The sequence below is a fragment of the Sinomicrobium pectinilyticum genome, assembly GCF_003725735.1.
Lineage (GTDB): Bacteria > Bacteroidota > Bacteroidia > Flavobacteriales > Flavobacteriaceae > Sinomicrobium > Sinomicrobium pectinilyticum.
Genome location: NZ_RJTM01000029.1, coordinates 57,672 through 115,342 on the forward strand (window position 1 = coordinate 57,672; position 57,671 = coordinate 115,342).

At 44.0% G+C, this 57,671-nt stretch carries 54 protein-coding genes and 1 tRNA gene (2 of these 55 cut by a window edge); 20 read left to right on the forward strand and 35 right to left on the reverse strand.

The features are described 5' to 3' along the window. The 5 genes from ED312_RS05570 to ED312_RS05595 all read left to right on the forward strand — a co-directional run. A protein-coding gene (locus ED312_RS05570; RefSeq protein WP_123215022.1) for an HlyD family secretion protein crosses the window boundary here: on the forward strand, window positions 1–1,026 show its 3' portion. The gene continues 57 nt to the left of window position 1, outside the view; the window shows 1,026 of its 1,083 coding nt (coding positions 58–1,083); its start codon lies beyond the left edge, outside the window; it ends in the stop codon at window positions 1,024–1,026. A gap of 3 nt (window positions 1,027–1,029) precedes the next feature. Then, window positions 1,030–2,619, forward strand: a complete 1,590-nt coding sequence (locus ED312_RS05575; RefSeq protein WP_123215023.1) for an MDR family MFS transporter — start codon at window positions 1,030–1,032, stop codon at window positions 2,617–2,619. A gap of 337 nt (window positions 2,620–2,956) precedes the next feature. Then, the gene (locus tag ED312_RS05585; RefSeq protein WP_123215025.1) at window positions 2,957–3,349 is read left to right on the forward strand and encodes a DUF5684 domain-containing protein; all 393 of its coding nucleotides are present in this window, start codon (window positions 2,957–2,959) and stop codon (window positions 3,347–3,349) included. 121 nt (window positions 3,350–3,470) lie between these two features. After that, complete coding sequence (locus ED312_RS05590) at window positions 3,471–3,785, forward strand: DUF2752 domain-containing protein (RefSeq protein ID WP_123215026.1); 315 nt, start codon at window positions 3,471–3,473, stop codon at window positions 3,783–3,785. Between the two features lie 281 nt (window positions 3,786–4,066). Then, on the forward strand, window positions 4,067–4,423 hold the full coding sequence (locus tag ED312_RS05595) for a nuclear transport factor 2 family protein (RefSeq protein WP_123215027.1): 357 nt from the start codon (window positions 4,067–4,069) through the stop codon (window positions 4,421–4,423). A 151-nt stretch (window positions 4,424–4,574) separates the two neighbouring features. Here the strand turns inward: ED312_RS05595 and ED312_RS05600 are convergent, their stop codons facing one another. The 4 genes from ED312_RS05600 to ED312_RS05615 form a co-directional block, all read right to left on the reverse strand. Then, window positions 4,575–5,366 carry an anti-sigma factor gene (locus ED312_RS05600; RefSeq protein WP_123215028.1) on the reverse strand — a complete coding sequence of 264 codons (792 nt, stop codon included), beginning with the start codon at window positions 5,364–5,366 and terminating at the stop codon, window positions 4,575–4,577. Then, the gene (locus tag ED312_RS05605; protein WP_123215029.1) at window positions 5,366–5,896 is read right to left on the reverse strand and encodes an RNA polymerase sigma factor; all 531 of its coding nucleotides are present in this window, start codon (window positions 5,894–5,896) and stop codon (window positions 5,366–5,368) included. Before ED312_RS05605 ends, ED312_RS05600 begins: the two co-directional genes overlap by 1 nt. Window positions 5,897–6,041: 145 nt before the next feature. Next, window positions 6,042–6,884, reverse strand: coding sequence for a ferritin-like domain-containing protein (locus ED312_RS05610; protein WP_123215030.1), 843 nt, complete (start codon window positions 6,882–6,884; stop codon window positions 6,042–6,044). A 33-nt stretch (window positions 6,885–6,917) separates the two neighbouring features. Continuing rightward, on the reverse strand, window positions 6,918–7,646 hold the full coding sequence (locus tag ED312_RS05615) for a ferritin-like domain-containing protein (protein WP_123215031.1): 729 nt from the start codon (window positions 7,644–7,646) through the stop codon (window positions 6,918–6,920). A gap of 270 nt (window positions 7,647–7,916) precedes the next feature. Here ED312_RS05615 and ED312_RS05620 point away from each other — a divergent pair, with 270 nt between their 5' ends. After that, the gene (locus tag ED312_RS05620; RefSeq protein WP_148044220.1) at window positions 7,917–8,696 is read left to right on the forward strand and encodes a hypothetical protein; all 780 of its coding nucleotides are present in this window, start codon (window positions 7,917–7,919) and stop codon (window positions 8,694–8,696) included. A gap of 175 nt (window positions 8,697–8,871) precedes the next feature. Further along, a complete protein-coding gene (locus ED312_RS05625; protein ID WP_170164449.1) occupies window positions 8,872–10,896 on the forward strand; it encodes a sensor histidine kinase in 2,025 nt (674 codons plus the stop codon). A gap of 11 nt (window positions 10,897–10,907) precedes the next feature. Here the strand turns inward: ED312_RS05625 and ED312_RS05630 are convergent, their stop codons facing one another. The 4 genes from ED312_RS05630 to ED312_RS05645 are packed head-to-tail and all read right to left on the reverse strand — an operon-like array spanning window position 10,908 to window position 15,212. Continuing rightward, window positions 10,908–11,636: a sterol desaturase family protein gene (locus ED312_RS05630; protein WP_123215034.1), complete on the reverse strand. Its 729-nt coding sequence runs from the start codon at window positions 11,634–11,636 to the stop codon at window positions 10,908–10,910. 1 nt (window position 11,637) lies between these two features. Further along, window positions 11,638–12,534, reverse strand: coding sequence for a DUF6999 family protein (locus ED312_RS05635; protein WP_123215035.1), 897 nt, complete (start codon window positions 12,532–12,534; stop codon window positions 11,638–11,640). Between the two features lie 12 nt (window positions 12,535–12,546). After that, entirely contained in the window at window positions 12,547–14,418 is a 1,872-nt protein-coding gene (locus tag ED312_RS05640) for a beta-ketoacyl-ACP synthase III (RefSeq protein WP_123215036.1), read from the reverse strand. Next, complete coding sequence (locus tag ED312_RS05645) at window positions 14,415–15,212, reverse strand: sterol desaturase family protein (RefSeq protein WP_123215037.1); 798 nt, start codon at window positions 15,210–15,212, stop codon at window positions 14,415–14,417. The genes ED312_RS05640 and ED312_RS05645 overlap by 4 nt, the downstream gene beginning before the upstream one ends. Before the next feature lie 156 nt (window positions 15,213–15,368). On the opposite strand from ED312_RS05645, the gene ED312_RS05650 reads away from it, so the two are divergent. After that, window positions 15,369–16,640 carry an IgaA/UmoB family intracellular growth attenuator gene (locus tag ED312_RS05650; RefSeq protein ID WP_123215038.1) on the forward strand — a complete coding sequence of 424 codons (1,272 nt, stop codon included), beginning with the start codon at window positions 15,369–15,371 and terminating at the stop codon, window positions 16,638–16,640. A gap of 118 nt (window positions 16,641–16,758) precedes the next feature. After that, window positions 16,759–17,037, forward strand: a complete 279-nt coding sequence (locus ED312_RS05655) for a hypothetical protein (RefSeq protein WP_148044221.1) — start codon at window positions 16,759–16,761, stop codon at window positions 17,035–17,037. A gap of 386 nt (window positions 17,038–17,423) precedes the next feature. Here the strand turns inward: ED312_RS05655 and ED312_RS05660 are convergent, their stop codons facing one another. Together ED312_RS05660 and ED312_RS05665 are read right to left on the reverse strand one after the other, a co-directional pair. Further along, window positions 17,424–18,047 (reverse strand): response regulator, encoded by a 624-nt coding sequence (locus ED312_RS05660; RefSeq protein ID WP_123215040.1) that lies wholly within the window; start codon window positions 18,045–18,047, stop codon window positions 17,424–17,426. A gap of 164 nt (window positions 18,048–18,211) precedes the next feature. Continuing rightward, window positions 18,212–18,571, reverse strand: coding sequence for a winged helix-turn-helix transcriptional regulator (locus ED312_RS05665; RefSeq protein WP_240643033.1), 360 nt, complete (start codon window positions 18,569–18,571; stop codon window positions 18,212–18,214). A gap of 104 nt (window positions 18,572–18,675) precedes the next feature. Between ED312_RS05665 and ED312_RS05670 the strand changes: the two genes are divergently transcribed. After that, window positions 18,676–19,737 (forward strand): NADH:flavin oxidoreductase, encoded by a 1,062-nt coding sequence (locus tag ED312_RS05670; protein WP_123215042.1) that lies wholly within the window; start codon window positions 18,676–18,678, stop codon window positions 19,735–19,737. A 230-nt stretch (window positions 19,738–19,967) separates the two neighbouring features. Here ED312_RS05670 and ED312_RS05680 read toward each other — a convergent pair. Together ED312_RS05680 and ED312_RS05690 are read right to left on the reverse strand one after the other, a co-directional pair. Next, window positions 19,968–20,052: transfer RNA gene (locus tag ED312_RS05680), tRNA-Ser, on the reverse strand. Between the two features lie 158 nt (window positions 20,053–20,210). Beyond that, complete coding sequence (locus ED312_RS05690; protein WP_123215045.1) at window positions 20,211–20,465, reverse strand: helix-turn-helix domain-containing protein; 255 nt, start codon at window positions 20,463–20,465, stop codon at window positions 20,211–20,213. Between the two features lie 986 nt (window positions 20,466–21,451). On the opposite strand from ED312_RS05690, the gene ED312_RS05705 reads away from it, so the two are divergent. The 6 genes from ED312_RS05705 to ED312_RS05735 all read left to right on the forward strand — a co-directional run bounded on the left by ED312_RS05705 (window position 21,452) and on the right by ED312_RS05735 (window position 31,666). Then, window positions 21,452–22,003, forward strand: a complete 552-nt coding sequence (locus ED312_RS05705; RefSeq protein ID WP_123215048.1) for a sigma-70 family RNA polymerase sigma factor — start codon at window positions 21,452–21,454, stop codon at window positions 22,001–22,003. A gap of 470 nt (window positions 22,004–22,473) precedes the next feature. Continuing rightward, complete coding sequence (locus ED312_RS05710) at window positions 22,474–22,932, forward strand: protein-disulfide reductase DsbD family protein (RefSeq protein ID WP_148044222.1); 459 nt, start codon at window positions 22,474–22,476, stop codon at window positions 22,930–22,932. Window positions 22,933–22,977: 45 nt separating this feature from the next. Further along, window positions 22,978–24,114, forward strand: coding sequence for a FecR family protein (locus ED312_RS05715; protein WP_123215050.1), 1,137 nt, complete (start codon window positions 22,978–22,980; stop codon window positions 24,112–24,114). 1,096 nt (window positions 24,115–25,210) lie between these two features. Continuing rightward, entirely contained in the window at window positions 25,211–28,312 is a 3,102-nt protein-coding gene (locus tag ED312_RS05725; protein WP_240643038.1) for a SusC/RagA family TonB-linked outer membrane protein, read from the forward strand. Window positions 28,313–28,359: 47 nt separating this feature from the next. Continuing rightward, window positions 28,360–29,772, forward strand: coding sequence for a RagB/SusD family nutrient uptake outer membrane protein (locus ED312_RS05730; RefSeq protein ID WP_123215053.1), 1,413 nt, complete (start codon window positions 28,360–28,362; stop codon window positions 29,770–29,772). A gap of 316 nt (window positions 29,773–30,088) precedes the next feature. Next, the gene (locus tag ED312_RS05735; protein ID WP_123215054.1) at window positions 30,089–31,666 is read left to right on the forward strand and encodes a TlpA family protein disulfide reductase; all 1,578 of its coding nucleotides are present in this window, start codon (window positions 30,089–30,091) and stop codon (window positions 31,664–31,666) included. A 13-nt stretch (window positions 31,667–31,679) separates the two neighbouring features. On the opposite strand, the gene ED312_RS05740 is transcribed toward ED312_RS05735, so the two are convergent. The 7 genes from ED312_RS05740 to ED312_RS05765 all read right to left on the reverse strand — a co-directional run bounded on the left by ED312_RS05740 (window position 31,680) and on the right by ED312_RS05765 (window position 37,112). Then, on the reverse strand, window positions 31,680–32,732 hold the full coding sequence (locus tag ED312_RS05740) for a hypothetical protein (RefSeq protein WP_148044223.1): 1,053 nt from the start codon (window positions 32,730–32,732) through the stop codon (window positions 31,680–31,682). A 47-nt stretch (window positions 32,733–32,779) separates the two neighbouring features. Continuing rightward, a complete protein-coding gene (locus tag ED312_RS05745) occupies window positions 32,780–33,025 on the reverse strand; it encodes a DUF6520 family protein (protein ID WP_123215056.1) in 246 nt (81 codons plus the stop codon). 68 nt (window positions 33,026–33,093) lie between these two features. Beyond that, window positions 33,094–33,333 (reverse strand): DUF6520 family protein, encoded by a 240-nt coding sequence (locus ED312_RS05750; protein ID WP_123215057.1) that lies wholly within the window; start codon window positions 33,331–33,333, stop codon window positions 33,094–33,096. Window positions 33,334–33,488: 155 nt separating this feature from the next. Then, on the reverse strand, window positions 33,489–33,980 hold the full coding sequence (locus ED312_RS05755) for a MauE/DoxX family redox-associated membrane protein (protein ID WP_123215058.1): 492 nt from the start codon (window positions 33,978–33,980) through the stop codon (window positions 33,489–33,491). A gap of 591 nt (window positions 33,981–34,571) precedes the next feature. After that, a complete protein-coding gene (locus tag ED312_RS05760; RefSeq protein WP_170164450.1) occupies window positions 34,572–35,462 on the reverse strand; it encodes a helix-turn-helix domain-containing protein in 891 nt (296 codons plus the stop codon). 529 nt (window positions 35,463–35,991) lie between these two features. Continuing rightward, window positions 35,992–36,150 carry a hypothetical protein gene (locus ED312_RS23695; RefSeq protein ID WP_170164451.1) on the reverse strand — a complete coding sequence of 53 codons (159 nt, stop codon included), beginning with the start codon at window positions 36,148–36,150 and terminating at the stop codon, window positions 35,992–35,994. A 416-nt stretch (window positions 36,151–36,566) separates the two neighbouring features. Further along, window positions 36,567–37,112 (reverse strand): NAD(P)H-dependent oxidoreductase, encoded by a 546-nt coding sequence (locus ED312_RS05765; protein ID WP_123215060.1) that lies wholly within the window; start codon window positions 37,110–37,112, stop codon window positions 36,567–36,569. An 84-nt stretch (window positions 37,113–37,196) separates the two neighbouring features. On the opposite strand from ED312_RS05765, the gene ED312_RS05770 reads away from it, so the two are divergent. Beyond that, window positions 37,197–37,574 carry a winged helix-turn-helix transcriptional regulator gene (locus ED312_RS05770; RefSeq protein ID WP_123215061.1) on the forward strand — a complete coding sequence of 126 codons (378 nt, stop codon included), beginning with the start codon at window positions 37,197–37,199 and terminating at the stop codon, window positions 37,572–37,574. Between the two features lie 159 nt (window positions 37,575–37,733). Here ED312_RS05770 and ED312_RS05775 read toward each other — a convergent pair whose 3' ends face one another. Continuing rightward, window positions 37,734–38,594, reverse strand: a complete 861-nt coding sequence (locus ED312_RS05775) for a diacylglycerol/lipid kinase family protein (protein ID WP_123215062.1) — start codon at window positions 38,592–38,594, stop codon at window positions 37,734–37,736. A 164-nt stretch (window positions 38,595–38,758) separates the two neighbouring features. Here ED312_RS05775 and ED312_RS05780 point away from each other — a divergent pair, with 164 nt between their 5' ends. Then, window positions 38,759–39,724, forward strand: a complete 966-nt coding sequence (locus tag ED312_RS05780) for an App1 family protein (RefSeq protein ID WP_123215063.1) — start codon at window positions 38,759–38,761, stop codon at window positions 39,722–39,724. A 393-nt stretch (window positions 39,725–40,117) separates the two neighbouring features. Here ED312_RS05780 and ED312_RS05785 read toward each other — a convergent pair whose 3' ends face one another. Both ED312_RS05785 and ED312_RS05790 read right to left on the reverse strand, forming a co-directional pair. Next, complete coding sequence (locus ED312_RS05785) at window positions 40,118–40,540, reverse strand: hypothetical protein (RefSeq protein WP_123215064.1); 423 nt, start codon at window positions 40,538–40,540, stop codon at window positions 40,118–40,120. A gap of 199 nt (window positions 40,541–40,739) precedes the next feature. Continuing rightward, window positions 40,740–41,150, reverse strand: coding sequence for an acyl-CoA thioesterase (locus ED312_RS05790; protein WP_123215065.1), 411 nt, complete (start codon window positions 41,148–41,150; stop codon window positions 40,740–40,742). Window positions 41,151–41,301: 151 nt separating this feature from the next. On the opposite strand from ED312_RS05790, the gene ED312_RS05795 reads away from it, so the two are divergent. Further along, window positions 41,302–41,934 (forward strand): NAD(P)H-dependent oxidoreductase, encoded by a 633-nt coding sequence (locus ED312_RS05795; protein ID WP_123215066.1) that lies wholly within the window; start codon window positions 41,302–41,304, stop codon window positions 41,932–41,934. A 76-nt stretch (window positions 41,935–42,010) separates the two neighbouring features. Then, window positions 42,011–43,207, forward strand: coding sequence for a DegT/DnrJ/EryC1/StrS family aminotransferase (locus ED312_RS05800; RefSeq protein ID WP_123215067.1), 1,197 nt, complete (start codon window positions 42,011–42,013; stop codon window positions 43,205–43,207). A 107-nt stretch (window positions 43,208–43,314) separates the two neighbouring features. Here the strand turns inward: ED312_RS05800 and ribB are convergent, their stop codons facing one another. From ribB to metE, 13 genes are all read right to left on the reverse strand, one after another. Beyond that, entirely contained in the window at window positions 43,315–44,463 is a 1,149-nt protein-coding gene (gene ribB / locus ED312_RS05805; RefSeq protein WP_123215068.1) for a 3,4-dihydroxy-2-butanone-4-phosphate synthase, read from the reverse strand. Between the two features lie 159 nt (window positions 44,464–44,622). Continuing rightward, window positions 44,623–46,101, reverse strand: coding sequence for an LptF/LptG family permease (locus ED312_RS05810; protein WP_123215069.1), 1,479 nt, complete (start codon window positions 46,099–46,101; stop codon window positions 44,623–44,625). Between the two features lie 66 nt (window positions 46,102–46,167). Then, window positions 46,168–46,830 (reverse strand): LolA family protein, encoded by a 663-nt coding sequence (locus tag ED312_RS05815; RefSeq protein WP_394342850.1) that lies wholly within the window; start codon window positions 46,828–46,830, stop codon window positions 46,168–46,170. Window positions 46,831–46,874: 44 nt separating this feature from the next. Beyond that, window positions 46,875–49,343 (reverse strand): DNA translocase FtsK, encoded by a 2,469-nt coding sequence (locus ED312_RS05820; protein WP_123215070.1) that lies wholly within the window; start codon window positions 49,341–49,343, stop codon window positions 46,875–46,877. An 84-nt stretch (window positions 49,344–49,427) separates the two neighbouring features. Continuing rightward, a complete protein-coding gene (locus ED312_RS05825; RefSeq protein ID WP_123215071.1) occupies window positions 49,428–49,787 on the reverse strand; it encodes a diacylglycerol kinase family protein in 360 nt (119 codons plus the stop codon). Between the two features lie 87 nt (window positions 49,788–49,874). Then, window positions 49,875–50,375 (reverse strand): thiol peroxidase, encoded by a 501-nt coding sequence (tpx, locus tag ED312_RS05830; RefSeq protein ID WP_123215165.1) that lies wholly within the window; start codon window positions 50,373–50,375, stop codon window positions 49,875–49,877. 166 nt (window positions 50,376–50,541) lie between these two features. Beyond that, entirely contained in the window at window positions 50,542–50,799 is a 258-nt protein-coding gene (locus ED312_RS05835; protein ID WP_123215072.1) for a DUF6952 family protein, read from the reverse strand. Between the two features lie 38 nt (window positions 50,800–50,837). Then, window positions 50,838–51,146, reverse strand: coding sequence for a thioredoxin family protein (locus ED312_RS05840; protein ID WP_123215073.1), 309 nt, complete (start codon window positions 51,144–51,146; stop codon window positions 50,838–50,840). A gap of 157 nt (window positions 51,147–51,303) precedes the next feature. After that, the gene (locus ED312_RS05845) at window positions 51,304–51,942 is read right to left on the reverse strand and encodes a peroxiredoxin (RefSeq protein ID WP_123215074.1); all 639 of its coding nucleotides are present in this window, start codon (window positions 51,940–51,942) and stop codon (window positions 51,304–51,306) included. A 259-nt stretch (window positions 51,943–52,201) separates the two neighbouring features. Then, a complete protein-coding gene (gene nhaC, locus ED312_RS05850) occupies window positions 52,202–53,656 on the reverse strand; it encodes a Na+/H+ antiporter NhaC (protein WP_123215166.1) in 1,455 nt (484 codons plus the stop codon). 184 nt (window positions 53,657–53,840) lie between these two features. After that, on the reverse strand, window positions 53,841–54,140 hold the full coding sequence (locus tag ED312_RS05855; RefSeq protein ID WP_123215075.1) for a four helix bundle protein: 300 nt from the start codon (window positions 54,138–54,140) through the stop codon (window positions 53,841–53,843). 52 nt (window positions 54,141–54,192) lie between these two features. Further along, window positions 54,193–55,389: an aminotransferase class I/II-fold pyridoxal phosphate-dependent enzyme gene (locus ED312_RS05860; RefSeq protein WP_123215076.1), complete on the reverse strand. Its 1,197-nt coding sequence runs from the start codon at window positions 55,387–55,389 to the stop codon at window positions 54,193–54,195. A gap of 246 nt (window positions 55,390–55,635) precedes the next feature. Next, window positions 55,636–57,671, reverse strand: partial view of a 5-methyltetrahydropteroyltriglutamate--homocysteine S-methyltransferase gene (gene metE, locus ED312_RS05865; RefSeq protein WP_123215077.1) — the 3' portion only. It continues 268 nt past the right edge of the window; the window shows 2,036 of its 2,304 coding nt (coding positions 269–2,304); the start codon falls outside the window, past its right edge; the stop codon is at window positions 55,636–55,638.

Consider the following 57,671-nt stretch of genomic DNA (forward strand, 5'->3'; position numbering starts at 1 on the left):
GGTATAGGCATTCTGTATGGCGGATATAAGATCATCCATTCCTTTTCTCACGAAACTACGGACGATGCCCAGGTAGAGGCTAATATGAACCCTGTTATACCCCGCGTGGAAGGATATATTAAAAAGGTTTATGTAAGTGATAACGAGACAGTGAAAAAAGGAGATACCCTTTTCGTTATCGAAGACCAGGACTACCGGGTGAGACTGGAAGAAGCCAGGGCCGGTCTCGCGGCGGCAGAAAGCCAGCTTGCGGTGGCACGGGCAAGTATAGGTTCCTATCAGGCCAACGCAGCAGCTTCCGGTTCGCAGGTGCAGTCTGCCAGGGGCAATATAGAAACGGCAAAAACCAAATTGTGGAGGGCTACCAATGATTATGAACGGTATAAGAACCTCTACGAAAACCATTCCATTACCGCACAGCAGTACGAGCAGGCCCAGGCAGCCAGGGAAGAAGCAGAACAGCAACTCAAAATACTTCAGAGCCAGCAAAAGGCCAGCAGCAGCCAGCACAGTGCCGCGATTTCACAAACCGAAATTTCGGAAAAACAGGTCACTGTTGCTGAAGCCAATGTACAAAGTGCACAGGCAAACCTGGACGCGGCATTACTGAATGTAGGATATACCGTGGTAACCGCACCCATTGACGGACAGCTTTCGGCCGTTGATCTGCAGCCCGGCCAGTTCGTACGTCCCGGTCAATCCCTCTTTTACCTGGTAAATACCAACAAGAAATGGGTGGTAGCCAACTTCAAGGAAACACAGCTCAATGAAATGCGTATCGGGCAGAAAGTAAGCATAGAAGTAGATGCTTATCCCGGAGAAGATTTTGAAGGAGAGGTCACGGCATTTTCTCCTGCGACCGGAGCAAGATTTTCTTTGCTTCCTCCCGATAATGCCACAGGAAATTTTGTAAAAACCGTACAGCGACTTCCGGTGAAGATTGATTTTACCTCCAATAACGATACGGAAAAACTGAGTCGATTGCGTTCCGGGATGAACGTATTGGTAGATGTACATTTAAAATAAGTTATGGGCGAAGTACAAGTTCAGGACGAAAACAGCCTGGTAGAATATGGTTTACGGAGGGTGATTATCACAATAACTGCCATCTTGTGTGCCCTTCTGGAAATCATAGATACTACCATTGTCAACGTGGCCCTCAATGATATGCGGGGAAGCCTGGGGGCCTCTCTCAATGATATCGCCTGGGTAATCACGGCTTATGCCATTGCCAATGTCATCATAATTCCCATGACGAGCTGGTTATCCAAACAGTTCGGAAGGCGTAATTATTTTGCAGCCTCCATTATTATCTTTACGGTAACTTCCTTTTTGTGCGGTAATGCCACGAATATATGGGAACTGGTAGCTTTTCGCTTTATTCAGGGAATGGGGGGCGGGGCCCTTCTGGTTACGGCACAGACCATTATTACCGAAAGTTATCCGCTGGAAAAAAGGGGGATGGCACAGGCCATTTACGGTATGGGGGTTATTGTAGGCCCTACATTGGGCCCTCCGTTGGGAGGATATCTGGTAGATAATTTTTCATGGCCTTATATTTTTTACATCAACGTACCCATAGGTATTATAGCTACTTTCCTTACCCTGTTATATGTAAAAAGCCCTAAATACGGGGAAAAACTCAAAGCAAGCCAGGTGGACTGGTGGGGAATCGTTTTCCTGGCCTCCTTTATCGGGTCGCTGCAGTTCGTACTGGAACACGGGCAGCAGGACGACTGGTTCGCAAATAACACCATTGTGGCACTGAGTATAGTGTCCGTATTTGGCCTGATTCTCTTTATATGGCGGGAACTGATCTATGAGCACCCTATAGTCAACCTGCGGGTATTGCGGAATTACAACCTGCGGATAGGTACTATGCTTACCTTTATTCTCGGTTTCGGTTTATACGGGTCTACCTTTGTGATTCCCATATATACCCAATCCATCCTCGGATGGACAGCGACGGACGCCGGGTTGTTGCTCATTCCGAGTTCCATTACCACGGGACTGATGATGCCCGTCATCGGTAAATTACTGGAACGCGGAGTCTCACAAAAACACCTGGCTGCGGGAGGGTTTGCGATATTCTTTATATACAGCTACTGGATGTATGCGGTGATGACGCCGGACACCGGTTCCGAACACTTTTTCTGGCCCCTGGTCACGAGGGGAGTGGGACTCGGCTTGCTTTTTGTGCCTATAACCACCCTTTCGCTTTCCACCCTTCAGGGAAAAGATATAGGAGAAGGGGCGGCCTTTACGGGGATGATGCGACAGTTGGGCGGATCTTTCGGTATTGCCATTATTACCACCTTCGTTACCCGCCTGGGACAGCAACACCGGGTTAACCTGGTCCCGAACCTCAATGGGGCCGATTTCCGGGTACAGGAACGTTTAAATGCTTACCAGCAAATGTTTATCGACAAGGGATTCAGTATCAATGAATCCCTGGACAAAGCATACCAGATGCTCGAAGGGGCAATAACCCGGCAGAGTACCGTACTCTCCTATATGGATATTTTCCTCTACCTGGGCATACTGTTCCTGATATGTGTGCCTTTCGTATTGTTTATTAGAAAAGGTTCCGGAAAAGTAGATGCTTCTGCCGTACATTGATTCCGGTTATTATATTGTTGTTTCTGGCCCCGGACAGCCCTGTGCTTTGCCGGGGTTGTTGTTTTAAAAAGCCACGCCTGGCATTGGTGCCGGGTGATGATAAGTGATTTTCGTTCATACCTATATATATTTTTTGTGGAATTCATATTTGTATGAGAAGTTCCCGAATGTATTTTTTCTTTTTCGGGGCGGGATGAATAACGACTTCCATACGGATTTTTCTTTTAAAATCCCGGTTTTCGGGGATACTCCCGGACATCTTGTTTTTACTACTTTTGCCCCGAAGGACTACGAATAGTAGCCTGTTAATTTACAAAACCAATAAACTAGAATTTAAATGAACACAAACGATCAAATCGGGGCAGGGATAGGCCTCCTGAGTATGTTGCTTTATCTTGCCATAATAGTCCTGGCCATTGCCGGAATGTGGAAAGTATTTGAAAAAGCTGGAAAACCCGGGTGGGCTGCCATAGTGCCTATCTACAATTTAATAGTCCTCATAGAAATTGTAGGTAAGCCCACGTGGTGGGTTGTACTATTGATTATTCCCTGTGTAAATTATATAGCCCTGATATGGCTTACCAATCTGCTGAGCAAAAGTTTCGGTAAAAGCGAAGGATTTACAGTAGGACTTATTCTTTTACCTTTTGTTTTTTATCCGGTACTGGGCTTCGGAGATGCCGAATACGAAGGGCCTTCGGCGGCAGAAGCCAATACTTCGATAGTTTAGGCTATTCCCTTGAAAAAAACAATATATTGTAACCCGGAACCGCAAGGTATCCGGGTTCATTTATCAAAACCTCTGTACCTTTTCGGACAGAACGGTTTATTGTAAAAAAAAACAGGTATATATGCACGGAAGTTTCTGGCATTGGCTGCAACATCATCTGGTCCCTTGCCCGTTTAAATGGCTTACTGGTATAGATTGCCCGGGTTGCGGTTTTCAGCGTTCGTTTATGGCCCTTCTGCAGGGAGATATCCAAAAAAGCGTGGAACTGTATCCCGCTACCATTCCTCTCCTGCTTCTTTTTGCAGTAGCTTTCTGGCATAAAAAGTTTGCTCCGGAAAGAGGGAGCACCATCTTCAAAATACTTTTTTTCCTTACCGGAAGTATTATTGCCATATCCTATATCCTTAAGATGTATCGCTTGCACGTAACGATATAGCTCGATAGCAGCAACTCAGTACAATTTTCGTATTCTATATTTTTCATGTTTCATTGTGATCTGATCCGGTATTTGCCAGGTCTGCTCATGGAATTTATTCACTTTCAGCGGATTTTCCCCGTAATTGTTACAAAACCCACCCTTTAATGTCCTTATATCACCCTTTACAGGTGATAAGGAATCCGCAATTTTACATTACGGTTACAGGATAGACAGATCCTGGAAATAAGATCAAAAACAATTTCTAAAGTGGAACATAACATTTTTAAAATCAACATATCATGAAAAACAAAGAAGTAGTACAACAGGTTATACAGGCATTCCTGGACAGTGATGTAGAAAAAGCCTTGTCTTATATGACCGAAGATGTAAAAATGGGCTGGCCCGGGTTTTTTGACCTGGCCCAGGGAAAAGATGCTATCCGGGAGTTTTTTGCCAATATCCCCGAAATGGTGTCCAGCACCATAGGCGATTTCATTGAAGAAGGAAATAAAGTAGCCGGAACCGGCACCGTTACTTCCAGAGGAGAAGACGGATCGCTCAAAAAGAGTTTTTTCTGTGATGTTTACGAACTGCAGGATGGAAAAGTAAAAGAAATAAAAAGTTACATGGTCTTTGAACAAAAGCAGGAAGCATAGTGCCGGGCAGATCACCTACCGTCATATACTTTTCCTCTACCCGGTAAAAGTGGTATGACAATTTTTTTATTGTTGGTGATGGGCTTTGCTTATAAAGGGCCTCCGCAACTTTCAGTACAGGGTATTAGTATGGCACGGACGTAAATTCTTCTCAGGAAGAGACTACACCCAGGGCATATAATCTTTCCAATGTTGGTGTTTCGCTGCCTCCCTCGGGTTCCAGGGTAATACCGAAACCTTCGGATATGTTGGTATTGCTCAATTCGAATATTTTATTTTCATCCGTTTCAAAATCGTCGAGCAATCCCATACTGGTTGGTGTTAGCGGGGCCATTTTCAGGGACCATATCTGGTATACCATACCTTCCGGCGGATCGGGGAGGCCCAGGGCATCTATATAAGTCACGTTTTTTTCCTTGTCCCAATAGGCAGCTGCATAAGCTTCGGGAGCGGCTTCCTGTCCCTCCAACGGAACTTTCAGAATATTCTTGTCCCGCAAAATATCAAGAAGTCTCCGGGTTTTTTCAGCATTATTCCTAGCATCTGCAATCCGGACCTCCAACTGTATGTTCCTGTTGCGGGTTTCCTCCAGTGATTCTTCCAGTTTTCTGTTCTGATCGAAGAGGAAGAACAATCCGACAAGCAGGATAACACTTGCGGCCCAGCCGGTATAGGTGAACCAGTTGCTGCGTTTCCGTGCCGATAGTTCTGCCAGGGGCCGCGCGGATAGTTTTTCTTTTATAGATTGCAACAGGTGTTCCGGGTTTTCAGGTGCAACGGCTCCCGACAACTCCATTAACGCCTGTTCAATTTCCTCTACCTCGGTACGGATTTCCGGGTATTGTTTCAAATGTTTGGTAATTACCCTGTTTTCTGTTTCAGGCAGGACACCATACACATACAATTCGAGAATTCCGGAGGCTATAAATTCTTCTGTGTTCATTATCTGATGACGTTAGCACGTAATTTATTAATACACATCCTGTTTCTTGTCTTTACGGTTCCCAGCGGGATCTGTAACTTTTGGGCACTCTCTTTTTGGGTAAAGCCTTTAAAGAACAACAGGTCTATCAGCTTTTTACACATGGGACCGAGGATATCTATATATTTTTGCAGCCCGATGGCGTCTATTTTGCCGGAAGTCTGATTCCCGGATTCCATAATATCTGAGAAATATTCTTCATGGACATTCCTTTGGCTATTTTTATATTCTTTGGACCGTAACCGGTCAATCGACGCATTTCTCGCAATGTTCAGTATCCAGGTGAAAAAACGTCCCTTTTCCGGATCGTAAGAGGGAGCTTCGTGCCAGATTTTCAAAAAGACATCCTGGAGGATCTCTTCGGAGACCGCTTCGTCACGGATAATACTGTAAATAATTCCGTAGAGGCTTCTGGAGTAAAGTTCGTAGATCCGCTCAAAGGCTTGTTCGTTCCCGTCCCGGAGCCGGGAAATCAAAAGATCTTGTTGCATAAATGAGGTATTACATTTTAAATTTAAGTGTTAAATGACAAAGTGCCAAGTGAAAGAACATTAAAAAGCGAAAAAGAAAACAGCCCGAAGTTAAACTTCAGGCCATTTCCTGCGCTTACAACTAACTTAGAAACTACCGTGAATTTCACGAAACTATGAATAATCCTGCTATTGCCGAAGCGGTATCACCGTCCATGGGTTCGTCATAAGACTGGGATACCGCTATATTGTCAAAATTTGTCGCGTTAACGAGGTTTACACCGCCCTGTATTACATTTTCTTCTCCGTCATAAACTGCCTGTGTAGCTTCTGGCATGCCGGGACCTCTTTCGTTTAATGTAATCCATCCCAGCATATTCTGATCCAGGTCCATCTCCATTACACGTGCCCTTAATCTCCTTATTTCTGATGCATGACGTGCTTCTACGGAATGAATCTGCAATGCAGGGGTGAGAAAAGGGGTACCCATCAGATTTCCGGCTTGTCCTTTATATGCCCGGACACCAGTATCTTCAAATGCCTGGGCAAGAGCCAGGAGTTGTGCATAGGCTACTTCCTGCCCCGTACCGTTTTCGTTAAAAGGGTCGAACATTCCTCCTGCCGTAAAATCAAAAACAGGAGAGTCTACGGCATCATCACCGAGCCCGGCCATCAGGAAATCGACATGTGCGGTTTCGTGTTTTGAGATTTGTTCATAAATGGCTTCTGCATTGCTTCCCGAGGGAAGTACTCCTGATTCCAAAGCCTTGATATAAAATTCGGCTTCGAGATATTCGAGAGTAAGGGCAAGTTGAAGCGCCCCTATGGCTGCGTTCTGGTCCTGAAAAGCAAAAGTCCTGCTCGGTGCTGTGGCTAACCCGAAAGGAATGGCTGCCAGGGCCGCTTTTTTACCGAGTGTTCCGAAAGTACCGAAAACAGCTCTTCTGGAAGAAGTCCTGGCCAAAAGGTTATCGGAGGTAAAAGCTTCTAAAAATTTTATGATTTCCATAATTTTTCTGTTTTAAGTTAATGTTCGGACAAACTATTCTTCGGGTAACTGGTTGGCAGTGAATTCGGTCTTGATAAAACCTGTCTGGCCGACAGCCCCCAGAATTTCGGAAGGTGGTTTTGCCAGGTCCAGTCCGTTCGCATCAATAATTTCATCCCCTGCAAATGCTTTAGGATCATCCATATAAATAGATCTTATGGCCGCTGCGTGCCGGGCTTCGACAGAAACGATTTTCCCGGCTATAACAAGGTAGTCGGGTGTCTGAATATACGCTCCGGCACCGTTATAGGCTGCTACCCCGGTATCTTCCAGCACTCTTGCCGTGGCAAGAACAGAATTTCTGTCACCGAAGTTGACAGAGGAAAAATCAAATTCCAGCTCAGGTAAGACTTTACTGCTGTCCCCGTTCACAGCAGCAGTAATAGCCGCCTTGAAGAATTCGCGGTGAATGACCTCGTGTTTATACAGATCTTCCAGGATAAGTTTCTCTTCGGCACCCGCGCTCATCCAGTACGAACCGTCCAGAACGCTGGTGTAGAAAGCCGCTTCCAGTTGTTCCAGGGCATATGCGTAATTCAGGATTCCGAGATCTCCGCTTCCAAGATCAAAAACATCGTCCGGGTCTGTCATACCACTGTCGTCGTCATTGTTACAGGACAGTAACAAGCTGGTGCCTACAACAGCAAGACTACCGATTTTCAGGAATTGTCTGCGGGTGTTAGATGATTCCCGAAGATTTACTTTAACAGGTATTTTTTTCATAATTCCGTATTTTAGTTACGCCGAGACTTACGTAGTTATACGGGAGGAGGTTTTATTTTTAATGTTAAAATAATGTTAAAAAACTAATTTATGAAGAGACGTAAAAGGCATCATAGAATAGGATTAAATCTTTCGTAATTATGAAAAGGACATTTCGGGTTGCTGCTATATTCGGTTGTATATTCCCTGAAAAACAAATAATTTTACCCCGTGTTTACGAGCAATGACAAAACCCTTTTTTTTAATAGTGTCATACAACGGACAGTTGTTATGCGTTCTCCTTTTTCCATGCTTCGGGGCTGGCCGGTAGTGTTGTTGTTATTTTTTGCCTGTCAACAGCAGAAAGAAGTCCCGGATATCTATGTGGACCAGGTTCTGGAAACCCTTAATGAAGAGGGAGGGAATATGATAAAGGAACAATATGTAAACGCCGTAGAAATATGTGAATCTTCAGACAAAAAGGTTCGGGGACTATCTGAAGCAGACATGGATAAGCTGGGGACGAGGAGATACCAGCTTGCCATTACTCCCGAAAAAATAGTGATACGACAGGAGTCGTGGGGTTTCCGGATGACAGGGCATCATGTAAACCCGGGAGAATGCCGTTTTGTTCTGGTGCATCAGGGAGATCTGACCATAAAAATTCCGGGGCGTACTATGGTTTACGACCTTAAAGAAAATACCCTTACCGAGGAAGAACAAGGTATCCCGGAAGCTTTTGACCTGCCTTTTCAGGCACTTTCCGAAACCGGGGAAGAGCAGGATACGTCGGGGGTTCATTCCGTCCGTCGTGAGTTTATGGGGCAGCCCGTAGTGCAATGGGTACATAATGAAAACAACATCGAGACCCTCTGGGCCGGTGGCAGAGAGTGGGGATTCAGTGAAATGCCTTCGGAAAACATGTTCGCGGTTCCGGGTAAAATGGTATTGCAAAAGGAACAAAAAAAAGAAGGTTACGTTTTAAAGCTGAACACCCGTACGTTTACCGTCGGTATCCCCGTAGACTTCGGAACTTTTGCCATTCCGGCAGAAGTCCTTCCCGTTCCCTGATTCCGTATCCCGCCGGCTTTTCATGCAGCTCTCTAAAATCCCAGTTTTTCGGTATTGCGGGCTATGAGGTGTTATAACTACTTTTGTACTGTGCCCGTCTGTAAAGTTTTAATAAAATAGCATGCTTTTTACTTCTGTATATACCAGTTTCCGATCATGCGGTAACACTCTTTTTTTGCTGCTTCTCATTGCCGGAAGCTGCCTGGGAACGATAAGCCCGGTACAAGCACATATTGTAGAAGATTCGCTGAAGCTGGTGCTGTCGCGAAAGGACCTTTCTGTTCCGGAAAGAGTGGAAGCTATGAACAAGCTTGCGGAAATAACATTCTATCGCAGGGGGCACAAAGAAGGCTTTTCGGTATTGCATAAGGCAATTAAACTTTCCGGGCAACTGGAAGACAAAAAGCATAAAGCGAGGTTATATGCTGTCCTGGCCAGGTGGTATGTAGAAGACAACCAGTTCCTGCAGGCGAATGAAAACCTGGACAGTGCTTTGTATTACAGCGATAAGACCGGTGATAATGAAGCCCGGGGGTATGTAGAGTATACTAGGGGATGGCTCCGGCTCCGGCAGAATAAACCCAGGGAAGCCATCGCCGGTTTCCTGGAGGGATTGCACCTGGTGGAGCGGGAAGAAGCACATGGATTAAAAAGTGCGATATACGGTGAAATGTCTGATGCATACGGACAGTGGAGTGATACTCTCAATCAACAGAAATATGCTGTTTTGTGCTATAAAGAGGCATTGAGAACCGGAGACCCCGATATGCAGACCTATGCAGACCTGTCCGTAGGCAACAGTTTTGCCGACAGGTTTGAAAAAGATACGACCCGGCAGGTATTTCGCGACTCGGCCTTCTATTATTACAAACATTCTGTTTCCTTTCTGGAAAAAAACAGGGATCGTGTGGTCCATCTTACCCGCCTGCCCGTAGCGGCATATAACATAGCAAAACTCTATTCCCGGTATATGCCGTCCTCTTACGAAGAGAAGGTTCGTTATTACCTGGACCTTGCCGTGAAGGAAGCACAAAAAACAAACGAATATTCCGTTCTGGCGCAGAGTTATATTATGCTGACGGAATATGCCATTATGGAAGAAGATTATATCAGGGCGGAATTTTTTATCGGTAATGCCGCCATTGCTGCACATGAAGAACCGGTGGTCAACAAAAGGATACTTCCGGGCATATCCTGGTATTTTTCGGTTATCCGGGAAAAACAGGGAGATCTCGGGGAAGCATTACGATATTACAAGCAGTATATCCGTGAGTACACCAACCGTTTTGACATGGAAAGAATGGCACTGGCCCAGAAACTGGAAGCACAATATGAAGCGAACCGGAAGGAAAGGGAACTGGCCGTCTTACAGGAAAAAATAACCTACAGTAAAAAGCTGAACCGCCTGTACATAGGTCTTGCCCTGGTGGGGTTTATTGCCGTTATTATCCTGATCTATGCCAACAAACAAAGGACCAAAGCTATGAAGCAGCAAAAGCAGCTTCATAAAATGGAAGTGGGGAAAATAGAACAGAAAAACCGCATATCTCTTTTATCGGCCATGCTCGAAGGGCAGGAACAGGAGCGGAGCCGCCTGGCAAGAGACCTGCACGACGGGCTTGGCGGACTGCTTTCGGGTATTAAAATTGAAATGTCGGCAGTAAAAACCATACTCGCCAATCCGGAAGGGCAGGGGCTTATGGATAAGACCATGGAACACCTGGACGATGCCGTAAACGAACTGCGGCGCATAGCCCACAGCATGATGCCGGAAATACTGATCCGGTACGGGCTGGGAGAAGCAGTGAAAGAGTACTGCCAAAGGTTCCGGACTTCCGGAGTTCGAATAGAATGCAGAGTGTTTAATTATACTAATGAGATGGACCATTCCCGGCAAATGGTGTTGTACCGTATTATGCAGGAGTTGGTGAACAATGCTATAAAACATGCGGAAGCGTCCCTTATTTATGTACAACTACAACAGGTTGAGGATAAGATATTCCTCACGGTAGAGGATGACGGTATAGGTTTTGACAAAGATAAGATAGCCGCTACCGGTAAACAAAGTGCCGGGTGGACCAATATCCGTGCCAGGGTGGAGTTTCTTCATGGCTCTTTGGACATCCTCTCCGAAAAGGGTTCGGGGACTACGATAACCGTTGAATGCCTTATGAATGCGGATGGACGGGAAAAAAAATAAAACATTCCCGCTTATTCCGGGTCTTTTGCAGGGACAGGTTCTTTCTTTCGGGTACCGAACAGACGGTCCCAGATGTTGGTGTAGAACCCGAAATTGCAACGGATGTCCAGGTGATGTCCGTGATGGAAGGAAGAAGTACCGATATATTTTACCAATGGCCATTTCCTTATCCTTTCCGGCAGGGGCTCTGTTCCCAGGTGTCCCGCCAGCCCGAAGATCACGTTAACCGTAAGGTATAGTACCACAGCATAAAAGGTTGCCGGGTACACCATAAGTAAAGATAACCACATGAGCCCGAAACCGATGGTTTCCAGGGGGTGCAGTACAAAGAGATCGAGCGGTACCGGGTTTTCCGATTCGTGGTGCAGTCCGTGTATGGCCCGGTACAGGAAAGTACGATGGATAAACAGGTGAAAGATATACATCAGGAAATCCATCCCCAGGAAAAGCACCAGGAAATCTAAGATAATGTGAGCTGTGTGGCCGGAAGTAATGACGATCCACCCGTTTTGCCATAACAGGTACCCTACATAGGTTATGGCCGTATTGATGGTTACGGTGACCAGCGATATTCCTGTTTTTTTTAAGGATTCCCGGGTTGCCCGGAATACCTGTTTTTTCCCGGAAAGCCGCAGTAATACCCATCCCGAAGCCAGTGTACCGGTGTATATGGCGATATTGATCAGCAACAGGACCCACCATACATGAACGGCAGAGGATTGTTCCAGGTAGGTAAGCATTTCAGGAAATCGGGTTTTGTGCCTGTTGTTTTAATTTGGCCTCTACGAGCAGGGCATGTAATACTTCGGTAGAAAAACCGTGTAATAACAACCGGAAAGCCGCCCCTGCGGTCGGTAGTGGTATCATGGGGTGTTTATTGTTCAGGGCTACCAGTTTCTCCGGGCAATCCATGATGGTAGCGGCATATAAACCTATGACTTCATCCAGTTGCAGGGAATTGGTGGCACGCCAGAAATCATTGTCCGTAAGGAAAAACTGGTAGACGGGAGTGAAAATCTCAATAGCCGTACCCAGGTCGAGAAAATTGGTCCACCCGTTCCGGAAATTTTCAAACGGGATCGGTCCTGTGGAAATCGCGCTGAAATCCGGGTTTTCTTTCTTTTTTACCGTTTGTCCTTTTTCTTTAAGGGCCTTGTTCAGGTTGATAATAAAATTATAGAGATTGAGGTCGTGTTCCAGGAAAAGATTGTCCTTCACCTCTTTTACCGAAACGGGTTTCAGCGGGTTCATGGGAATTTCTCCGGCCCCGTCCACATTGTCTTTTATAAAGCGGAGCACTTCCGACCCCAGGTAAAAATGCCGGAGAATAAGGAAATTGGCTTCCGGGGTAATAAAGTATTTCATGCCCATATACAGGCTCCAGTGTAATGCCCCGGGGGCATTGACCAGATTCGGAATAAATATTTTCAGAACCTGCATAACATGAATGGAAAGACGTGCCAGCACCCGAACAACCGGGTTCAGGAACTGGCGGGTTTTACTGTTGGCATCGTATAAAAAAGCTGCTTTGGCATCTTTGTTAAATGGTATGCTGTGGTCCAGGTACAGGGCATGCCAGTGACTGGGGTCCCGCGGGTTGTTTTCCAGGGACTCGAAATATTCGGAATAATTTTTCATGTTAATCGCTTTTTAAAAATTATCTATTTCTTCCAGCTGCATTTTGTAAAGCCTGGCCACTACTTTGGCGGTCTTGACGATTTTCTCGGCAACTTCCCGGGTTAACAGATCGCTTTGAATAGCCTTTTCAAAACGCTCAAAATGATTTTCGTTACTGTCACTGCTTTCGTGATAGATAAGGAACGATACCTGGTCATCATCCAGTTCCAGTTGTTGTTTTATGGCGCGACCCCATTTCCCGGCTACGCGGTTTCCCAGTCCTTCTATGATGAACATGCCGCCCAGCAAATCGAAGGGATCGGGCTGACTGGCCCGGTGGAACATAAAAGCGCTCAGGGCTTCGCTACCGATGTTTTTATTCCCGGTGAGAATATCTTCTTCTTTGCCCCCGCACCGAAGGTAGTTCTTTTCCAGTAACTGGTAATCCCTGTGTTCGTCCGAAGAATGGCGGATAAAGGACGAGCGTACGGGAAAATGTTCCATACTTATATTGGATGCCGCCCGGGCGATCCATTGCGAACCGTCGATAACCTGCTGCCGCAGGTTTACCAGTAAACGCTTGTATTCGTCCAGGGTAAGCGTTCCGTTATAGATCTTTTGCACCATGGGCACTTCCTGTAAAGAACGTTCGAAATCGAACCAGGTATTGGTAAGCTGCCGTACCAGCCACTCCTGTACCGGCTTTCCGTCCGTGTGAATTTCCGGGGCTTGTATTTCCCTGTTCAGTTCGTCCGAAGGTATTTGTTTTTTCCCGGATACGACTTTGAGCCACATAAAGCCGGTTATAAAACGGCCGCTTTCCGGTACCATGCACAGGATGTTCTGGCCTTCCCGGAGCCTGCCGCTGTCCATCAGTTCTTTTATGGTCACAAAAATAGAGGCCGATCCCATATTGCCTTTGTCATAAAGGGTAGTGTACCACTTTTCATCGGCGATTTCCAATCCTCCCCTGTGCAGCAAATCGACGATCTGGGGTTTGAAGTGATGGGACGAATAATGGCACAGCAGCCAGTCGATGTTTTTCGGGTCTATCTTTTGAAGGTCGATAAGTTCGAAAAACCGGTTTACCCCGAGTTTTACAATATTTTCCACCAGTCCCATATCCTGGCGCAGGTTTATCATGCCCTCACGGTCGGCATCGGATACGGAATCGTAATCCAGCCAGGTTGCGGATACGGAACCATCCCTGTTTTTCTGTGTACCCGTATACATACAAACATCATAGGCATTGGCATGCGACTGTAAATCCACCCATTTCACTTCCAGAGAAAGTCCGTTTACCGCAGGTTTGTCCTGTAATAACAAAGCCCCTGCACCATCGCTCAGCATCCATCGCAGGAACTCGGTTTCCAGGGGGATTTCTTCCTGTTGAAGTATGGAGGCCTGGTATTTGAACCGGTTGGATTTGAACATCCTGCTCGACAGTTCTGCGGCACAGCATACGGCATTTTTCATTTCGCCTGACTGTACATGCATATATGCGTTTTTTATGGCCATGAGCCCGGAAGCGCATACGCTCTGATGGGACGCAATACCACAGCGGTCCAGTCCGCTCTCCCCGTGTACCATACTTGCAAATCCCGGGACCGGGAGGTCGCTTTGTGTAGTACCGGCACTGAGGAAATCGATATCCGATTTCGGTACCTCTGAACCGGAAAGACAATTTTCAATGGCCAGTGCCGCCATTTCGTAGGCTTTATGCGTGGTTTTCTGGGATTTATCCATAGCATAGAAGCGGGTTTTGATACCGTTTTTACGAAGGAAAACGGCCTTTTTTCGCGAAGGTGTCCCGTTAATATTTCCGAGAAAGTCTTCCATCTCCTCGTTCGTTACCGCAGTATTGGGCAAAAAAGCCCCGGCGGAAGTAATATATACTTTCTTCATTTTTCTTTTGTTTTATATGTAGTGTGGAATAACCGGTCGAACCAGGGGAGCATAAACCCGAAGTTTCCCCTGCCTGTTTTGTGGTGCATACTGTGGCGATAAGAAAATTTGAGCAGGTGGTTGTTACCGGTACCCCGATAGAACTCGTAATTACTATGCCCCAGCATATTGATGAGTATACTCATTACGGGCAGAGAAAGGGCAGATACCACCTGGAACGGATGTACCATAAGCGGGGGAATAATGACCGTACCCAGCAGAAAGGCTTCGAACCAGTGAAAACTATACGTTGAAAATACCGTAGGTTCTTTAGATCGGTGATGTTCGGCGTGAACGTGGCGCATAAACCATTTCCGGTGCATCAGGGCATGGCAGAGGTAAAAATGTATTTCGTTCCAGAAGAATAAAACGGGGATTTCTATGAGGCATATCCAACCGGACGAATAGGAGAGGTGCAACCAGCCGTGCTGTATTCCCTGTTGAAAAACAATACCCTGCAGGCTGAAGACCGTAATAGAGCTCATCGATTTCGAGATTTCCCGTTTTACCTGTCCCAGGCGCAGGTTATGGTTGTCAACCGCCCCTATTATGGCTTTCCTGTGGAAAAACTTCAAAAGCAACTGTCCTCCAAGGGCGCTTCCCCAGTAAAGAAGATTAAAGAACAGGAACATGCTGATAACCGTATGGTACCATGTTTCAAAACTCCATATCATTATTTTTTCCTGCATACGATACAAAAATACGGGGTCTTCCTGCAGCATGGAATCCCAGAAAACAGGGATTTTCAGAAACATGTGCTGACATCGGTATGTAAATATATAAAAATAAGGTTCGTATATAGCGGAATATATGAGGATGCGCTTAATCTTCCGAAAATCCCTGTTTTCTGGGATTGCGGAAATTCATGGAAACTTTGAAGTTTGTAATATAAGTTAAGGAATAAAAAAATTATGGATATTTTGTATTACATATTGCTGTTCGGGGTGCTGATCTATTCCCTTTTCAATGCCATCACCTATCTTTCCCGTCGTTCGAGAGACCGGTATTCATCGCGCGAAGCGGAAAAGGATATGGAACTTCACCGGAAACTCACCCCGGAAGAATGTGAACTTCTGGACCGTTTACAACAGCAGAAAGGCCCCCGGAGAAAGTTTTACAAACGTACCGGGGATGATGTTTATATTATAAAGGGGTTGTTTGACCGCCACGGAATTACTGTGAGGTATGATACAGAATGGCATAATATGATAGGAGGACTCGAAGTGACCCTGGAGGATGAGGGGCTTAATTATGTACAGGAAATTAATATGGCAGAGGTGGTGAAAACAGAGAAAGTCCCGCTGGTACTTGCCTTAAACAATAAATACTCCCTGTTGCACAGTATTCATGCCAGAGAACAGATGGAGAAAGGAGAAACCGGGAAACTGCCCGGCGAACATGAAGAAGGTATGGAAGTAAGGCTTGTTTCCAATCGTAACCAAACACCTATGGAAATAGAAGCCCGGGAAAAAGCCGGTGCCGGTATGGGAGGAGCTGTATTACTTTCCGTGGCTTTTTTTGTACTGGGGCTTAGTGCTGTATTAGGACGATATGCACATTGGGGAGTTGTTTTGGGCGGGGCTCTTCTTTTGTATTGTCTCTGGAGGACCTGGAGGGCCCCGAAATGGTCTTCTCCTGCTCCTGTACGGGTTTTACACGGCGTTCCCACATTTCTTGCGCAGGTGAACAATACATCATCTCAGATAGAAGGTATGGTAGCCCGTATGGGAAGCCTGGAGCTGAAATATAACAGGGAATGGTTGCCTTTTATGCTGGCTTATAGTGAAAACCCGGTGAATGCCGAAGTGACAAAAGACGGCTGGCTGATGCGTTTCGGTCCGCATTTGTCTTTAGGAGAAGAGGAGAAAAGATTTCCGTCCGGACAGTGGTTTCGCCATGTGGCTGCAGCCATAGTGGGAGCGGCTACTGTAGGCCTTACGCTGATTTTCAGTTCCGGGATATCCGCAAGTATACAAAAAAGCAAATGGTGGATACAGGGAGCTTCGGCCGATTCGTTTGCGCAGGCCTGGACATATATGGCTCCTTCTTTCCTGGTTATTGCGGGAGTGTTGCTGTTGTCCGTACATATACCCCTGGCCTTGAACGGATATATGAATGATAAAGGAAGAAAGCAAAAAATAAAGGAATACTATTCGGGGGTGATCCACCCGGACATGCGCTGAATTTTTAGTATATTGGAATCTGCCGGGGCTTCCCGGCCTGTTATAAAAACGAAAGAAAGTGTGGAGAAGGTTTTGCTTGGTGATTATTGTGGCCTTATGTCTTTTTTCCTGTGATTGTATGCAGAGTTTACGGTGTATGGTAGTCGATGCCGAAACGGGAAGGCCCATGCGGAATGTAACGTACTATAAAAACGATCCGCAATATGCATCGGTAACAGACAGTACCGGGTATTTCTACGGGCATCGTATCAGTAACGGGTTTACCTGTCGTCCGCGTCTGAGATTTCATATCGAAAAAAAAGGCTATAACCCCGAAGAAGTGGTATGGAAGTCGGGGCAGGATAACAGGGACACCATAGTCGTGAAGTTGAAAAAGACTGAAGAAGCGGGGTGGTGACAGAACAGGCTCTCGCTTTTCGCTGTTGGGGGGCGGTAGCAGCTTGTTATTTCGTATTATACCGGTTGAAGGTAACCCACCCGCCATTCAGGATAACGTTACCCGGCATTTGGTTCGGTTTCATCCGGTTGGGATGAAGATTATTCCCGTAGCCTGCATGATGAAGTCATATACAGCCTGTTCGTTGTAAAATATAGGGACTCCGGATTTCCTGGAATGGAGTAAGAGGTTCATGATATAGGGTCGGCCAAAAATCTTTCCCGGGATTTTCACAAAAACAACGGGGCCGGAAACTGTATTTTCCCAACTCCGTAATAATGATTTCCATTGATGTTCGAAACCTGTTTTTGTTTAACTATACCAGGATTCTGCTCCGGGCTTACTGATCAGAGCAATTTAAATTCGGTAGCGTACTTAATAATGGCCGTCATGTTATTGACGTCAAATTTCTCCATCAGGTTCTTGCGGTGGGTTTCTACCGTATACGGACTGATAAACAATTTTTCGGCAATTTGTGAGGAGGTGAATCCTTCGGTTACCAGTTGCAGTATCTCTTTTTCCCTACGGGTAATTTTCGGTATAAAATCCGGGCCGTTGTTGTCCTGATTCTCATAAATATCCCTTGTTTGTTTGCACATATATAACTCGCCGTCTATGACCTTGTGGATAGCCTGGATAATTTCATCACCGATGGAATTCTTCAGGACGTACCCGTTGACCCCGTTTTGGAGCACACTGCTTATTACCGCTTTTTCATTATGTACGCTAAGCACAATAATTTTCAACTCCGGGTAAGCATCGCGTATCTGTTTGCTCAGTTCAATACCGCTGATATCGGGCAGGTTGATGTCCAGTAACAGCACGTCCGGTTCTTCCCCGGCAAGAGCATCTATAGTGTCTTTGCCATTCTGGAAGACTCCTTTAAGGGCAATTTCATCTCTGGTGGCCAAAAGGTTTTTTATGCCTTCCTGGACAATGGGGTGGTCATCTGTGATATATACCTGTATCATTCCTGTTTTTTTAAAGCTTTTCCTATCACGGAGAATATACATCCGTTTACCCGTAATATGGGTACGAAGATACGGTGCAAATCATTTTTCTTATATCCCGTATTTCCGGTATTTTTCAACATGGCTCCGACAAAGCACAAGGTACGGGAGAAACCGCAGATCGGCTAACCTGTCACTGCTTTTGCCGGGTGTCCGGATTTATCGTATTCGTAATAGCTGTTGTCCCACTTTACGAGATCCAGCATTATAGGGATGAGTGCTTTTCCTTTCGGAGTAAGGCTGTACTCCACCCGTGGCGGCAGTTCCTTGAATTCCTGTCGCAGTAGTATATGATCTGCTTCCAGTTCTTTCAGCATATCCGTAAGTACTTTTTTGGAAATGGTGCCTATGGCGGCGTGTAACTGGCCGAAGCGGGCTTTCCGCTCCCTTAAGGCATAGATAATGATGGGTTTCCACTTGGTCCCCAGGATAGCCATGGAACGGTGCATGGGGCAGTCGCTGTATTTAAATATCTCTTTTCTCATTGTTGGTTACTTCAAGGTTACCACTATAAACCAATACAGGTTACAAAAATAAACTATTACACGTAATTTTGCATGGAATATCAGTTGAAATTAAAAAAACAGAAATGAATACAGAGACACTTTTCAAGCCTTTTCAATACAAAGGATTAACTTTAAAGAACAGATTTGTCATGGCTCCGATGACCCGGGCTTTTGCCACGAACGGCATACCGGCTGAGAATGTGGCCGATTATTATAAACGAAGAGCAGCGGGGGGAGTAGGCCTGATCCTGACGGAGGGCACAGTAATCAACCGTCCGGCTTCGAAGAATTTGAAGGATATTCCTGATTTTTACGGGGACCGTGCCCTGGAAGGATGGAAGAATGTTGTAGACGAGGTACATGCGGCCGGTGGTAAAATTGCACCCCAGATATGGCATGTGGGTGATACCATTGCAGGAGAATGGAGGCCGGATGCCCCGATGGAAAGTCCGGATACCATGTCTACGGAAGATATAGAAATGACAATCAGGGCTTTTGCCGAATCTGCCGGGTATGCCAAAACGCTGGGATTCGATGCTCTGGAACTTCACGGGGCACATGGTTATCTCATAGACCAGTTCTTCTGGGAAGGCATGAACCACAGAACAGACGGTTTCGGTGGAAAAAGCATAAAAGAACGCAGCAGGTTTGCCGTAGAAGTGATCAGGGCCGTTCGCCGGGCCGTAGGTCCGAATATGGTAATAATTCTTCGTCTTTCACAATGGAAGCAGCAGGATTATACTGCAAAGCTGGCACATACCCCGAAAGAACTGGAAGACTGGATTGTTCCTCTTGCCGAAGCCGGGGTAGATATTTTTCACGGATCACAAAGAAGGTACTGGGAACCGGAATTCGAAGGTTCGGACCTTAACTTTGCCGGGTGGCTGAAAAAAGTATCCGGACAACCTTCCATTACGGTGGGTTCCGTAGGCCTGTCCGGTGATTTTATGGGCGTATGGAAGGGCGAGGGAGCATCCGCTACCGGCATCGAAGAACTGGTGAGAAGGCACGAACGCGGGGATTTTGACCTGGTGGCCGTAGGCCGTTCTATTCTGCAGGACCCGAATTGGGTACTCAAGGTTAAAGAGCGTCAATTTGAGGAAATACGGACTTTTGATGCTTCAAGCCTGAAAAAACTGTATTAGGAAGAATGTATTCCATGAAGAAAACGGTCCAGGCGCGGAAATTTAGTTGTGGAGCTTTTTAGCTGGTAATTCCGCACGGCTTCTGCACAACCATTATCTTCTGTAGCTGGAAAAGCTTTTTTATCTGTATAAAATGATCTTCCCGCTAAAACCGGGAATGAAGATTTGTCAACGAGAATCTCCGCCAAAAAAAGAGCCCTTACAAACCTCATGTTTGTAAGGGCTTTCTGCGGAGAAAGAGGGATTCGAACCCCCGGAGGTGTTACCCTCAACGGTTTTCAAGACCGCCGCATTCGACCACTCTGCCATTTCTCCTTAGCGGATGCAAATATAGAAAGCTTTTTTTGTTCTGACAAAAGATTTTTTTTGCTTTTTTTCGCTCCCCGGATATTATTCGGAAACCGGAATTTTCCCCGAAAAATATCGGGTGATAATCTCGCGTTCTCCCTTATCGGCAGACACATATAACCTTATTATTCCTTATCGATTTTCAGCTCCGGGTCTATTTGTTCGATTCTTTGGTAGAACTCGGAAAGGGAGATCTTGAAATATTTGCACAATTCATATATTGTGCTTGCGGAAGGGTCGTGTTTGGAGGTTTCAATTCTTCCTATATGAATACCGGTATCATCCTTAACCACTTGCTGGGTTACATTTTTTTTATCCCGCAGTTCTTTAAGTACTAATGAAATACTGTGTAAAAGGTCTTTATTTTTGATCTTTTTCATATACCCTTTCAAAGAGAAACAGAAAAAAGATGGACTACAATTACATATATGTGATTTTGTTTTTTTATATTTACCCCGTATTAATTACGGATAGTAATTAAATTTGCGAATCTTCTTATAGAAAAATATCAGAAGCTATTCGCTTAGAGTCTCGAACAGAAAACTGGCACTTTTCAATTGGAACGAGATGATGAGTGAAGAAAGCTCACGACCCGGGCGTGGGCTCACTTATTGTTCCAATGGTATGCCAGTACCTCTGTTCGGTAAGTAGAGTTCCACGCCATTTTTCTAATTTTTCCGATAAGTTAAAATCGTCCCGGAACTTTTTACATACGATTTCAATAAGGCCCCGATGTAAACAGATAACAGTTTTAGTAGAGGTTTTGTTTTTGGTAGTATAAATGAGTGTTATTTGTTTTAAATACATTTAATTGTGTGTTGTATTGTTGATAATTTAAAATATGAGTATTTATGTTGAATATCCTTAATTATTATTAACTTTGAAATATTCAATCCAATACCTAAAAATAGTGTGAAAACCTTATAATCCTCATTTAGAGAGGGTTTACCGGAGGCATCCCCAGTCAAAACCGCCATGAAGTGAGGTGTGGTGTTCTGAAAAAGGACAATCTTCTTAAGCTATTGTAAGGTTTTTATACGTGGGCCCCTGCGCATCCCTAATGCAGGTGTTGGGACAACTACCCGTCTTTCCCACCGCGTACATAGAGTTTTTTGTTTAACTGGTGGTCACCTGGAAAACAGTGCCATCACAAAGGAAACCGCACGTACGGTAATACCCTCTCTATGCCTTTTTCCTGGTATGGATCAGAAGGGATAATGGTACTTGTGGTTTTACGGTCTAACTAGATTATGGTCGGATATTTTTTATGGCTGATTACCCCGGTTCTTATTCTTACCTGCATTTACCTTTTAATCTTGTGTGTTGATTATGCGTCCGCAAAGTCTAACGTTGTCATTACGCAATTATGAGTACAGGCTCATCAAAAGAAATACAGCAGCGGGAATTCAGGGAGTTCTATGACCGATTCCATACAAAATTGGTCCGTTATGCCGATAGTTACCTGCTGGACATCGCTGCGAGCGAAGATGTGGTGCAGGAAGTTTTTGTTTTTTTATGGGAAAATGCCGGCGAACTGGATGTTAAGCTTTCCCTGAAATCGTATATATATACTGCAGTGAAAAACCGTTGCCTGAACTATCTTAAATCTGTGGATATTACGGATAACCTCGGATTTGCCGATTTTTATTTCACCGTAGCCAGCCATTATAACCCGGAAGATGTGGTGGAGGATGAAAACGAAAAACCGGAGATGTTACCCGCCATATTGAAAATAACGGAGACCTTCCCGCCTCAGATGCAACAGATCTTCCGGCTTTGGCTGTGCGAAGGCTGCAAGAAGACTGAGATTGCAGAAAAGCTAAATTTACATGCCAATACGGTGTATACCCAGTTGAAAAGGGCCAGGCAAAAGATTTGTCAGGAATTTGCCCGAAAATCTCAGCACAAAAATTTATAGTGGAAACTTCATACTACCTGCTTCCCGTTATATAATTTCCGGAGGATGATATTCCCGGATTTCAAGCCCGATAATACCTTCCATAAAAAAAAATCACCAAAAAATGCATAAAATATTTTTCATTTAAAATTCTCATAAACAGTGTCTTGTGATTATTCGGGTATTTTTTTTGAAAAAAAGTTCCTCCTTTTTGTAGTGTTTTTTAATAAATCATTGTCTTAGGGTTAAACGAATGTTTTTATAAATGCATCAATATTAAAAAAATGTTAAGTATAAATAATTACAGTGCTCCTGTCCGGGTGAAACAGCATCCTCGGGGGAGCCCGAAAAACGATAGAAAAGGGCTCTGTTTTTATTTCAGCAGGGTTATTTGAGTTAGGATTGTTTTCGGGCGTGGGTCCGGAAGGCTCGCGCCCTTTTAAAGCAGCTGGAAACTCAGGATAAAACGAGACAAACGCATATAAGTGAAAATGATGAAAAGATATTTGTGCTTCTTAATAATAATTGCTTCCCATATTGCCGGTGTTTCCGCCCAGGGGCTGGATCCGGTCGAATGGAGATTTACCTCCGAAAAGCTGGACGATAAAACCTATGAGGTTCGTATTTCTGCCCATATGGAGTACCCCTGGCGAATCTATTCCCAGCATACCGAAGATGGTGGGCCTTTACCTACGGAAATTACTTTCAGGGAAAACCCCGAAGTGGAACTGGACGGGGAGGTAAAAGAAGAAGGCGATCTTGTAGAAAAATACGAGGAAGTATTTATGGTAGATGCCCGTTATTATATCGGTAATGTAGATTTCGTACAGAAAGTGAAAGTAGAAAAAGGAACACAGGAAACCCTGGAAGGAAGTGTTGTTTTTATGGCCTGTACGGACGAACAATGCCTTACACCCCGGGAAGTGAAATTTAACCTGCGATTAAACTGAAAGTCTTCCGGCAGTATCATATTGCCGTCAAAAGATCAGGATACAATGGAATTTGAACTTATCATAAGAAAACTGGAGAATGCCCTTACCGAAGAGGAAAAAGAGATTTTTGACCAATGGTACGCAGCATCCCCGAAGAACAGGGCATATTTTGAGAAAAGAAAGGAATACCACCTGCGCCATACCCGTATGCCCTTTGCCGAAAAGAAAGGGGAAGTTTTAGAACAGGATGTACGGACCTCAGGCAGCCAAGGGAATAAACCACAACAGAACAGGCAAAAGTTATACAGGTGGTTGGGCGTCGCAGCTTCGATTGTCTTACTCGTTTCTCTCGGGGCCTACTTTTCCGATTATATCATCCCCGCAAATAGGGCCGAAGTCACTATAGAACCCGGAAGCAGTAAGGCTGTACTCACCCTGGGGGACGGTACACAAGTGGTCCTGGACAAAGGAGAAACTTATACTTCGGATAATTTAAGCAGTGACGGGGAGTCCCTGATTTACGGAACGGGGAAAGAAGGTGCGGAAACGTATAACGAACTCACGGTTCCACGGGGAGGAGAGTTCTTTGTTTTGCTGGCAGACAGTACCAGAGTGTGGCTCAATTCGGAGACAAAGATAAAATATCCCGATACTTTTATTGACGGGCAGCCCCGGGTGGTGGAATTGCTTTACGGTGAGGCCTTTTTTGAAGTTTCTCCTGCCGCAAAACACGGGGGGAGCACTTTCAAGGTAGCTACCCGCAACCAGGAGATCGAAGTATTGGGTACGCAGTTTAATATATCCGCTTATCGCGGGGATAAAACCGTGACCAGCACCCTGATAGAAGGTAAGGTGATGGTGAGTAACGGCGGGACGAGCAAACAACTGAAACCGGGAGAGCAGTCTGTGGTAGGTGAAGGCAGTGCCGGGATAACCATAACTGCGGTGGATGTATACAATGCAGCGGCGTGGAAAGAAGGGCTGTTCGGATTTGAGAACAAATCACTGAAAGAAGTTATGGAGGTCCTTGCGCGCTGGTATGATATAGAAGTAGAGTTCCGTAACAAAACGCTGGGATCCCGTCGTCTCGGCGGTATGCTGAGCCGCAGGCAAAGTATACAAAATATCCTCACCGCACTTTCCGCGACCAATGAAGACCTGAACTTCCGGGTCGAAGGAAAAAAGGTGATCGTGGAATAGAAAAGAAGAGGCCGGTGGTTTCGGTACGATTTTCATGTGAAAATCACTCAACCACCTGGTGCAGTGCATGATGTTGAGTGGTTACCCTCAGGGAAGTATATCGAAGCAACCGGACAATAAAGAGGATAATATATCCCAACCCCATGGGACCCGGATAATAGAAAAAGTGTATAATTAAAAAATCATCATGTATTGCATACGGACAACAACAAAAGTCCGCGTGTATAACAAACCTGAAATGTATGTCCTTGTTTGTAAAAACAGGAAAACAAAAAACGCCCCGAAACAAACAATACAAAGCACCCCCGGCCGCTCCGGACCATTTACCCCGCGGCCCTTTCTTGCCCATACAACCTAAAGTTCCGCCAGGAACAAAATACAAGTATATCTGCCCTCATTGGGGTGGATGATTAAATTACTGTATTAGGGGAAATATAACAGATTCCGGAAAGAATTTCTCCTGAAATATCTGTGCATCCGTGGCTAAAAAGGCCCGAGATCGCAGAAGGGTTATAAGGTTACCGAGTTATTGAGATACAGGAGGATTCCGAAGTGAATTTTTTCTGAAACATCTTGCATCTGCGGCTAAAAAAGGCGTGAGATGACAGAAGAACTACCGGGTTGTTGAGATACAGGGAATATTGAAAAATAATCTCTCTCCACAACATTCGGGAATCCGTAGCCAATCAACTCATGACTAAAAAACTAACAACTAAAAACTACCTTTTATGAAGAAAGCTATAAAAACATGACGCGGTAAAAGCCCCGAAATGTCAAAAAAGAAAGGGAAAGTAACGGCCTGCGAAAACTCGGAACTTCCCCTTCTTGGGTTCATTAGTCAATTAAAAACCAACGAATACACAAATTTATGAAAATTAGGCAAATAAACGCGCACTTTTCCTGGTATGGGAAAACAATACTTTTCGTAATGAGGGCTTTTATAGGTTTGTTCTGTATGGTTGCATTCGGTTTTTCATCAAAACATGGTCTTTCCCAAACCACCGTAGTTATTGATGCCGATACTACAATGACCGTATACCAGGTATTCGGCCTGATCAAAAAACAGACCGGGAGCACCTTTCTTTACGATTACGATATGTTTAAGGACAGCCCGGCCATCCGTCTGAAAAAAGGTACGGTAAAGACCGGGACACTCCTGGATAAAATACGGAATACAGGCAATTTCAAATACGAATACACGGCAGATAAAACCGTCATATTCTCCAAAATAAAAGACAGCCCGTCCAGCCAACCGGATAACCGCTCCGTTATCCGGCAACTCCGGGTAACCGGAACGGTCACCGACCCGAACGGCGCCCCCTTACCCGGAGTTAATATAGTGGTTAAAGACGCGCGGCATGGTACAATGTCCGATGAGGACGGAAGCTATAGTGTACTGGTAAATGCTACGGATGTACTGACGTTTTCATTTGTAGGGTTTAAGAAGGTGGAGTTGGCTGTAGATGGAAGGGAGGTTATAGATGTGCAGATGGAAGAAGATGTGATGTCTTTGGAGGGGGTGGAAGTGAATGCGGGGTACTATACTGTAAAAGAAAAGGAAAAGACCGGAAGTATAAGCAGGATTACAGCCCGGGACATAGAAACACAGCCTGTAACTAATGTTTTAGGTGCTGCTATAGGTCGTATGCCTGGGGTAATGATTACACAAAATACCGGGGTGCCTGGTGGGGGTTTTACAGTGCAAATTAGGGGACAAAACAGTTTAAGGACCGACCCCGAAGCCAACCAGCCTTTATATATTGTAGATGGGGTGCCTTTTACAGCAACATATATAGGTGGAAGCATAAGTAATATGATGGTAGGAGCAAATCCATTAAACAATATCAATCCATCTGATATAGAAAGTATAGAGGTATTAAAAGACGCTGATGCTACAGCTATCTATGGCTCCCGTGGCGCTAACGGAGTAGTGCTCATTACGACCAAGCAGGGATATGGAAAGGAAGGTAAAACCCGGGTAGATATCGATATACAATCCGGGATAGGAAAAGTGGCTGATTTTTTAGATCTATTGAATACGGAACAATACCTGGAAATGCGAAGGGAGGCTTTTGCCAATGACGGGATGGAGCCGACCGAGGCCAATGCCCCGGAACTCTTGTTATGGGATCAAAACCGTGAAAACAATTGGCAAAAAGAATTAATTGGAGGGACAGCTTATATTACAAATCTGCAAGCTTCAGTTTTGGGTGGGAATGACCGGACTTCCTTTCGTTTGGGAGGAGGGTTGTACAAGGAAACCACGGTATATCCGGGAGACCTCGGATATAAAAGGATGTCTGGTCAATTTAACCTAAACCATTGGTCCAAAGACCGTAAGTTTCAAATGATACTTGCTTTAAACTATGTTTCCGATAAAAATAATTTGTCTTACAATGATTTGACGAGATATGCTATACTTGCTCCCCCGAATACGCCTGAATTTTTAGATGCTAATAATGAATTGTCATGGCCTGATGGAGTATCAACTAACCCTTATGCTTTCTTAAGACAAAAATATAAAGTGAGCATAAGAAATTTGATTAGTAGCCTACAACTCAATTATCAAATTGTTCCGGGTTTATACCTAAAAACGCGATTGGGTTACACTACACTGGACCGGGATGAAGTACAAACCAATCCTAAAAGCACTTTTCATCCAACTTCTACCACTCAATCATATACACGATTTAATGATGCCAATATCAAAACGTGGAATGTAGAACCCCAAATAGAATATATTAAAAATTTTGGTCACGGTAAGCTAAGTGTTATGGTCGGGGGGACTTTTCAGGAAGATATAAAGCAGAATACAAGATTTGAAGCCACAGGTTTCTCTAACGAAGCCCTGTTGGAAACCATAGAAGCAGCATCCGATATTACGGTTATCCCGAATCTTTCCAATGACATACAATATCGATATCATGCTGTTTTTGGAAGGGTCAATTATACGTTAAAAGACAGGTATATCCTTAACTTAACCGGAAGGCGTGACGGGAGCAGCCGCTTTGGGCCAGACAAGCGCTTTGCCAATTTTGGTGCTGCTGGGGCCGCGTGGATATTTTCTAACGAAAACTTCTTGGAAAACTCTTCATTTCTAAGCTTTGGAAAACTTCGTGGAAGTTATGGAGTCACCGGAAGCGACCGGATTGGAGATTATGGTTATTTAGATAGTTGGGGGGTATCGCAATACCCATATCTGGGAGAAAGCGGATTAGAACCCACCGGTTTTTTTAATCCAGATTATGCCTGGGAACGGAATGTGAAATTGGAAGGCGGGTTGGAATTAGGTTTTCTAAATGACCGGATTTTTATTCAAGTAGGCTATTACCACAATCGCTCCGATAATCAGCTGTTAAGAATGCCTTTGCCGTCAAGTGTAGGGTTTTCCAGCGTTCAAGCCAATTTACCGGCCACGGTACAAAATACGGGATGGGAGTTTGAATTCAATAGCACAAATATTAAGAACCGGGATTTTACATGGTCGAGCGCATTTAATCTTACTGTCCCCAGAAATAAACTCATTGATTTTCCAGGTATAGAAAACACCTCGTATGTTAATCAGTATGAAGTAGGGAAGTCATTATACGTGCAAAAACTGTATCATTTTCTTGGTGTTGACGCCGAAACCGGAGTTTATCAGTTTCAAGATGTAAATGATGATGGGATGATGTCCCCAACGGACGATTATCAGGGGATTAAAGAAATTACACAAGATTTTTACGGCGGCCTTCAAAACAGTTTTTCCTATAAAGGCTGGCAATTGGACGTGTTCTTCCAGTTTGTCCGCCAAACCGGTAGAAATTATATTCCAAGTTTCTTAACTCCTGGTTATCGAATGAATAATCAGCCGAGTGTTGTTATGGATCGATGGCAAAATCCTGGAGATATTACCGATATTCAACAGTTTGCCCAATCGTTTGCTTCCCCGGCATTTCTTGCCTATTTTAGCGATTTATCGAACAGTGATGCTATAGTCAGTGATGCTTCTTTTATCCGCCTAAAAAATGTATCTTTCTCATATACCCTACCCAAGAAGTATATACAAAAAATAGGACTGAATAATTGCCGCTTTTATATAAAGGGTCAAAACCTGCTTACCATTACAGATTACCTGGGTATGGATCCTGAAAATCAAAACATTAGCTTCCTCCCTCCTTTGCGGCGAATTCTTGGCGGTATTCAGTTAAGCTTTTAATGCATAAGTGAAAAATAGTTACATACATTCCTTAATAATTTACTTTCATGAAAAATATACTGTCATATTCCAATAAACGAAATTTCTATCCGGAAAGATATATCCTGATTTTGACCTTTTTTCTTGTAGTATCATGCGAGGATATGGTTGAAGTTGACCCTCCCAAGGAGCGTTTGATAAGGTCCGAGGTTTTTACTGACGATGCTGTGGCCCTGTCCGCTATGACAGGGATATATAGCTATATGATGAATCGAACGTTTTCGAGTGGGTATAATACATTAAGTGTTACTTTTCTATGTGGGATGTCTTCAGATGAGTTTAATAACTATAATACCTCGCTCGAACCCTTTTCAGATAATTCGCTTTCTCCGTCGGTTTCTAATGTGTCAAATTTATGGTCGGGAGCGTATTCGATTATTTATAGATCCAACAGTATTTTGGAAGGGATAGCGGCTGAGGAAGCCGGGGTTAGTGAAGAGGTTAAAAAACAATTAGAAGGGGAGGCTAAATTTGTCCGGGCCTTTAGTTACTTCTATCTCATTAATCTTTTTGGGGATGTGCCTCTATATACTACACCAGATTTTTTGGCCAATTCCAAAGCCGAACGCAGTCCGGTAGAAGAGGTTTACCAACAAATTATAATTGATCTTGAAGATGCGCAGAACCTGCTGTTAACAGATTATACGGTTTCCGGTGGAGAACGGAGCCGCCCCAATAGATATGCCGCTATGGCCTTATTGTCTCGGGTACACCTGTACTTAGGCAATTGGAGCCAGGCAGAAACCCTGGTTACTGAAGTGATTCAATCCGAAACCTTATACAAAATGGAGGAGGATTTAAATCAGGTATTTTTGGCTAATTCGTCAGAAGCCATTTGGCAGTTGGTCCCTGTAGAACCAGGGTATAATACTAATGAAGGGCGATATTTTATACTTAATTCTTCGCCCATCAATAGTTTTAGGGTAGATTTAAGTGATGTCATACTGGCGTCTTTTGAAGAAAAAGACCAAAGAAGGGAGGTGTGGGTAGGAGATTTTACGGAAGGGACCGATACATGGTTTTTCCCTTATAAATATAAGGTAGCCGTAGGGGAAACCTTAACCGAGTATTCCATGGTGTTGCGATTGGCAGAACAATATTTGATTAGGGCGGAGGCCCGGGCACAACAAGGTAATCTAAATGGTGCCCAGGAAGATTTAAATATAATACGCCATAGGGCAGGCCTCGTCGATGCTCCTGCTGTATCTCAAACTGAACTACTCGATGCCATTTTACAAGAACGACGTATAGAGTTCTTTGCTGAGTGGGGCCATCGTTGGTTCGATCTAAAACGGACCGGGCAGGCAGATGCTGTTCTTGGGGCTGCTAAACCCAATTGGGAACCTACCGATGCTCTCTACCCCATCCCGGAGCAGGAAATACTCAATAACCCGAATATAACACAAAATACGGGTTATTAATACGATATGGTTTTAAAAGAACAGCAATAATTTTTTTAAGGGATTGAACGGTTTAAGGATAAAAGAATAGTGAAGAAATGATCCCTTGACCCTGTTCGGAGTGACAGCTCAGCCTGGAATTACAGGACGGAACCGTACAGGTTATTAACAAAAGTACATCAACGATCATTACTACGGCAAAGGGGTAGTGGGTAGCAAGCCAGGTGAAAAATATCATAATTTATGTTGACCATGGTGAAACCATAACAAAAGATCAGGAATATTACCAATGGACTATAACTTAAATAATAGAAACAAAAAATAAAACGTGTTCGAGATGAAAAATATATCGATAAACATCCTGTTAACAGTATTTTGTCTAATAGGGTTTATGAGTAGCAGCGATGTACAGGCCCAGAATACTACTGATAAAGTTTATATCTCGGGCCATATAGTTAATGAAAAAGATAGTATAGGAAAGAGTAGGATATGGCTTTATGCCCCTATTTTTACCATTTCTCCGCTTAGGGAAACGACTGGTGGATATTCAGACAGTCTGGATACAAAAAATCGTTTTTCATTGGAGTTTGATAATAAAGACCTGTTCCAGCCGGAGACTAATAAATTGGGTAAGGTTAGTATTATGCTTGTACCCGAAAATAGAGATATTAAAACGTCATTAGCGGACTATCCCGTAGAACCCGGGGACAGTATTCATATAGGTTTAAAAGGATCAGGAAAAACATGGAAAGAGGAGGAAGTCTCTTTTACCGGTAGGGGGGCAGCAAAATATCAATGTCGAAGGGAAATTGAAATAGTGCTAAAAGAAGGAGGTTTTAATTCCGGAAAACATATAAGTAAAAATACCATAGAAGACTTGAAGCAGATGTGTCAATATTATCAAAACCAGGAAGATCGAGTGTTAAAAATATTGTGGAAATATAAAGATAATATAAACAAAGAAGTCTATACATTGCTTAAAGCCGATGCCATGTCAGAAATCCAACAGGGAATGTTAGTTCAAGTTAAGGAAAATTATGAGAAGAGTTCTAACATTCCAAAAAATGAGCTGCTGGAAGTAGTTGGTTATGATGATGGCTTAGAGATTCAGGCATTTTACGATAAAGATGATTCTTATATAACCCTATCCCCTGACTATGCTCGTTATTTAATTTCTCATACTGCCATCAGGTTGTATCTGGAAAAGAAAGGGGAAGTTCCTTCATTTGAAGATGTATCTGAAGCTGTTGTGGATAAGTATTCCGGGAAAACCTTGGAATACATGTTGGCAATATTGGCCATTTCCTCTATGGATCCCCATCCTTTTTCTTCTACATCAGGTATAGCATCTGCAAATATTAATGTCCGTTCCAATTTCATGGATAAGATATTGATGTTGATAAAGACTCCTTATATACATAAACAAATTGAAAATAAATCTCATATCAAAAAGGGGGCACCGGCCTATGATTTTGCGTTTGAAGATCCTGCCGGTAACTTGGTCAAACTGCAAGATTTCCGGGGGAAAACGGTATTGATGGATATGTGGTTTACAGGCTGTGGTGGTTGTGCCGAATTTGCAAGATATCTAAAGAAACATATAAAACCGGAATTTCGAGACAACGAAGATTTTGTCATTGTCAGTATTAATGTAGACCGGGAAAAAGAAACATGGTTGAAAAGTTTGGAGGCAGAGGTTTACTCAGAAAAGGAAGATGTTAACTTGTATAATGATGATAGATATAAGGATGCTGGAATTTATAAGTATTACGGCCTTAACGGTTTACCCTTTGCTTTGCTGATCGATAAATATGGAAAGGTTGTGTCCCATCTTTCTTTTGGAATGGATCCAAAACATGTTAAAAATTTGATCCGCGAAACGATTGAGGAAAAGAATCCTGATTTAAATAATTAATATTTTATCCAGATCAAGGTTTAACATTAAATTGGTCTATGACTAAGTAATTTCCCTGCAGGCTTATAATATGGTTATTGAACACTTTAAATTCTCTAAGCTTTTCATTCTTATAAGAAAGTATGTAAAAACTGTTTTGATATGCTATTTCGGTGTTATTTAAGGTATAGACGTCGATTACGGTATTGTGTTTAAAAGCCTGTTTATTTTCGTTACTGGCCACGAGGGCAGAACGGACATAAAGCTTTCCGTTATAAGCATTATTTTGTTTATTGACATACAAAGGCGGGGCAGACAGGGTCATTTTGTTTTCTGATTGTATGGTGTCCATTTTCAACTGGGCTTTACTTATGGGGTCAATAGTATTCCCTTTATAGATAGGGTTAAGGTCAGTGTCGAAACAGATAAGTTCGTTGTGGTAAAAATGTGTATAGACCACTTTTTGAGTAACGGGGTCATATGTTAGCATTCCGTCTGAAGAAAAGATGTTTTTGTTTTGCTGTTCCAAAACGTACTTGGAGTCCAGGCTTGAGATGGGATCTAATAGGCCTTTGGTTAAGATAAAGGAGTTTGTATTGGTATCGTAAACCCTGGCCAAAAAGCTATTTTTGGAAAGAGGCAAAGGGTGGTGAAAAGGTTGATTGTCCTGGGTGTAAGTATTATATTGGCCGGGATTGGAGTAAGAACCCCGTAGTATGGTTGGGGTTATCCCCTCGATGAGGAAGACGTCCGGGTAATTCACAAAAATCTTAACGGCTTTCCAGGCTATCCGGGTACTGTCGGGCACATTTAAGTCTTTGTATTGCCCGTTGTTCAGATTATAATCCGTTGTAAAGAGTTTACCGGAATAGGCTTTATCACCTAAAAAAATGTTTTTTTCGGTAAGCCCGGCAATATAATGGAACTCGTTCCTTAGCTTTAGCACCTTTCGGTTTTTAATAACCAAAGGGCTCTCTGTAAAGGTCCTGGAAAAATCATATGTTTTAGAATTATCTTTTCTTGAAACCCAAAACAACCCGCCTATGACTACCAGGGCCGCCAGCAGGCAATACATAATATAACGCATTTTTCAATAGGATTAAGTGAGGTTAGCCTTTAATTGTTTTTGTTAAGTTATTCTACAGGTAGAAAACCTATGGTTACCGTGTTTTGCTCATTCTCGCAATCTCGTATGGAAGGGTATAATGCACCACTCACAATACATGCAAACTCCCCGATAGCAGCACAGCTTATCTGGCATCTGCCATTGACCTTGGCATAAAGGTCGGCCGGGACAGCCATATGGTTTATACTTGCAAAGGCCCCTGCACAGGCAAAAACAAAGGCAGACAAAGACAACAAAAATTTGGACTTTTTCATAATACTTGGTTTTAAAATTAAAAATGGGGTTGGCAGAATATCTGCCAACCCCTAATAAACTTACCTGCTTAGTTTGTAGGTTCGAAACGCAGCTGGACAGGGTTTTGCTCAGCTTCACAATCCTGAATTGTCTGATAGGCGGCAGGTACAGCACAAGCTTCAACACCTTCACTGGCACACCTTAATTGACATTGTCCATCGACTTTAGCGTAAAGGTCAGCCGGAATGGCACTGTTCATACTTGCAAACGCGCCTACGATAGCAAAGGCAAATGCAGACAAAGACAATAAAATTTTGGACTTTTTCATGACTTAAAAATTTAAAAGATTGGTATTAGACGACTTACTTTGGTTTATACAGGTGTTCGGTTCTTTATCTTCCTGTGTGGCATTGCGCAATAGGGAGGGGGTAGCTAAGTCCCTCAATTTATCGGCCCCGATAAATATCGTTTTATCCTTCGTTTTTATTGATTTAATTGATATCTGGAAGTTGAAAGGTTAGAAGTATCTTTTTTGGTTTGAGAGAGCAGAATACCTGATAATCCCAGTAAAATAAAAGCAATATTAAAAATAAGATGCTCAGTCCACCCCAACTTTTCCAGGACACCGCCGCAAGAACAAGGGATCTTTTCGCTAAAACTGAGAATAGCTATGATATAGGCAGTAAACATGACCATAAGGCTAAAAGCGGCATACATACCAATAAGACGGGTTTTCGGCCATGCCAATAACAGGGCTACGATAATTTCTATAATAGGGATAAACCAGGCTGTGAAACCTGCAATGTTGGTGAGTAATGGAGATTGGCCTATTTGTACCGTAAACTTTTGCACATCCATAAGTTTGTTCACGGCTGCATAAACAAAGAGCAGGATAAAAAAAAAGCAGATAATTTCGATAAATATGCTTTTATGTCTCACAAAAAATCGTGGAATAGCTAAAACAGCTTGTTTCATCGTTAGGTAGATTTAGGTTGCTTTTTTATAATTCTTAATCTATGAGTTTTGGAGTCGGGAGTTTTTGCGCTGGTTTACTTAATTATACTATTCGTTAGTTTAAAAACCCCAAACAGCGTGTCAACTCCCATACTCCCAAAACAATATATAGAGGTTGGCTAGTTTCTGTTTAGCCACGGAGGCACGAATTATTTATGGGATATTTTTAAAAATTATTAGTGTATCCGTGGCAACATATATTTTCAATCCGTTATAAGAACTTATGGACGTTAAGTCCGGTAGTTATTGTTGAAGCAGGGGATTCAAAGGTTCCTGGTATCCTTTTGCGCTTTGAATCCCTTTACTTCATAAAGTAACCCTATAATGTCAACATCTTCATTCTTCATGATGTTCTTTATCATGGCGTTTTGACATATGTAAAATTCTGAATTATAAAAGGATAGAAAACTAGCCGACCGGAAGTATTTTACTGGCCTATCCGAAATTTTTAATTTTAGCCACGGATACACGGATTATTTATGGGTACTTTTTAAAAATCATTCGTGTATCCGTGGCAAAAACTAAAAAACTCCTTTTTATCTGAACATAAGATCAATTCTTCTTTCTCATCGCATTGGGTGTACACCCGTATTTGTGCTGAAAAGCGCGATAAAAACCGGACTCGGACATATATCCCAGTTTTTCTGCAATTTCCAGGTTGGACATATCCGTATGGCATACATACTCCCTGGCTTTTTCCATTCTTCTGTCCATGTAGAATTCATATATGGTTTTGCCGAAAATATACTTAAACTCTGTTTTTAGCTTTTGCCGGTTAACGCCCAGTGTTTTGGATAGCTCCTTCAGGGGGGGCAGGGGCTTGTCGTAATGATTTTCAATATATTCCGCCAGTTCCCGGATGCGTTTTTTATCATTTTCCCGCTTTTTATGTACGATGTGATGCTCTACGGCCTCCATTTCCCGGTTCAGCATTTTGTCCAGGGGATCTTCCCCGGTTGTGTATTCTTTGGAAGTAACATAGACCACCTCGTGGACCGGCGAGCGGTAAAAGCAGCATATTGCAGGGATTTCGGCGGGGCCGTTCCTGTAATGCAAGGTCTTTAGTACAAGAGGCGTGCCTTGTGACAACAGTAGTTGAACGGCGCGGAAATTCTCTATCCCGTTAGGGGAAAGTAAGCTGCTAAATGCTTTACCGTTTAAATAACCGGGTTTTTTGCCGAAGATGTGGTTTACGGCTTTGTTGGTTTCCCGGATAAAAAAATCACCATCGAGTACGAACAACATGATGTTGTTCTTATCAGCATCCTCGTACGGGAATCCCGGTTGCACATAGGATGCCATGAGGTTTATGATCTGTACGAAATCGTTATAAACACCTTCGGTGTCGGATAGTTGAAGGCGATAAGAAAAATTACCGGAATACATTTCCCTGAGCATACAGAAGAAGCTGTACCATTTTTCAGCATCTGCATAAGGTTTCATAATCATTGGGGTTTTAGGTTGTTCGGATCAGAGGGTAGGGTGTCAGCTTGTAAGTTACATTTTTCTGTGGTTTTGGACTCGACGCCCCGAATGCGGTTCGGGATGAACGAAGCGCTGTTAGTAAAGGTTTTTAATCGGACCACCTGTATTTCAATTACAGGTAAACTCATCATTGCGAACCGGTGAAGCTTCGATTCGTGTATTTTGAAGGTGAATGGCCTCCAATAATACTGTTTTGTAAATATAAAGACTTCGGATTGCGAAGACTTACCTGGCAGGGATTATCTTTTATCTGAGAGGGATTTTCTTCCGTTTCATACTCAAAACTGTTTGTAATAACCTGTTTATTAGTGATTTTATGCTTTATGCCGTTTTTAAAACAGTTTGAGCAAAAGCAGGAAAAAATGAAAAGCCCGTCTTCTGTTGCTTTTCGGTATAGCATGAGACCGGAGGCAAAATCATTAAAACAAGGTCCGACAGTTTTTTTGAAATGATAATATTTTGTATGACCTGCATGCTGTGTTTTATATCAATCTTTTCCGTGCTGTTTCCGCTTGCGAACGTTTTCTTCTAATTTCCGGAAATATTCCCTGTGCTCTGCCGATGCCGAAAACCACCGGTCAAAAATTTCACATTCTTCCGGAGTGAGCTGGTAAAACAATTTTTTGTAAAGGATCAAATATTCCATACCGCTTGATTTTTCGGTTGAGCAATAAATAGGTTTCAAGCATGGGTTATCTCCTGATTTGTATAAAGACAAGATAACTCCCGGTAATCTTCTGTCAAAAAGGAAATCCGTAAAAAGCCCCAATATATCTGTAATAATGAAAAAAGACTTATCTGAGAGGGATTGTTTCTTATCCGGGAGGGATTATTTTTGTTTTTTGAGGTATTTAATAAAAAAAACGGCCGGTTCCGGGAGTAAATGAAAGCCGCATTCCGGTGAATGGAGTGATGAAATACGCAATAAACGGAACGAAAAATTCCGCTTACCCCAAAAAACCCAATGGTTTCATACCTGTGAAACCATTGGGTTTTATTGAAGCATAAAGATTAAAATAATACTTTATCCGTACATCACCGATCCGATATGGCCGGATGTGTTTATTTCAGCTCGGTCAATCGGGTTATCAGCTTTTTTGCGTGTTCTTTTGCATTGGTTTTTATCTCATCTTCCGTATAACCATCCGCCAGAGAAGTCTTGTAAAGATAGATCGGATCAATGTAATGCATTTGTGCAAAATAGGCGGTTTGCTCTAAATTTTTACAAAATTCGTAGACACGAAAATGGTGTTTTCCAAATGTTTTGTAACCACCTTCTGCACCGCCGATTGTAAAACTCGGTACAAAATTTTTGCCTTTCAATTTATCTCCTTTCGAACCAAAAGCAAATTGATATTCAAATACCACATCAAACCAGTGTTTTAAAATAGCAGGCATATTATACCAATAAAAAGGATATTGGAACACAATAGTGTGGTGCCTTAATAATACTTCCTGTTCCGCTTTTGCGTCGATGTTGTAACCCGGATACAGCTGATAGATATTCCTGATTTCTGTTTCCAGGTTACTTTTTTCGAGTGTGTCGACAATTGTTCTGTTAGCGAAAGATCTGTCAAAATTCGGGTGTGCTAAAATGATTAGTGCCATACTATAATTATTTTAGTTGCAAAACTATTTTGAGTAAACTACATTTGCAATAACTATCTAAACAGATAGCTTAAAATCAGCAGAATGAAAACAGAATGTATTGGCGATTATGTAAAACTAAAGGGAAAAGCATATCCTTGTACGGTAAGCCTGGCAATGGGTTTGGTGGGAGGAAAATGGAAAGCCGTTATTCTTTATCACTTAAAAGATGAAGCCAAAAGATATAGTGAGCTTCGTAAAGAAATGCCTGCTGTTACCGAAATGACATTAAGTTTGCAGTTAAAGCAGTTAGAAAAGGACGGGTTGATATCCAGAAAGGTCTATGGCAAAAAACCGCCTGTTAAAGTCATTTACGGTTTAACCGGTTTCGGTAAAACTTTTGTTCCGGTTTTGGAGGCTATTACAGCATGGGGGAACCAGGTTGCCAATGAAAAAGGTGAGTTTGTTAGCGGGTCGGGCTAAATAGCAGGCCCTGGTGGTTTTTATACGGAGTTGCCGGGGATATATGATCATGGTGCTGAAAGACCCGGAGTTGTCGGCTAACCAATGTCATTCCTTTTGCACCTCTTGCACCTCATTCCGGTCCACACCGGATAGGATAGGGTTTCTTCATCAGAAAAGTTATTCCGCGATGGCTATTTCCAGTTTTTGCGGGGCGATATAAGCATTTACTTCAGAAACAGTGTGGCAATACTCCCCGTCAATCTGAAAGTCGACCGGTTTTTCAGTCCTTACCCTGGCTTGTTTTACAGGAATGATTTCCACAAAGTCACTGGAGAGGTTTTCAGCATTCTGCAATGTCTTAAAGATTTCAATGACATCGATTTTTTTAAAAACGAGTATTTCGAAAACCCCATCATCAATTTTGCCCTCCGGATTTACTACCGCGCCCGTGCCAAACTTGTTACTATTGGCGAAGGCGAGCATAATACCGCTATGGGTATAGGTTATATCTTTGGTCTCAATGGTAAATTCATAAGGCCCCTCACTCTGGAACAGTGTGGGAATGGAGTTCAGTGCATATCCCAGTTTTCCGCGAAAGAAACTGCTTTCATATTTTTTTATCAATTCGGCATTCAGGCCCAGGTCGCTGATGTGCAATCCGAGCTGACCATTTAAACAAATAGCATCGATTTTCCTGGTTTTCGATCCCAGGGCCACAGGTATGGCTTCATCGACAGAAAGCGGTAATTCCAGATCATGGGCAAGGCCATTGGCAGAACCCGCCGGAATAATTCCCATACTCAGAGGGTTATCGCCCATAGTTTCGGCCACGGACTTGATGGTGCCGTCCCCTCCCATTACCAATACCCGGTCATATTTTTTTTGAAAATATTTCCGGAGCCTTTCCGCATCATCTTTTCCGTTAGTCTTATAAATATCCAGATCATTTTGGGAACCCAAATAATCTTTTATTTTTTTAATAAGTGGTTCTTTATCATTATCCCCACTTACAGGATTTATAACCAACAGTAGTTTCATCTGTTCATTTTTACTTGTTTTTAATCGGTCAGATGTAATTCGCCATTGAACATTTTAGTTGGTATCAACTCAATTGTTATGGCTCTTTTGATACTTTTTGCCTATCTTAAAGTATTAAAAGTATAAATTCTAATGAAGTGATAACGTTATATTTTACTTAATTTATGGAATCTGAGCTCAAAATATATAGAGGATATGCCAATGACAGGGAAATAGTTGTGATGGGACATGTATTCAAAAAATATGATCCCGGTATTTTTGATCTGAAAAAACGCTGGTACAGGCATGCCTGGGCGGTTATACGTATGTTCAGCATAAAGACCATAGGCAATGTGGAGGTTACTTTTCGTTTTAAAGATATGGAAGCCAGCACCAGGACTTTAAACGACGGGCATTTTAGGCTTACCTTACCTTATGAGGATGATTTGGAAAGTGGCTGGCACAGTTTTACGGTTGAAACGACAATTGAGGGGGTTACCCAAAAAAAAGAAGGAGAGTTTGTAAAACCCTATGCAGGAGAGTATGGAGTAATTTCGGATATAGATGATACGTTTCTTATATCCCATTCGGGAAACATTTTTAAAAAATTATATGTGCTGCTCACAAAAAACATCAATAAAAGACATGTCTTTGAAGAAGTAGTAGATCACTATCGCCTTTTAAATAGGCTCGGACGGAAAGATAAAGACACCAATAATGCCTTTTTTTATGTAAGCAGCAGTGAATGGAACTTGTATAATTTCATTATCCGGTTTACACAATTACACCAGTTTCCCCAGGCGGTGCTAATATTAAAAAATATAAAAACAGGGATAGCAGATTTTCTGTTCACCGGCGGTGGGGACCACAACCATAAATTCTACAAGATAAAACATCTGGTAGAATTTTACCCTGAATTGAGATTCGTATTACTGGGGGATGACAGCCAGCAGGATCCTTTTATCTATGAAAATATATCCAAAATTTTCCCTGAAAATATAAGCACCGTTTATATCAGGAAAACAAACCGGAACAAATCCAGGAAAAAGGTTGAACAAGCTATGGCTACCATGAAGAAGATAGGGGTGAAGGTATGTTATTTTTCTGCCAGTTATGAAGCTATGCAACACACCCGGGAAAAATTGGGATAAAATACCACCCCGAACCATTTGAGGGCACAAAAGTCCCGGGAGATCACTTTCACACACCTGCTGTTTTTGGAAAAGGAGATTGGCCTTCTTTGCCGTGTGACCCCGGGAAAAACAGTATTATGGAGGTTGTCCGGCGAATGCTTTCCGTGAGAGAGATATGGGTGTTAACAGAGGACAGATGGAGAGTTAATATATACCGGGAAAATAGATTTCTTTTAGTAAAGCGGATGTATCATCGCTATAAAAGAAATCTATTTTCTTTGGCCTGAGACCGGATGCGGGGCCCTTGTAGTGCTTTTTGCCCGGGACAGGTCTGCATAACCGTTTTTGCTTTGGATATAGCAGGTTCTATAAGTCCCTGTTCATGGTTCCGATAGCTTTTACCCCTGCCCGTTACTCTTCCCAGGCAATATCCAGGTAAAGGGTAATATAACCGGACTCATCGTCCATACCGGAACCGATGGTCACTGTTTTCGGGCTCACGGCCATCCAACCGCCCTGTCCCTGGAAAGCACCGAATTCATATGTGCCTTCGGGCAGGTCGTAAATAAAAGCGGGTAATTTCAAAAAGCCGTTTACCCGGTTCGGATAGGAGTAATAGTACTCACCGGTTTCAACATTCATGGCGTAAAATCCTGCCAGGTCATAACTTCCGGATAGAGTGGGGGTTCCGGATGTTGTTATAAGCCCCAAACGGATGTCGTGAGTCTGTACAGGGGTTACCCGGTCTGTTGAAATACGTTCGGGGATAGCATTGCCATGACCTGCAAAAGACACGGCCAAAAACAGGATCGTTAACAAAGTTAAATTTTTCATACGTGTTAAATTTTATAATTCACCTGTAAGTTATTTCTTTTATTTTAATTTGCCCTGGTATTATTATTAATAAATGGTTAACCGGATGAAAAGGTACGGTTTTCTCCGGTTGCACAAGAGGTTGACCGTAGCATTGGGTTCTTGTTTTCCGGTCTTCCTGCTATTCGTAGAGGGACCAAAACCCTTTGTGCCTTTCAGTTCAGTAAGGAGCAGCTTGGCCGTCTATGATAGGGGTAGGGTTTTTGTCATCGTCTACGGCCACAAAAGTAAACTTGCCCGAAACAGCTTTTTCACGTACATCTTCATACATATTTTCCATGAAGATATCTACCTGTACCACACAGCTTGTCCGCCCTACCTTGGTAATATGGGCTATCAGTTCCACAAGGGTTCCCTGCGGAATGGGTTTGGTGAAATCTATTTTATCGGTAGATACGGTGACCACTTTTTTACGACTGAACCGGGTAGCACATATAAAAGAAGCCTCGTCCATCAGTTGCAGGGCTGTGCCCCCGAAAAGGGTGTCGTAATGGTTGGTGGTATTCGGAAAAACAGCTTTGAAGATATGGGTTTCCGCCTTGTTAATGCGCTCTTGTATATGGTCATTCATGGGTATAATATTGTTAATTTGAAGGCCAAAAATACTATTTCTTTACCCATTATTCTTACATTTGTTATGCATTTATCCGGATGGGGTCCCTGTCGAAGGATGTGGATAAAGAAATCTTATTGGACCTCAATTTTATCCAAAACAATATAAGATGAATACAATAGAACAGCTACGATGGCGCTATGCTACCAAAAAATTTGATGCTGTGCGCAAATTAGGAGACGACCAGGTGGAGATGCTGAAAGAGGCATTTAACCTCACGGCGCTTTCCTTTGGTTTGCAGCCCGTAAAACTCGTTATAGTAAGTGATCCGGACAAGAGAGAGGAACTGCTTCCCCATGCATTTGACCAGAAGCAGGTAACCGAGGCTTCCCACCTGTTGATATTCTGTATAGAAACAGTCATTGATGAAGAATTTATCCGCAGTTATTTTGACAAGGTAAAGGCCGTCCGTAATACTTCGGAAGAAGTGCTGAAGCCTTACCGGGATTTTCTCATAGCGGATTTTAATAAAAAAACCAGTGAAGAGATCGAGGCCTGGGCCAAGAACCAGGCTTATCTTGCCCTGGGCAACCTGTTGACGGTATGTGCCATGGAAAAAATAGACGCTTGTCCGATGGAAGGGTTCCTGCCGGGTAAGTTTGACAAGGTACTGGGGCTGGGCCATGAAGGATTGAGATCGGTCCTTATTATGCCTGTGGGCTACCGTGCGGAAGACGATGTTTTTTCTACGATGGAAAAGGTACGTAAAGAAATAAGCGAAAGCGTTATCGAAATAAAATAGACGCTCCGTATTTCAGCCACTTTCCCGGATATTCCGTGAACACAAAAAGTAAACTAACGTTATAATTATACGATTTATGCCCGGATTTGAACTCTTCGGAGATATAGAACGAAAACATCTGAATGATGTACTGGACAATGGCGTCCTGATGCGATACGGCTTTGAAGGTATGCGTAAAGGCCACTGGAAGGCAAAAGAACTGGAAGCGGCATTGTGCGGCAGAATGCAGGTAAAACACGCCCAGCTGGTAAGTAGCGGCACGGCTGCCCTTACCGTAGCTCTTGCAAGTGCCGGTGTGGGGGCCGGGGACGAGGTCATTATGCCGGTTTTTACTTTTGTCGCCAGTTTCGAATCGCTTATGGCCGTAGGGGCTGTTCCGGTACTGGTGGATATTGACGAGACCCTGACGCTGGATCCCGCTGCAGTGGAAAAAGCCATCACTCCCCGAACCAGGGTAGTAATGCCCGTACATATGTGCGGTTCTTCGGCACAATTACGCGAACTGAAAGCAATATGTGAAAAACACAACCTACTTTTACTGGAAGATGCCTGCCAGGCCATAGGAGGGACTTATGAAGGCAAACCATTGGGAAGTTACGGCGATATGGGATGTTTTTCTTTTGATTATGTAAAGACTATTACCTGCGGTGAGGGCGGTGCCGTTATTACCAATAACCCCGAATATGCAAAACATGCCGATCATTATTCCGACCACGGGCATGACCATTCAGGTAACGATCGCGGTGCGGAACAGCATCCTTTCCTTGGATATAATTACCGGATCTCCGAACTTCATGCGGCAGTTGGGCTGGCACAGCTGTCCAGGCTGGATGATTTTCTGGAAGTACAGAAAAAGAATTACACGGTATTGCGACAGGCCCTGGAAACCATTCCTGAAGTAATATTTCGTAAAGTACCGGAAGGGGCGGAGGAGAACTACTCTTTTTTAAGTTTCTTCCTGCCGGATGAAGCCACGACGCGAAAGGGACATAAAGCACTGGGAGAAGCCGGTGTGGACGGTTGTTTTTACTGGTATGATAACAACTGGCATTACATTAAAAAATGGGAGCATTTAAAACAATTAAAATCTCTCGGAAAAATGCCGCAGGAAATTGTAGACGGCATGCGCGATTATGATAAAAGTGATTTTCCTGCTTCCGATGCAATAATCGGGCGTACTGTCTCCGTGCTTGTCAAACTCAGCTGGAGCGAAGAACAGCTACGGGAGAGGGCGGAAAAGATGGTAAAAGCAATCAGGGGCGCTATAGGATAAAATGCAGGTGGCATAGCCATATAAAAAGGTACCGGGAAGTTCATAAACTGTCATGAAAACAGGAATGACAGGGAAAAACCGGAACTTTTCGGTACCTTTCTTCGTTTCTAATAATTTACATATTCGACGATCTCCAGTCCGTAACCGATGATCCCCACACGCTTGGTCTGTTCAGAATTGGATACCAGGCGTACTTTTGAAATGTCCAGATCGTGGAGTATTTGAGCACCGATACCGAAATCTTTCTGGTCCAGTACGACCTTCGGAGCTTTTACGATTCCCTCTTTTTGTAATTCTTTTAAACGGCCCAGTCGCTGAAGCAGGTTCAGGGATTGGTTTTGCTGGTTGATGAAAACAATGGCGCCACGGCCTTCCTCATTGATCACACGGAACATACCGTCCAGTTTTTTGTCCAGGTTATTGGTAAGTGTGCCCAGGATATCGTTGTTTACCAGTGTGGAATTGATCCTGGTAAGTATAGGGTCACCGAGTTTCCAGCTACCTTTGGTAAGCGCTATGTGGACCTGGTTGTTGGTAGTCTGTACATAAGCCCTCAGGCGAAAATTCCCGAACCGTGTCTCTATATCGAAGTCCTCCTTCTTTTCTATCAGGCTGTCGTGCTGCATTCTGTAGGCAATAAGATCTTCGATGGACACTATTTTCAGGTCCATTTTTTTCGAGATCTCCAGCAGTTGCGGTAATCTTGCCATAGACCCGTCTTCATTCATCACTTCCACGATAACACCTGCGGGAGCCAGTCCGGCCAGCCGGGCCAGGTCAATGGCCGCTTCCGTATGGCCTGTTCTGCGCAACACTCCTCCCTCTTTTGCTATAAGGGGGAATATATGGCCGGGGCGTGCAAGTTCAAAAGGCTTGGTATCCGGGTCAATAAGAGCCTTTACGGTTTTGGCCCGGTCTCCTGCGGATATTCCCGTAGTAACGCCGTTGCCCCTGAGATCGACCGATACGGTAAAGGCCGTTTCCATCGGGTCCGTATTGTTGTGTACCATGGCAGTGAGCCCCAGTTCCTTGCACCGCTTTTCCGTGAGCGGGGCACAAATGAGGCCACGACCGTGTGTAGCCATAAAGTTGATCATTTCCGGGGAGACCATTTCCGCAGCCGCGACAAAATCCCCTTCATTTTCCCTGTCTTCATCGTCAACTACAATGACAATCCTGCCATTGCGTATGTCCGCAATGGCCTCTTCGATCGTATTCAGTTTTATTTCGGGTTCTTCCATTGTTGTGGTGTTCATCTTTACGAAATTTTACGGTACAAAGATACCTAATTTTTATGGGTTGATGCCTTGGTAAGGGCATGGCTTTTTAAGCCGTGGCACATATAGGTTTACTCATAAAGTGAGACTTGAAATATCGGTGTATTTTTATCGGATGTCCCGGGGTAGCAGCCTTTTTTATTTTTCCTTTTTTTGGAATTTCCCGATCAGGTTTCTGAGAGGGTCCATGATACTGTCTATGTTCAGTAAGCCTTTGTCTGCCGTAGCCCTTCGGGTGAGGAAAATCCCCAGGGGAAGCATGATAATGGTAGACAACCACGACCCGAGAATGGGAGGAATGCTGGCGTCTTTGGCATAGTTCCTGGCAAACATGCCCAGAAAGTGATAGGAAAGGAACAATGCGATACCCACAACCATAGGCAGTCCGAGCCCCCCTTTGCGGATAATAGCCCCGAGCGGAGCGCCTACAAAGAAGAGGATAACACAGGCAAAGGCCAGGGCATATTTGCTGTGCATGGCCATAATGTAATAGTTCAGTACCATGTCTTTTCGCTGCAGCTCCGCTTTTCTGCTGTCTATGGTATTGACAATGTTGGTTATATTGCTGAGGGCGGTCTCCACCACCTGTTCTTTCTTTCTTCCTTCGAAAAGACTCAGGATATCACCCGGAGTATTGGAGACCCGGGGTTGTTCTTCTGTAATTTTGACCGTGTTCTTTATGCTGTCCTTCTTGTTGTCGGTTTCATAAGAACGGTTCATGGTGGTTATTCCCGTTCGCTTGTAGATATTGTCGCTAAAGTTACGTACGGTAGTACTGTTGTTCTCTTCGATGGAATCGATGAGGTACCCCAGTTCGCTCACATTATACATTTTGTATGTGTTGTAACTTTCTTCATCCAGGTCAACATCGTTCATTTCGGAGAGGTCCACGTTGATCGTGTATACCTCGAATTCGGCTTTGGCATGCGGGTAATTGTCCAGGTTTTTCGGGTTGGAGGGTGTCTGGTCTTCATAATAATAACCGTCAATGAGCTTGAGTTTCAGTATATCTGATTTCTCATTACTGATAAGCTCCCCTTTTTTGGCTTTGATTACCGTTTTATTCTCTCCTTTGGAATTTTTTTGATGTAAGATCACATTGTCGAGAAGCCTGTCGTCCTTGCCGTGTTTCTTCTCCACTTTGATATTCATATCCTGTATGTCATTAAATATACCTTCCGATATGGCCATGGCGGGTTTAACCTTGGCAATGTTCTGTTTGAGGTTATAGGCTTTGAATTCCGCCCGGGGAATAACACTGTTGGCAAAGTAGAATGTAAATGCGCCCAGGGCGACCATGAACACAATAAGGCTTCGCATGGCCCGGTACAGTGAGATCCCGGAAGATTTCATGGCGGCAAACTCATAGTTCTCCGCAAAACTACCGAAGGTCATCAGGGAAGCCAGCAGCACAGTGAACGGTAATACCGTGGGGACCAGGCTCGGAGAATAGTACAGCAGGAACTTCCCGATCACCCAAAGATCGAGCCCTTTCCCGGCCAGGTCATCAATAAAGAGCCAGATAGCCTGGAAAATAAAGATAATCATCAGTATGGTAAAACAACTGATGAAATTAAACAGGAATCGGGATAATATATATCGGTCTAAGATCTTCAATGTACGGAAATTCCATGCCCGGTGCCGAAGTTTTATGGACTTCCGGGACCGGGGTTAGTTTTTGGATTATTGCTTAACAATATAATACCCTTCATCTTCGTACTTCTTAGCGTTGAATTTGAACAGGTTGCCGGACAAGGGCTGATTGGTCTTGAACGAGTTCACCGTTATGGTGGTTTTCGTGCCGTTTTGCCCCGTCTGTATCAGGTTATATATATGCTTCGTCTGTGCGTCGATACCCAGAAGTATTTCTTTGGCTTCCGCTTCGGTATCGATGGGTATAAGCTTTATATACTGAATTTGTCTTCCTCTCACATTCTGTAAAACATCCCAGCTATAGTTATAGCCCTGCCTGTAAAAGGTAAGCATTTTGGAAGGTGTAATGGTGTTTTCGTCTTCCACATCTGGGCTTTCGATAACGACTTCCTCGTTTTCAGGGATAATGGTAATTACTTTATTACCGTCAAATATTTTGGTGGCTCCCAGGTAGTTGAAAAGGTATTTTTCCCCTTGTATGGTAACATCTCCACGGGTTTCCTGTTTAATATTCTCCGCTTTGTTTTCCAGGACATATTTAAAGTCTACCTGGATATTATCATAGCTTTTTACTTTGTTATATACTTCGTCGAGCAGGGTTTTCGCTTTGTCGGAACTTTGCGCATATCCCAGTCCGAACATCATTAAAGCTATTACGATAACAATCTTTCTTATTTCACATAGTGTTTTCATACCAGTAAATTCGTTTCAATTCTATTATCGGGCCTTTTTTAAGGTCAGGCTCCGTTTCCTTGTTCGTTGTTAAAAAACTGTTCCAGGGCATAGGTGTCGGCTATAAGAACCTGCCGGGCCTTGCTGCCTTCAAAAGGGCCTACGATACCTGCGGCCTCCAACTGATCAATGATCCTTCCTGCCCTGTTGTATCCCAGTTTCAGTTTTCGCTGCAGAAGAGATGCCGATCCCTGCTGGGCTATGACAATAACTTCTGCCGCCTCTTTGAAAAGGGCGTCCCTTTCCCCCGGATCTACATCAAGACCCGTGCCAGATTCTTCCCCGACATATTCCGGGAGCAGGTGTGCGTCCGGATACGCCTTTTGAGACCCTATAAAATCGGTTATTTTACTGACCTCAGGGGTATCGACAAAAGCACATTGCAGGCGGACGAGATCGTTGCCCTGGGTATAGAGCATGTCCCCCCGGCCAATGAGCTGGTCCGCACCCTGACTGTCGAGGATGGTCCGGGAATCTATCTTTGATGTTACCCGGAAAGCTATCCGCGCCGGGAAGTTAGCTTTAATGATACCCGTAATAACGTTTACAGAAGGCCTTTGTGTGGCGATTATAAGGTGTATGCCGATAGCCCGTGCAAGCTGTGCCAATCGGGCAATAGGCGTTTCCACCTCTTTCCCCGCTGTCATGATCAGGTCTGCAAACTCATCTACTACCAGTACGATATACGGCAGGAACTTATGACCGTTATTGGGGTTTAATTTACGTGCCTTGAACTTGGTGTTGTATTCTTTGATGTTACGAACCATGGCATCTTTAAGCAGTTCATAACGGTTGTCCATTTCTATACAAAGGGAGTTCAGGGTATTGATTACCTTATTGTTGTCCGTTATGATGGCTTCTTCCGTATCCGGAAGCTTGGCCAGGTAATGCCTCTCTATTTTGTTGAAGAGGGTAAGTTCCACTTTCTTGGGGTCTACCAGCACAAACTTCACTTCTGCCGGGTGTTTTTTATACAGCAGCGAGGTGAGTATGGCATTCAACCCTACTGATTTACCCTGTCCCGTAGCTCCGGCCATAAGCAGGTGGGGCATCTTGGCCAGGTCGACCACAAAGGTCTCGTTGCTGATATTTTTTCCGAGGGCAATCGGAAGTTCCATTTCGGCATTATGAAAGCGGGTAGATGCAATAACCGACCGCATGGACACGGTAGTGGGGTTTTTGTTAGGCACTTCAATACCTATGGTCCCTTTACCCGGAATAGGTGCAATAATACGGATACCCAGTGCAGCCAGGGAAAGGGCAATATCGTCTTCCAGGTTTTTTATCTTGGAGATCCTTACACCGGCGGCAGGAACAATTTCATACAGCGTTACGGTTGGCCCGATCGTCGCCTTTATCTGGGAGATATCTATCTTATATTGTTTCAGGGTCTCTACGATACTGTTCTTGTTCTCTTCCAGTTCTTCCTGGTTGATGGTAATACCGCTTTGTCCGCCATGGTCGACAAGGAGGTCGAGGGGAGGGAACTGGTAGTTGCCGAGTTCGAGTTTCGGGTCGAATTCACCGAAATCCTGCACCAGCTTATCCGAGAGAATATCCGTTTCTTCTTTTTCCTCTTCTATTTTTTTTATTTCCATCCGGATATCGTCGTGTTTCTCTTCTTTGGCAGAGGTATGGGAAGTAGGGCGTATTTCATCTTCGTCCTGTCCTGCTATTTTTATTTCAAAAGAGTTTTCGATATCAACATCCGATGTCTTATCTATGCGCGAATACCCGGAACCGGTATTTTCTTTTTCCTTGTTTTCCAGTGCAACCTCAAAAGGAGAGGGGGAGTCATTGGCGGTGGTACGTATAACAGGCTCTTCCGTGTTTTCACCGGCAGGATTGTCCCGTTTCATCCTGTTAAGGTCCCTGCGCATGCCTTCCCGCATTCCGGCAAACTGGGTACCTATTTTCTCGGGAGTGACTTTCAGTTTTTTTACCGCAAATATGATAAAACCGAAGAGCAATAATAAAATAACCCCGATTTTACCGATATAATCCTGCAGGAAATCGTTTATTTCATAACCGACAACACCACCGAGGAGAGGTGCTTTTGCAGCAAAAAAACCAAAAAACACGGAGAACCACAGGATAGCCAGAAGTCCCCATACCCAGCGATTGACGAGTTTCTTCTTATCCAGGCCAATGAACCAGTGCAGCCCGGTAAGGAAAAACAGGTAAATAAAGATAAAAGCCGCAATTCCGAATCCCTTATAAATAAACAGGTAGCTTACGGAAGCGCCGAATTTGTTCAGCCAGTTTTCCGCCTGGGCATTCCTGTCGCTAAACTCGGACAGCAGGCTTTGGTCTTGTTGCCAGGTAAAAAAGAAAGAGACAAAAGCAATGCACAGGGCAACGCTCAACAACATACCCAGGCTCCCGAGAATGATCTTATTTTGTTTTGAAAAAGTGAATCTTGAGGTTTTGGGCTGTGTTGAGGTAGCTTTTTTTCTGTTCCTTTTTTTAGCCATTATATACGTTCGGTTTATACTACTTGCTCAGCAAGTTTAAAAGCAAAAATACAAATTACAAACGTACAGGATTAAAATATATTTTTAAAATATTTTAGGAATGTAGATTATGCAGCCAATGATAATGGCCGTGGCAGCAGCTATAAAAACAGCCCCTGCGGCAATGTCTTTTATGATGCCTATTTTATGGTGATGGTCCGGGTGTATGAAATCGGCCATTTTCTCTATGGCCGTATTCAGGCCTTCCACACTCATAATAACGGCTATGGTGAGTATCTGGAGGATCCACTCCGTAGCGGAAATATCGAAGTAAAAACCTGCGACGGTCACTATACAGGCTATGGTAAACTGCACCTGTATACTGGCTTCCGTACGGAACAGGATCACAGCCCCTTTGGCAGCATACCGGACACTTTTTACCCGGTTTTTGAAGAAAGAACTCATGTTCCTGATATTGAACAACTAAAACTAAAACGGCAGTTGACAGAAATCCAAGGCTGCCTGCTGCCGTTTTTTAGGATAGTCTGATGATTATTTCAGGGTCTTAACGGCAGCTTCGTAATCCGGTTCGTCCGTGGTCTCCGCCACCTGTTGGGTATGGATAACCTTACCATCTTCGTCAATGACTACTACCGACCTGGAAAGCAGTCCGGCCAAAGGGCCGTCCACAAATTCCACCCCATAGCTTTTCCCGAATTCCCTTTCCCGGAAATCGGACAGGGTAATCACATTGTCCAGTCCTTCCGCACCGCAGAACCGGGCCTGAGCAAAAGGCAGGTCCCTGGAGATGCACAATACGGCTGTGTTGTCCAGTCCGGATACCTTCTGGTTGAACTTGCGTACCGAAGCGGCACATACACCGGTATCTATACTCGGAAAGATGTTCAATACAACTCTTTTTCCTTTGAAATCCTGAAGTGAAGCAGAAGAAAGATCGTTTTTAACCAGTGAAAAGCCAGGTGCTTTTTCGCCGGTTCGGGGTAATTCCCCTGCAGTTTTTATCGTATTTCCTTTAAGCGTTACTGTTGCCATGTTTTCTTGTTTTTTTTTAGGTATTATACATCGTGTCCGTATATGGGACAAGTGATTGTAAAGATAGCCAATCTTTGAGGAAAAACCCGGGAGGACGGAAAGAAAAAATCCCCTTTCCCGCAAAGAGAAAGAGGATTATCAGCAATTTTTTCCCAACCGGGTACGTTTATTTGTCGATGGAGCCGAGGACCCTGCCCATAAAAGCATTCAATGCTTCTTTTCTGGACATACCGTCTTTTACCATTTTATCTACTTCCACGGCACCGTACATATTGGAGATAAGTTCTCCTATTACGTCGAGTTCCTCATCCTTCAGGGAAGGGACTTCCGTGAGTGCTTCCAGGGTTTCTATGGCTTCGATGACATAGTCCTGGTCATTTTCTTCTATAAAATTTGCCAGATGTTTTATGATAGGTAACTTCATGTTTCCGTTGTTATAAAATGCAGCCCCTGGTTAACCTGCTATTTGTTATTTTCGATAAATGATTTTAAAACATCTGTCTTATTGGTCTGGATCTGATTTACCAGTTCCCCGTTTTTAAAGGCGGCAAAAGTAGGAAGATTATCCACATTTGCCAGCTTTCTTGATTCCGGGAATTTTTCGGCATCCGCCACTACAAAGGAGGCATTTTCCGTTTCGGAAGCAAATTTTTTAAATTTAGGCTTCATAATACGGCAGTTACCACACCATCCGGCGGAATACTGAACAAATACCGTGTCATTTCCTGCAACAACCTCGGGAAGGTTGTCTTTCTCTAATTCCTGTATCATAACACTTGTTTTTACTTTCGTTTTTTACATGTTGCACCGGGATTTTCCGAAGTCCGTAACCCCGGCAAAAGTATCCCGACTTTACCTTCGGAAATCATTCCCAGTAGTAAAGTCGGGAACCTGATACCAAAAAGACCGGAACTTTTAATTCCGTATATTAGTTGGCACTCAGGTATTCGGCAACACCTTGTCTGTTGGCAGACATGGCTTCTTTACCGTTTTCCCAGTTGGCAGGACATACTTCCCCGTGTGTCTGAACGTGTGCATAGGCATCGATCAGTCTCAGGAATTCATTTACATTTCGTCCTACCGGCATATGGTTTACACTTTCGTGGAATACGGTACCTTCTTCATCGATAAGGAAAGTGGCCCTGTAAGTTACATTATCTCCTTCGTAAACATACGAATCGGTTTCTTCGTTGTATGCTTCGGACTGCAGATCCAGGATGCGCAGCATGTTGGCCAGGTTTCTGTTGCTGTCGGCAAGCAGAGGGTAGGTTACACCTTCAATACCTCCGTTATCTTTAGCTGTGTTCAGCCATGCAAAGTGTACTTCGGGAGTATCACAGGAAGCACCGATAACCACAGTGTTCCTTTTTTCAAACTCCGGCAAAGCGGCCTGGAAAGCGTGCAACTCCGTAGGACATACGAAAGTAAAGTCTTTCGGATACCAGAACAGGATAACTTTTTTGTTGTTTTTTATCGCTTCTTCCAATACATTCACTTTGAATGTATCACCCATTTCATTCATAGCATCAACTGCTATGTTGGGGAACTTTTTACCTACTAATGCCATAGTTATTATTTTTATTGGATTAATACTTTTCTGATGCAAAAATAGCATAGTATCCCGTGCCTTTGCATTGAGATAGATTATAATATTTTATAGTCTGATAGAGGTTCTTAATAGGGGTGAAAAAGAGAGGTTTTTTTTAGGTACTTGTCAATTATGAAGGGTGGTATTTGTTGTATCCGTAATTTTATTTCTAAACGCTGAAAATATTATTTTTCCTTTGTGATTTGTTCCGTACAAGAGTCTGCCGGCAGGCTTTTGCCTATTTATCACTGAGTTGTTTTATTTTAATGCGGAAAGCAGCAAAGAGAAGTGTCATAAACGGGCTTAAGTAATTAAATACCGCATACCCTGCATATGCGGTAGGAGAGACCCCCAGCACACTGCTGTGATAAGCTCCGCAGGTATTCCACGGAATGAGTACGGAAGTGACCGTGCCCGAATCTTCCAGGCTCCTGCTCAGGTTTTCCGGGGCCAGCCCCTTGTCCTTATAGGCTTTTGCAAACATTTTTCCCGGAACCACAATGGCGAGATACTGGTCCGAAGCTGTAGCATTCAGGGCAAGGCAGCTGGCAACGGTACTGGCAAACAACCCGAAGGTCGTATGAAAGAGCTTTAATAAACTGTCCGTAATTCTGGCCAATGCTCCTATGGCTTCCATAACCCCCCCGAACACCATGGCGCAGATAATAAGCCATATGGTACCGAGCATACCGGACATGCCTCCTGCAGAAAAGAGATCGTTAAGTGCCGGATTTGTGGTTTCTACCGAGGTATCTATGGTTATGGCATCCATCACCCCGCGATATGCAGAATGAAAGTTAAGACTGCTTTCTCCTGCTATGCCCGTTACAATATCCGGTTGAAAAATGACGGCAAATACTCCGCCAAGAAGGGTCCCGGTAAGTAATGCAATGAGCGGCTGTGTTTTTCTTATGATCATAAGGATAACCAGGGCCGGAACTATAAACAGCCAGGGAGATATGTAAAAAGATTCGTCTATGGCGGCAAGAATGCCATCGGTATCGGGTTTTCCCGTGGTATCTATGGTAAAGCCCAGGATGATAAATACGATAAGTGTAACTGTGATAGTAGGTACGGTAGTAAGGGCCATATAGCGGATATGCGTGAACAGATCTGTTCCTGCCATGGCAGGGGCAAGGTTGGTGGTATCACTGAGCGGAGACATTTTGTCGCCGAAATATGCACCCGAAAGTACAGCCCCTGCAGTCATGCCCAGTGAAATACCCAAAGCATCGCCTATCCCGATCAGGGCAATACCTACTGTGGCTGAAGTTGTCCAGCTACTGCCGGTAGCTACCGATATAATAGCACAAATAATGACACAGGCAGCCAGGAAAATAGTAGGATTAAGGATTTGCAGGCCGTAATAGATCATGGAAGGGATAATGCCGCTGATGAGCCATGTCCCCGAAAGTGCTCCTACCATCAGCAATATCAGGATAGCCCCGGTCGTGGATTTCACATTCCGAGCCACTTCTTCCATCATTACTTCATAAGAAACTTTATTAAAAAAACCTACGACAGCGGCTACAGCTGCCCCGAGAAGCAGGATAAACTGGTTGGAACCGGACAAGGCATCGTCTTTATAAACAAAAAGGACATTATAAGCTAACATACCTATGAGCGCAAATACGGGGATAAGGGCTTCCCAGATCGATAATTCCCTGTTTTCAATGACCTTGTTTTCTTCCATATAATTAAAATTGTTCCGGGTATTCTTATGTTCCGGGATACGGGCTGCTTTTTCAGTATGCCGCACCGGATGTTTACAGGTTGTAATAATACGACTTTGCCTAAAGGTTTACAAATTTTTTAGAGGTGAGAGAAGGGGAGATGGTGAGACAGTGAGAGAAGATCAGAGGTGAGGACATGGGAGATTATTTTTTACAGGTGGATTTGATTTTTGATACGATTTTCAATCTTTCAATGCCTTTGGCCCAATACAGACATTCATCGGCTTCTTCTACGAGACAAATCTTGGCATAGTGTTCCTTTGCAGAGCCTCCTCTGCAGAATGCCCTGGAATTGGCTCCTACCGAAGTGGACGACTTAGCCAACTGATAACCGATCACTCTGGCAGAAATATTTTCTGGAATAGCCTCCGAAAAACCCAACACCCGCACAGCATATTCCGGCGTACGGTTTCTCATCTGCTCGTTAAATTCCGCGTTTGTCATATAACTCGTTTCACTACCCTTTCACCTCTCGCTTTCTCACCATCTCACTTTCTCATATCCCCAGCGTCTTCATACATGTTTTCATTTTGTCATAGGTCCGTTCTATATCATTGTCCAGACCTATGGAGAAACGGATAAGTCCGTCGGTAAGTCCCATTTGTTTTTGTTCCTCCGGAGAAATTTCGGAAGAAGTGGAGGTGCCCGGTGCACTGAAAAGGGTTTTATAGAAGCCGAGACTTACGGCAAGGTACCCGAGGTTGCTGTTTTGCATGTTTTCCATAAGTGCATTGGCTTTGTCGAGAGAACCGACATCAAGGGTCATCATTCCCCCGAAACCGTATTCGGTATTTAACTGCTTCCTCATGGTTTCATGGCCGGGGTGTGATTTCAGGCCGGGGTAAACCACTTTGCGGCCATCTTCTTCGAATTTCCTCGCAAGGAAAAGAGCATTTTCACTGTGTTTTTTAATACGGATATGCAATGTTCTGAGGTTTTTGAGTATGGATGCCGCCCTCAGGCTGTCCATGGTGCTACCCAGCAACATGCCCGCGCCGTCGTTAACATCTTTCAGGGAAAGACAAAAGTCCTTACTGCCGCAAACTACACCGCCTACACAGTCACTGCTGCCGTTGATGAATTTTGTAAGGCTGTGGATGATCACATCAGCACCATGCTGAGCAGGAGCAATACTGAGCGGGGAGAAGGTATTGTCCACAACCAGCGGAATATTATGTTTTTTGGCAATTTCGGATAAGGCCCGGATATCTGCTATTTCCAGCAGGGGATTGCTCACGACCTCGCAATAAAGCATTTTGGTTTTTTCGGTAATAGCGGCTTCTACTTTTTCTACGGAGGTAGTATCTACAAAAGAGGTATGTATGTTCATCCGGGGGAGAAAGTTTTTCATAAAGGCATAGGTGCCTCCGTAAACTGTTCTTCCGGAAACAATATGACTGCCTGCATTGCAGTATTGCAGGATAACGGCGGTGATAGCTCCCATGCCACTGGCGGTGACATTGGCTGTTTCTGTCCCTTCCATAGCGGCAAGGGCTTCGCCGAGATAGAGATTGGAAGGGGAAGAATGCCGGGAATAGAGATAGCAACCTTCGGTATTTCCTTCAAAGGTGTCGAACATGGTTTTTGCGGAAAGAAAGGTGTAGGTGGACGAATCGGAAACCGAAGGGTTGACCCCACCGAATTCTCCGAAATATTGCAGGTCCTGTATCTTGTTTGCGGGATCGAATGCCATACGAATCAGTTTTATGAATTAGTGCTGCAAGCTACCGAAACCGGGGCATTTTCACAAGCGGATTTTTCGATATTAATAATTGCAGGTGTTTTTTCAGGAGATATTTTTAAAATTATTTATTAAAACACGGTTCATGATAGTGATTTACGAATTTTTTCAAGGAGGGGGAAAATAAGGAAAGGCTGTTTTTTTACCTCCGGGAGATATAAAACAGCCTTTCTTTAAAGTTAAATACGGTGATACGGATCAGGAAACGGGCTGATCTACACTTTCCCTGATTTTTGCTGCAGCCTTTACCATATTGGTAAGAGCAGCTTCAGTCTCTTCCCATTTACGGGTTTTCAGTCCGCAGTCCGGGTTTACCCAAATGTTTTGTGCAGGTAACAGCGCACTTGCTTTTTCGAGCAATGCAACCATTTCTTCTACGGTAGGGACCCGCGGTGAATGAATATCATACACTCCGGGGCCTATTTCGTTCGGATATTTGAAATCCGAAAAGGCTTCCAGCAATTCCATTTGCGAACGGGAAGTTTCTATGGTAATGACATCTGCGTCCATGGCGGCTATGTGCTCTATGATGTCGTTAAACTCGCTGTAACACATGTGGGTATGTATCTGGGTCTCGTCTTTGACGCCACTGGCGGATATTCGGAAAGCTTTTATGGCCCAGTCCAGGTAGACAGGCCAGTCTCTCTTGCGGAGGGGTAAACCTTCCCGGATAGCGGGTTCGTCGATCTGTATCATGGAGATACCTGCTTTTTCCAGGGCTACGACTTCATCCCTGATCGCCAAAGCGATCTGGAATGTAGTTTCCGATCGTGGCTGATCGTCCCTTACAAAGGACCATTGCAATATGGTAACCGGACCGGTAAGCATTCCCTTGACAATTTTGTCCGTGTGTTCCTGGGCAAAACGGCTCCAGCGAACGGTCATATCTTCGGGCCTGCTCGCATCTCCGAAAATAATAGGGGGCTTTACGCAGCGGCTGCCATAGCTTTGTACCCACCCGTTTTTGGTGAACACAAAACCTTCCAGCAACTCCCCGAAATACTCTACCATGTCATTGCGTTCAAATTCTCCGTGAACCAGTACGTCCAGGCCTATACGTTCCTGAATATCTATGGCCTCGATGGTTGCGGCTTCGATCTTCGCTTCATATTCGGTATGGCTAAGGGTACCTTTCTTCAGTGCGGCACGAAGTTTACGGATGTCCGTGGTCTGCGGAAAGGAGCCGATGGTGGTCGTAGGATAGAGGGGAAGCCCGAAACGTGTTTGCTGCAGTTTCTGCCTTGTTTCAAAACCAGAGAGCCTGGAGGTGTCTTTTCCGGAAATTGCAGCTACCCGGTCTTTCACTTCCTGTTTATGGATCAGAGACGACATACGCCTGCTTTCCAGGGCCTTTGTGTTTTCTTCCAGTAAGGCCTTGTTGCCGTTCAGGATGTCATAGAGATCGGATATTTCTCCGAGTTTCTGCCGGGCAAAAGCAAGCCAGTTCTTTATTTCCGGAGCCAGTTCCGTTTCCGCTTCCAGGTCGTAGGGTGTATGAAGGAGGGAAGATGAAGGAGCTATAAAGACTCTTTCGTTTCCCAGGGCCGTAGTGGCTTTTCCGATGAATTCCAGCGACTTTCTATAATCGTTCTTCCAGATGTTACGTCCGTCTACCACGCCCAGGGAGAGCGACAAGCTTTCCGGGATTGCCTTCAGTACAGTGTCCAATTGTTGTGGTGCCCGCACCAGGTCTATATGAAGCGCTTTTACAGGAAGCGAAGCGGCGAGATCCGTATTGTCGCCCAGGGCTTCAAAATAAGTAGCGACCATGATGTTAAGGTCCTTACAGGCTTTGGCAATGGTGGTATAGGCTTCTTTGTAGGCTTTCTTTTCGTTTTCGGTAAGATCAAGGGACAAAAAGGGCTCGTCCAGCTGTACCCATTCCGCACCAAGGTCTTTGAGTTTGTTCAAGACTTCCAGGTATACCGGGAGCAGGTTTTTAAGAAGGTCTATACGGTGAAAACCTTCTTCTTTTTCTTTACCGAGTAAAAGGTAGGAAACGGGGCCGACTAGAACGGGCTTCGGTGTTTTGTCCAGTACCTTCTTGGCTTCGGTAAACTCTTCGGTTATTTTGGAAGAGAACCATTTAAATTCCTGGTCTTTATAGAATTCGGGCACGATATAGTGATAATTGGTGTCGAACCATTTGGTCATTTCCATGGCGGTAATGTCCAGTCCGCCTTTCTGATATCCCCTGGCCATGGCGAAATACAGGTCGAGTTCGGTATTATCCT

Excerpts from the sequence above, each read along its gene's own strand:
- ED312_RS05840 (WP_123215073.1), bottom strand. The coding sequence starts at position 51,146 with ATGATACAGGAATTAGAGAAAGACAACCTTCCCGAGGTTGTTGCAGGA.
- ED312_RS05765 (WP_123215060.1), bottom strand. The coding sequence starts at position 37,112 with ATGGCACTAATCATTTTAGCACACCCGAATTTTGACAGATCTTTCGCT.
- ED312_RS05735 (WP_123215054.1), top strand. The coding sequence starts at position 30,089 with ATGAAAAATATATCGATAAACATCCTGTTAACAGTATTTTGTCTAATA.
- ED312_RS05595 (WP_123215027.1), top strand. The coding sequence starts at position 4,067 with ATGAAAAACAAAGAAGTAGTACAACAGGTTATACAGGCATTCCTGGAC.
- ED312_RS05780 (WP_123215063.1), top strand. The coding sequence starts at position 38,759 with ATGGAATCTGAGCTCAAAATATATAGAGGATATGCCAATGACAGGGAA.
- ED312_RS05755 (WP_123215058.1), bottom strand. The coding sequence starts at position 33,980 with ATGAAACAAGCTGTTTTAGCTATTCCACGATTTTTTGTGAGACATAAA.
- ED312_RS05600 (WP_123215028.1), bottom strand. The coding sequence starts at position 5,366 with ATGAACACAGAAGAATTTATAGCCTCCGGAATTCTCGAATTGTATGTG.
- ED312_RS05640 (WP_123215036.1), bottom strand. The coding sequence starts at position 14,418 with ATGAAGAAAGTATATATTACTTCCGCCGGGGCTTTTTTGCCCAATACT.
- ED312_RS05740 (WP_148044223.1), bottom strand. The coding sequence starts at position 32,732 with ATGCGTTATATTATGTATTGCCTGCTGGCGGCCCTGGTAGTCATAGGC.
- ribB (WP_123215068.1), bottom strand. The coding sequence starts at position 44,463 with ATGAACACCACAACAATGGAAGAACCCGAAATAAAACTGAATACGATC.
- ED312_RS05760 (WP_170164450.1), bottom strand. The coding sequence starts at position 35,462 with ATGAAACCTTATGCAGATGCTGAAAAATGGTACAGCTTCTTCTGTATG.
- ED312_RS05815 (WP_394342850.1), bottom strand. The coding sequence starts at position 46,830 with ATGAAAACACTATGTGAAATAAGAAAGATTGTTATCGTAATAGCTTTA.
- ED312_RS05770 (WP_123215061.1), top strand. The coding sequence starts at position 37,197 with ATGAAAACAGAATGTATTGGCGATTATGTAAAACTAAAGGGAAAAGCA.
- ED312_RS05575 (WP_123215023.1), top strand. The coding sequence starts at position 1,030 with ATGGGCGAAGTACAAGTTCAGGACGAAAACAGCCTGGTAGAATATGGT.
- ED312_RS05750 (WP_123215057.1), bottom strand. The coding sequence starts at position 33,333 with ATGAAAAAGTCCAAAATTTTATTGTCTTTGTCTGCATTTGCCTTTGCT.
- ED312_RS05670 (WP_123215042.1), top strand. The coding sequence starts at position 18,676 with ATGAATACAGAGACACTTTTCAAGCCTTTTCAATACAAAGGATTAACT.
- ED312_RS05635 (WP_123215035.1), bottom strand. The coding sequence starts at position 12,534 with ATGAAAAATTATTCCGAATATTTCGAGTCCCTGGAAAACAACCCGCGG.
- ED312_RS05585 (WP_123215025.1), top strand. The coding sequence starts at position 2,957 with ATGAACACAAACGATCAAATCGGGGCAGGGATAGGCCTCCTGAGTATG.
- ED312_RS05800 (WP_123215067.1), top strand. The coding sequence starts at position 42,011 with ATGCCCGGATTTGAACTCTTCGGAGATATAGAACGAAAACATCTGAAT.
- ED312_RS23695 (WP_170164451.1), bottom strand. The coding sequence starts at position 36,150 with ATGGAATATTTGATCCTTTACAAAAAATTGTTTTACCAGCTCACTCCG.
- ED312_RS05645 (WP_123215037.1), bottom strand. The coding sequence starts at position 15,212 with ATGTTTCTGAAAATCCCTGTTTTCTGGGATTCCATGCTGCAGGAAGAC.
- nhaC (WP_123215166.1), bottom strand. The coding sequence starts at position 53,656 with ATGGAAGAAAACAAGGTCATTGAAAACAGGGAATTATCGATCTGGGAA.
- ED312_RS05630 (WP_123215034.1), bottom strand. The coding sequence starts at position 11,636 with ATGCTTACCTACCTGGAACAATCCTCTGCCGTTCATGTATGGTGGGTC.
- ED312_RS05775 (WP_123215062.1), bottom strand. The coding sequence starts at position 38,594 with ATGAAACTACTGTTGGTTATAAATCCTGTAAGTGGGGATAATGATAAA.
- ED312_RS05655 (WP_148044221.1), top strand. The coding sequence starts at position 16,759 with ATGCAGAGTTTACGGTGTATGGTAGTCGATGCCGAAACGGGAAGGCCC.
- ED312_RS05825 (WP_123215071.1), bottom strand. The coding sequence starts at position 49,787 with ATGAGTTCTTTCTTCAAAAACCGGGTAAAAAGTGTCCGGTATGCTGCC.
- ED312_RS05590 (WP_123215026.1), top strand. The coding sequence starts at position 3,471 with ATGCACGGAAGTTTCTGGCATTGGCTGCAACATCATCTGGTCCCTTGC.
- tpx (WP_123215165.1), bottom strand. The coding sequence starts at position 50,375 with ATGGCAACAGTAACGCTTAAAGGAAATACGATAAAAACTGCAGGGGAA.
- ED312_RS05795 (WP_123215066.1), top strand. The coding sequence starts at position 41,302 with ATGAATACAATAGAACAGCTACGATGGCGCTATGCTACCAAAAAATTT.
- ED312_RS05620 (WP_148044220.1), top strand. The coding sequence starts at position 7,917 with ATGCGTTCTCCTTTTTCCATGCTTCGGGGCTGGCCGGTAGTGTTGTTG.
- ED312_RS05860 (WP_123215076.1), bottom strand. The coding sequence starts at position 55,389 with ATGGCATTCGATCCCGCAAACAAGATACAGGACCTGCAATATTTCGGA.
- ED312_RS05605 (WP_123215029.1), bottom strand. The coding sequence starts at position 5,896 with ATGCAACAAGATCTTTTGATTTCCCGGCTCCGGGACGGGAACGAACAA.
- ED312_RS05650 (WP_123215038.1), top strand. The coding sequence starts at position 15,369 with ATGGATATTTTGTATTACATATTGCTGTTCGGGGTGCTGATCTATTCC.
- ED312_RS05665 (WP_240643033.1), bottom strand. The coding sequence starts at position 18,571 with ATGAGAAAAGAGATATTTAAATACAGCGACTGCCCCATGCACCGTTCC.
- ED312_RS05745 (WP_123215056.1), bottom strand. The coding sequence starts at position 33,025 with ATGAAAAAGTCCAAATTTTTGTTGTCTTTGTCTGCCTTTGTTTTTGCC.
- ED312_RS05730 (WP_123215053.1), top strand. The coding sequence starts at position 28,360 with ATGAAAAATATACTGTCATATTCCAATAAACGAAATTTCTATCCGGAA.
- ED312_RS05790 (WP_123215065.1), bottom strand. The coding sequence starts at position 41,150 with ATGAATGACCATATACAAGAGCGCATTAACAAGGCGGAAACCCATATC.
- ED312_RS05615 (WP_123215031.1), bottom strand. The coding sequence starts at position 7,646 with ATGAAAAAAATACCTGTTAAAGTAAATCTTCGGGAATCATCTAACACC.
- ED312_RS05725 (WP_240643038.1), top strand. The coding sequence starts at position 25,211 with ATGTTTAAGGACAGCCCGGCCATCCGTCTGAAAAAAGGTACGGTAAAG.
- ED312_RS05835 (WP_123215072.1), bottom strand. The coding sequence starts at position 50,799 with ATGAAGTTACCTATCATAAAACATCTGGCAAATTTTATAGAAGAAAAT.
- ED312_RS05705 (WP_123215048.1), top strand. The coding sequence starts at position 21,452 with ATGAGTACAGGCTCATCAAAAGAAATACAGCAGCGGGAATTCAGGGAG.
- ED312_RS05785 (WP_123215064.1), bottom strand. The coding sequence starts at position 40,540 with ATGAAAAATTTAACTTTGTTAACGATCCTGTTTTTGGCCGTGTCTTTT.
- ED312_RS05710 (WP_148044222.1), top strand. The coding sequence starts at position 22,474 with ATGATGAAAAGATATTTGTGCTTCTTAATAATAATTGCTTCCCATATT.
- ED312_RS05690 (WP_123215045.1), bottom strand. The coding sequence starts at position 20,465 with ATGAAAAAGATCAAAAATAAAGACCTTTTACACAGTATTTCATTAGTA.
- ED312_RS05845 (WP_123215074.1), bottom strand. The coding sequence starts at position 51,942 with ATGGCATTAGTAGGTAAAAAGTTCCCCAACATAGCAGTTGATGCTATG.
- ED312_RS05610 (WP_123215030.1), bottom strand. The coding sequence starts at position 6,884 with ATGGAAATCATAAAATTTTTAGAAGCTTTTACCTCCGATAACCTTTTG.
- ED312_RS05660 (WP_123215040.1), bottom strand. The coding sequence starts at position 18,047 with ATGATACAGGTATATATCACAGATGACCACCCCATTGTCCAGGAAGGC.
- ED312_RS05855 (WP_123215075.1), bottom strand. The coding sequence starts at position 54,140 with ATGACAAACGCGGAATTTAACGAGCAGATGAGAAACCGTACGCCGGAA.
- ED312_RS05715 (WP_123215050.1), top strand. The coding sequence starts at position 22,978 with ATGGAATTTGAACTTATCATAAGAAAACTGGAGAATGCCCTTACCGAA.
- ED312_RS05820 (WP_123215070.1), bottom strand. The coding sequence starts at position 49,343 with ATGGCTAAAAAAAGGAACAGAAAAAAAGCTACCTCAACACAGCCCAAA.